50 protein-coding genes and 3 tRNA genes (2 of these 53 only partly in view) are annotated in these 57,671 nt (G+C 61.8%); 29 read left to right on the forward strand and 24 right to left on the reverse strand.

The window, feature by feature from the left end:
• The 7 genes from rpsF to NCT04_RS07630 form a co-directional block, all read left to right on the forward strand.
• Positions 1-50: the 3' end of a 30S ribosomal protein S6 gene (rpsF, locus tag NCT04_RS07600; RefSeq protein ID WP_061117413.1), read on the forward strand. It extends 322 nt beyond the left edge of the window; the window shows 50 of its 372 coding nt (coding positions 323-372); the start codon falls outside the window, past its left edge; it ends in the stop codon at positions 48-50.
• 32 nt (positions 51-82) lie between these two features.
• Positions 83-382 carry a primosomal replication protein N gene (priB, locus tag NCT04_RS07605; RefSeq protein WP_244825224.1) on the forward strand — a complete coding sequence of 100 codons (300 nt, stop codon included), beginning with the start codon at positions 83-85 and terminating at the stop codon, positions 380-382.
• Between the two features lie 2 nt (positions 383-384).
• Positions 385-660 carry a 30S ribosomal protein S18 gene (gene rpsR, locus NCT04_RS07610; RefSeq protein ID WP_060857153.1) on the forward strand — a complete coding sequence of 92 codons (276 nt, stop codon included), beginning with the start codon at positions 385-387 and terminating at the stop codon, positions 658-660.
• Between the two features lie 28 nt (positions 661-688).
• Entirely contained in the window at positions 689-1,144 is a 456-nt protein-coding gene (rplI, locus tag NCT04_RS07615) for a 50S ribosomal protein L9 (RefSeq protein ID WP_244825222.1), read from the forward strand.
• 132 nt (positions 1,145-1,276) lie between these two features.
• Positions 1,277-2,662, forward strand: a complete 1,386-nt coding sequence (locus NCT04_RS07620; RefSeq protein WP_244825221.1) for a replicative DNA helicase — start codon at positions 1,277-1,279, stop codon at positions 2,660-2,662.
• A 153-nt stretch (positions 2,663-2,815) separates the two neighbouring features.
• Entirely contained in the window at positions 2,816-3,442 is a 627-nt protein-coding gene (locus tag NCT04_RS07625) for a DUF47 domain-containing protein (protein ID WP_244825219.1), read from the forward strand.
• Between the two features lie 101 nt (positions 3,443-3,543).
• The gene (locus tag NCT04_RS07630) at positions 3,544-4,554 is read left to right on the forward strand and encodes an inorganic phosphate transporter (protein WP_244825217.1); all 1,011 of its coding nucleotides are present in this window, start codon (positions 3,544-3,546) and stop codon (positions 4,552-4,554) included.
• A gap of 82 nt (positions 4,555-4,636) precedes the next feature.
• Here NCT04_RS07630 and NCT04_RS07635 read toward each other — a convergent pair whose 3' ends face one another.
• The 12 genes from NCT04_RS07635 to NCT04_RS07690 all read right to left on the reverse strand — a co-directional run bounded on the left by NCT04_RS07635 (position 4,637) and on the right by NCT04_RS07690 (position 18,285).
• Positions 4,637-5,443, reverse strand: coding sequence for an SDR family oxidoreductase (locus NCT04_RS07635; protein ID WP_250464778.1), 807 nt, complete (start codon positions 5,441-5,443; stop codon positions 4,637-4,639).
• Between the two features lie 306 nt (positions 5,444-5,749).
• Positions 5,750-7,114, reverse strand: a complete 1,365-nt coding sequence (locus tag NCT04_RS07640) for an NlpC/P60 family protein (protein WP_250464781.1) — start codon at positions 7,112-7,114, stop codon at positions 5,750-5,752.
• A gap of 193 nt (positions 7,115-7,307) precedes the next feature.
• Positions 7,308-9,191, reverse strand: a complete 1,884-nt coding sequence (locus NCT04_RS07645) for a PhoH family protein (protein WP_244825213.1) — start codon at positions 9,189-9,191, stop codon at positions 7,308-7,310.
• 413 nt (positions 9,192-9,604) lie between these two features.
• Positions 9,605-10,066, reverse strand: a complete 462-nt coding sequence (locus NCT04_RS07650) for a peroxiredoxin (protein ID WP_244825211.1) — start codon at positions 10,064-10,066, stop codon at positions 9,605-9,607.
• Positions 10,067-10,161: 95 nt separating this feature from the next.
• Positions 10,162-11,058: a polysaccharide deacetylase family protein gene (locus tag NCT04_RS07655; RefSeq protein ID WP_250464783.1), complete on the reverse strand. Its 897-nt coding sequence runs from the start codon at positions 11,056-11,058 to the stop codon at positions 10,162-10,164.
• Between the two features lie 10 nt (positions 11,059-11,068).
• Positions 11,069-12,115, reverse strand: coding sequence for a bifunctional UDP-4-keto-pentose/UDP-xylose synthase (locus tag NCT04_RS07660; protein ID WP_244825208.1), 1,047 nt, complete (start codon positions 12,113-12,115; stop codon positions 11,069-11,071).
• A complete protein-coding gene (locus tag NCT04_RS07665) occupies positions 12,112-13,098 on the reverse strand; it encodes a formyltransferase (protein WP_250464784.1) in 987 nt (328 codons plus the stop codon). The genes NCT04_RS07660 and NCT04_RS07665 overlap by 4 nt, the downstream gene beginning before the upstream one ends.
• Positions 13,095-14,129: a glycosyltransferase gene (locus NCT04_RS07670; protein WP_244825206.1), complete on the reverse strand. Its 1,035-nt coding sequence runs from the start codon at positions 14,127-14,129 to the stop codon at positions 13,095-13,097. Before NCT04_RS07670 ends, NCT04_RS07665 begins: the two co-directional genes overlap by 4 nt.
• A gap of 19 nt (positions 14,130-14,148) precedes the next feature.
• The gene (locus tag NCT04_RS07675; RefSeq protein WP_250464785.1) at positions 14,149-15,309 is read right to left on the reverse strand and encodes a DegT/DnrJ/EryC1/StrS family aminotransferase; all 1,161 of its coding nucleotides are present in this window, start codon (positions 15,307-15,309) and stop codon (positions 14,149-14,151) included.
• 75 nt (positions 15,310-15,384) lie between these two features.
• Positions 15,385-15,756 carry an SMR family transporter gene (locus NCT04_RS07680; RefSeq protein ID WP_244825204.1) on the reverse strand — a complete coding sequence of 124 codons (372 nt, stop codon included), beginning with the start codon at positions 15,754-15,756 and terminating at the stop codon, positions 15,385-15,387.
• A gap of 178 nt (positions 15,757-15,934) precedes the next feature.
• A complete protein-coding gene (locus NCT04_RS07685) occupies positions 15,935-17,608 on the reverse strand; it encodes a glycosyltransferase family 39 protein (protein ID WP_250464788.1) in 1,674 nt (557 codons plus the stop codon).
• 302 nt (positions 17,609-17,910) lie between these two features.
• Positions 17,911-18,285 (reverse strand): Mth938-like domain-containing protein, encoded by a 375-nt coding sequence (locus NCT04_RS07690; protein ID WP_250464791.1) that lies wholly within the window; start codon positions 18,283-18,285, stop codon positions 17,911-17,913.
• Positions 18,286-18,804: 519 nt separating this feature from the next.
• On the opposite strand from NCT04_RS07690, the gene NCT04_RS07695 reads away from it, so the two are divergent.
• From NCT04_RS07695 to NCT04_RS07710, 4 genes are all read left to right on the forward strand, one after another.
• Positions 18,805-20,043, forward strand: a complete 1,239-nt coding sequence (locus NCT04_RS07695; RefSeq protein WP_244825201.1) for a pyridoxal phosphate-dependent aminotransferase — start codon at positions 18,805-18,807, stop codon at positions 20,041-20,043.
• A gap of 24 nt (positions 20,044-20,067) precedes the next feature.
• The gene (locus NCT04_RS07700) at positions 20,068-21,384 is read left to right on the forward strand and encodes a homoserine dehydrogenase (RefSeq protein ID WP_250464792.1); all 1,317 of its coding nucleotides are present in this window, start codon (positions 20,068-20,070) and stop codon (positions 21,382-21,384) included.
• Positions 21,385-21,399: 15 nt separating this feature from the next.
• Positions 21,400-22,845 (forward strand): threonine synthase, encoded by a 1,446-nt coding sequence (gene thrC, locus NCT04_RS07705; protein WP_250464795.1) that lies wholly within the window; start codon positions 21,400-21,402, stop codon positions 22,843-22,845.
• 190 nt (positions 22,846-23,035) lie between these two features.
• Entirely contained in the window at positions 23,036-24,628 is a 1,593-nt protein-coding gene (locus NCT04_RS07710; protein ID WP_250464797.1) for an ABC-F family ATPase, read from the forward strand.
• A gap of 190 nt (positions 24,629-24,818) precedes the next feature.
• Here NCT04_RS07710 and NCT04_RS07715 read toward each other — a convergent pair whose 3' ends face one another.
• The 3 genes from NCT04_RS07715 to NCT04_RS07725 all read right to left on the reverse strand — a co-directional run bounded on the left by NCT04_RS07715 (position 24,819) and on the right by NCT04_RS07725 (position 27,873).
• Complete coding sequence (locus tag NCT04_RS07715; RefSeq protein WP_250464799.1) at positions 24,819-25,019, reverse strand: DUF1289 domain-containing protein; 201 nt, start codon at positions 25,017-25,019, stop codon at positions 24,819-24,821.
• A gap of 57 nt (positions 25,020-25,076) precedes the next feature.
• On the reverse strand, positions 25,077-26,375 hold the full coding sequence (locus NCT04_RS07720) for a phospholipase A (RefSeq protein ID WP_250464801.1): 1,299 nt from the start codon (positions 26,373-26,375) through the stop codon (positions 25,077-25,079).
• 166 nt (positions 26,376-26,541) lie between these two features.
• Complete coding sequence (locus NCT04_RS07725) at positions 26,542-27,873, reverse strand: Nramp family divalent metal transporter (protein WP_250464803.1); 1,332 nt, start codon at positions 27,871-27,873, stop codon at positions 26,542-26,544.
• Positions 27,874-28,436: 563 nt separating this feature from the next.
• On the opposite strand from NCT04_RS07725, the gene NCT04_RS07730 reads away from it, so the two are divergent.
• The 4 genes from NCT04_RS07730 to NCT04_RS07745 all read left to right on the forward strand — a co-directional run bounded on the left by NCT04_RS07730 (position 28,437) and on the right by NCT04_RS07745 (position 32,600).
• Positions 28,437-29,570, forward strand: coding sequence for a polyamine ABC transporter substrate-binding protein (locus NCT04_RS07730; RefSeq protein ID WP_250464805.1), 1,134 nt, complete (start codon positions 28,437-28,439; stop codon positions 29,568-29,570).
• Between the two features lie 131 nt (positions 29,571-29,701).
• Complete coding sequence (locus tag NCT04_RS07735; protein ID WP_250464807.1) at positions 29,702-30,877, forward strand: ABC transporter ATP-binding protein; 1,176 nt, start codon at positions 29,702-29,704, stop codon at positions 30,875-30,877.
• Entirely contained in the window at positions 30,874-31,782 is a 909-nt protein-coding gene (locus tag NCT04_RS07740) for an ABC transporter permease subunit (protein ID WP_250464810.1), read from the forward strand. The genes NCT04_RS07735 and NCT04_RS07740 overlap by 4 nt, the downstream gene beginning before the upstream one ends.
• A complete protein-coding gene (locus NCT04_RS07745; protein WP_244828036.1) occupies positions 31,782-32,600 on the forward strand; it encodes an ABC transporter permease subunit in 819 nt (272 codons plus the stop codon). The genes NCT04_RS07740 and NCT04_RS07745 overlap by 1 nt, the downstream gene beginning before the upstream one ends.
• Before the next feature lie 182 nt (positions 32,601-32,782).
• Here the strand turns inward: NCT04_RS07745 and NCT04_RS07750 are convergent, their stop codons facing one another.
• The 3 genes from NCT04_RS07750 to mfd form a co-directional block, all read right to left on the reverse strand.
• Positions 32,783-33,784 carry a threonine/serine dehydratase family protein gene (locus tag NCT04_RS07750; RefSeq protein ID WP_244827939.1) on the reverse strand — a complete coding sequence of 334 codons (1,002 nt, stop codon included), beginning with the start codon at positions 33,782-33,784 and terminating at the stop codon, positions 32,783-32,785.
• Positions 33,785-33,813: 29 nt separating this feature from the next.
• Positions 33,814-35,034, reverse strand: coding sequence for an acetylornithine deacetylase (gene argE, locus NCT04_RS07755; protein ID WP_250464812.1), 1,221 nt, complete (start codon positions 35,032-35,034; stop codon positions 33,814-33,816).
• A gap of 201 nt (positions 35,035-35,235) precedes the next feature.
• Positions 35,236-38,712, reverse strand: coding sequence for a transcription-repair coupling factor (gene mfd / locus NCT04_RS07760; protein WP_244827937.1), 3,477 nt, complete (start codon positions 38,710-38,712; stop codon positions 35,236-35,238).
• Positions 38,713-38,950: 238 nt separating this feature from the next.
• Between mfd and ispD the strand changes: the two genes are divergently transcribed.
• Positions 38,951-39,610: a 2-C-methyl-D-erythritol 4-phosphate cytidylyltransferase gene (gene ispD / locus NCT04_RS07765; RefSeq protein WP_250464814.1), complete on the forward strand. Its 660-nt coding sequence runs from the start codon at positions 38,951-38,953 to the stop codon at positions 39,608-39,610.
• Positions 39,611-39,648: 38 nt separating this feature from the next.
• Positions 39,649-40,140 (forward strand): 2-C-methyl-D-erythritol 2,4-cyclodiphosphate synthase, encoded by a 492-nt coding sequence (gene ispF / locus NCT04_RS07770; protein WP_244827936.1) that lies wholly within the window; start codon positions 39,649-39,651, stop codon positions 40,138-40,140.
• A 33-nt stretch (positions 40,141-40,173) separates the two neighbouring features.
• Here ispF and NCT04_RS07775 read toward each other — a convergent pair whose 3' ends face one another.
• From NCT04_RS07775 to ompR, 4 genes are all read right to left on the reverse strand, one after another.
• Complete coding sequence (locus NCT04_RS07775) at positions 40,174-40,698, reverse strand: carboxymuconolactone decarboxylase family protein (RefSeq protein WP_244827935.1); 525 nt, start codon at positions 40,696-40,698, stop codon at positions 40,174-40,176.
• A 107-nt stretch (positions 40,699-40,805) separates the two neighbouring features.
• Complete coding sequence (locus NCT04_RS07780) at positions 40,806-41,354, reverse strand: peroxiredoxin (protein ID WP_244827934.1); 549 nt, start codon at positions 41,352-41,354, stop codon at positions 40,806-40,808.
• A 194-nt stretch (positions 41,355-41,548) separates the two neighbouring features.
• Entirely contained in the window at positions 41,549-42,913 is a 1,365-nt protein-coding gene (locus NCT04_RS07785; RefSeq protein WP_244827933.1) for an ATP-binding protein, read from the reverse strand.
• A 66-nt stretch (positions 42,914-42,979) separates the two neighbouring features.
• A complete protein-coding gene (gene ompR / locus NCT04_RS07790; RefSeq protein WP_008349770.1) occupies positions 42,980-43,705 on the reverse strand; it encodes an osmolarity response regulator transcription factor OmpR in 726 nt (241 codons plus the stop codon).
• 243 nt (positions 43,706-43,948) lie between these two features.
• Between ompR and NCT04_RS07795 the strand changes: the two genes are divergently transcribed.
• Together NCT04_RS07795 and NCT04_RS07800 are read left to right on the forward strand one after the other, a co-directional pair.
• Positions 43,949-44,335 (forward strand): hypothetical protein, encoded by a 387-nt coding sequence (locus NCT04_RS07795; RefSeq protein ID WP_244827932.1) that lies wholly within the window; start codon positions 43,949-43,951, stop codon positions 44,333-44,335.
• A 12-nt stretch (positions 44,336-44,347) separates the two neighbouring features.
• Positions 44,348-45,337: a DUF1501 domain-containing protein gene (locus NCT04_RS07800; RefSeq protein ID WP_250464816.1), complete on the forward strand. Its 990-nt coding sequence runs from the start codon at positions 44,348-44,350 to the stop codon at positions 45,335-45,337.
• Positions 45,338-45,606: 269 nt separating this feature from the next.
• Here NCT04_RS07800 and NCT04_RS07805 read toward each other — a convergent pair whose 3' ends face one another.
• On the reverse strand, positions 45,607-46,437 hold the full coding sequence (locus tag NCT04_RS07805) for a squalene/phytoene synthase family protein (protein ID WP_250464818.1): 831 nt from the start codon (positions 46,435-46,437) through the stop codon (positions 45,607-45,609).
• Between the two features lie 238 nt (positions 46,438-46,675).
• Between NCT04_RS07805 and NCT04_RS07810 the strand changes: the two genes are divergently transcribed.
• Entirely contained in the window at positions 46,676-47,062 is a 387-nt protein-coding gene (locus NCT04_RS07810) for a hypothetical protein (RefSeq protein WP_250464820.1), read from the forward strand.
• Positions 47,063-47,441: 379 nt separating this feature from the next.
• Positions 47,442-47,528: transfer RNA gene (locus NCT04_RS07815), tRNA-Leu, on the forward strand.
• A 66-nt stretch (positions 47,529-47,594) separates the two neighbouring features.
• On the opposite strand, the gene NCT04_RS07820 is transcribed toward NCT04_RS07815, so the two are convergent.
• Positions 47,595-48,749, reverse strand: coding sequence for a glycerate kinase (locus tag NCT04_RS07820; protein WP_250464822.1), 1,155 nt, complete (start codon positions 48,747-48,749; stop codon positions 47,595-47,597).
• Positions 48,750-49,306: 557 nt separating this feature from the next.
• Here NCT04_RS07820 and tig point away from each other — a divergent pair.
• From tig to NCT04_RS07860, 8 genes are all read left to right on the forward strand, one after another.
• Positions 49,307-50,653 carry a trigger factor gene (gene tig / locus NCT04_RS07825; RefSeq protein WP_244827927.1) on the forward strand — a complete coding sequence of 449 codons (1,347 nt, stop codon included), beginning with the start codon at positions 49,307-49,309 and terminating at the stop codon, positions 50,651-50,653.
• A 139-nt stretch (positions 50,654-50,792) separates the two neighbouring features.
• Complete coding sequence (clpP, locus tag NCT04_RS07830) at positions 50,793-51,446, forward strand: ATP-dependent Clp endopeptidase proteolytic subunit ClpP (RefSeq protein WP_244827926.1); 654 nt, start codon at positions 50,793-50,795, stop codon at positions 51,444-51,446.
• A gap of 180 nt (positions 51,447-51,626) precedes the next feature.
• Complete coding sequence (gene clpX / locus NCT04_RS07835) at positions 51,627-52,898, forward strand: ATP-dependent Clp protease ATP-binding subunit ClpX (protein ID WP_244827925.1); 1,272 nt, start codon at positions 51,627-51,629, stop codon at positions 52,896-52,898.
• A gap of 186 nt (positions 52,899-53,084) precedes the next feature.
• On the forward strand, positions 53,085-55,505 hold the full coding sequence (lon, locus tag NCT04_RS07840; protein WP_244827924.1) for an endopeptidase La: 2,421 nt from the start codon (positions 53,085-53,087) through the stop codon (positions 55,503-55,505).
• 260 nt (positions 55,506-55,765) lie between these two features.
• A complete protein-coding gene (locus NCT04_RS07845) occupies positions 55,766-56,038 on the forward strand; it encodes an HU family DNA-binding protein (RefSeq protein WP_250464824.1) in 273 nt (90 codons plus the stop codon).
• An 84-nt stretch (positions 56,039-56,122) separates the two neighbouring features.
• A tRNA-Val gene (locus NCT04_RS07850) sits at positions 56,123-56,198 on the forward strand.
• Between the two features lie 39 nt (positions 56,199-56,237).
• Positions 56,238-56,314 (forward strand) — tRNA-Asp (locus NCT04_RS07855).
• A 314-nt stretch (positions 56,315-56,628) separates the two neighbouring features.
• Positions 56,629-57,671, forward strand: the 5' portion of a protein-coding gene (locus NCT04_RS07860; RefSeq protein WP_250464826.1) for a SurA N-terminal domain-containing protein. Its footprint extends 883 nt past the window's final position; only the first 1,043 of its 1,926 coding nucleotides appear in the window; the start codon lies at positions 56,629-56,631; the stop codon falls past the right edge of the window.

Here is a 57,671-nt window from a genome sequence, read left to right on the forward strand (position 1 = left end):
GCGAAGAAGCCAAGAAGGCGGCCTCGCAGCCGTCCGAAGCGCAGGCTTAAGGCGAAGATTTTCGTCAGCCACCAGGAATTAAGTGAACAGGCTGCAACTGACAGCAAGCGTCGTGGAACGCGAACCGGTGCGATACACGCCCGCCGGCGTACCAATCGCAAGCTGCACGTTGCATCACCGAACGGAAGTCGTCGAAGCGGGCATTGCCCGTCAAGTCGAACTGACAATGCCGGCCGTAGCCGCCGGCGAGGTGAGCGGCAGACTGGAAAGCTGTCAGATGGGCGTGGAAACACGCTTCACCGGCTTTCTGGCTAAAAAAAGCCGCAACGCACGAACCCTGGTGTTTCACATCACAGAATTGCAGGACATTGGAAAGGACTGAACATGCCCCGCCCGACTGGTAAGAAATTCGACAAGCGTCGTCAGCAACAAAACCCGCTCTTCAAGCGCAAGAAGTTCTGCCGTTTCACGGCAGCCGGTGTCGAGTACATCGACTACAAGGACACGGAAACGCTGAAGGACTTCGTCGGCGAAAACGGCAAGATCACGCCGGCTCGTCTGACGGGCACGAAGGCGCACTATCAGCGCCAGCTCGACACGGCAATCAAGCGCGCGCGTTTCCTCGCGCTCCTGCCGTACACCGACCTGCACAAGGCCTAATCAGACGACGCATAAGGAACAAGCCAAAATGCAAATCATTCTTTTGGAAAAAGTCGTCAACCTGGGCAACCTGGGCGACATCGTCAAGGTCAAGGACGGCTACGCACGTAACTTCCTGATCCCCGGCAAGAAGGCTCGCCGCGCAACGAAAGACGCAATCGCCGAATTCGAAGTGCGCCGCGCTGATCTCGAAAAGGTTGCTGCTGAAAAGCTGGCTTCCGCGCAAAAGCAAGGCGAAAAGCTGAACGGCTTCACGGTTCAGATCTCGCAGAAGGCAGGTGTGGACGGCCGTCTGTTCGGCTCGGTCACGAACGCCGACATCGCCGAAGCGCTCAAGGCTCAAGGCTTCGCAGAAGTGGAAAAGGCGCAAGTGCGTCTGCCGCAAGGCCCGCTGAAGCTGGTGGGCGACCACGCTGTTCAAGTGGCGCTGCATACGGACGTGCTGGTCGACGTCACGGTGTCGGTGCTGGGCGAGCACGCCTAAGGTCGCTGCGGACCGCTGGTAAGGCTTCACGCCCAGCCAGCCGAGTCCGGCAGAAAAGAAGGGCAGGAACCGTTTCAGGTTCCTGCCTTTTTTATTGTCCGCTTGCGTCTATTTCATCGATAATTCCACCCCATGAACGCTCCGTCCAAAGACCCGCAACTCGACGCGCTGAAGGTTCCGCCGCACTCGATCGAAGCCGAGCAATCGGTGATCGGCGGTTTGCTGCTGGACAACGCGGCGTGGGACCGAATCGCCGACGTGATGTCGCAAGGCGATTTTTATCGCTATGACCATCGGATCATCTACGAGCACATTGGCAAGCTGATCTCGACCACGCGGCCCGCCGACGTCATTACCGTCTACGAAGCGCTCAACATGGCCGGCAAGGCCGAGGAAGTGGGCGGGCTCGCGTATCTGAATGCGCTTGCCCAGAACACGCCGAGCGCGGCGAACATTCGCCGTTACGCGGAAATCGTGCGCGATCGCGCGGTGCTGCGCCGCCTGGTCTCCGTCGCCGATGAAATTTCCGCCGATGCCTTTAATCCGCAAGGCAAGGAAGTGCGCCAGATTCTGGACGAGGCGGAATCGCGTGTGTTTTCCATCGCCGAGGACGGGGCGCGCGGCACGCAGGGCTTTCTGGAAATCGGACCGCTGCTTACGCAAGTTGTCGAGCGTATCGACACGCTTTACCACACGGCCAATCCGAGCGATGTCACGGGCACGCCAACCGGTTTCGTCGACCTCGACCGCATGACGTCGGGCATGCACGGCGGCGAATTGATCATCGTGGCCGGACGTCCGTCGATGGGTAAGACGGCGTTCTCGATGAACATCGGCGAATACGTGGCGGTGGAGTATGGTCTGCCCGTCGCCGTTTTCTCGATGGAAATGCCTGGCACGCAACTGACCATGCGTATGCTCGGCTCGGTCGGCCGGCTGGATCAACACAGAATGCGTACCGGCCGCCTCACCGACGAAGACTGGCCGAAGCTCACGCACGCGGTCCAAAAAATGAGCGAGGCGCAGCTTTTCATCGATGAAACGGGCGGCCTGAACCCCATGGAACTGCGCTCGCGCGCGCGGCGTTTGTCGCGGCAGTGCGGCAAGCTCGGGCTCATCATCGTCGATTATTTGCAGCTGATGTCCGGCTCCGGCGGCGGCGAAAACCGCGCGACCGAAATCTCGGAAATCTCGCGCTCGCTCAAGGGGCTCGCGAAAGAACTCGACGTGCCGGTGATCGCGCTTTCGCAGTTAAATCGCGGTCTGGAACAGCGCCCCAACAAGCGTCCGATCATGTCGGATTTGCGGGAATCCGGCGCTATCGAGCAGGACGCGGACGTGATTCTCTTCATCTACCGCGACGAAGTTTATAACCCCGACAGCCCGGACAAGGGCACGGCGGAAATTATCATCGGCAAGCAGCGTAATGGTCCGATCGGGCCCGTGCGGCTGACTTTTCACGGCCAATACACGAAGTTCGACAATTTCGCCGGCGCGCAGAGTTTTTACGGCGAATAACGCCCGAAGCCGCGCGCATCCCTTCTGCTCGATGTCAAGACTTCGTGTCGACACGCGCCGCGCGGCGCTTCGCGCGCGGTGCGTGGGCTGCCGGGCAAAGGTACAATATGTCGGTTTGATGTCTGTCTCATTGACCCATTTTTCGGGATTTTCATGTTCGGTCGTTTCATGCCCACCGAGGGCAAATTCTTCGAGATTTTCAACGCGCACGCGAAATGCATCATCGATGCAAGCCGCGAGCTCGAATTGCTGATCGATAACCTCGACGAAGCCGAGGTCCACAAGCAGAACGTCCAGACGGCCGAAAAGCGTGCCGACAAGCTCACGCACGAAACCATCGATCTGCTGCACAAGACTTTCATCACGCCGCTCGATCGCGACGAAATCCACAAGCTCATCACGACGATGGACGACATCCTCGACTTGATGGAGGACGTCGCCACGGCCATTTCGCTCTACGACGTACGCGCGGTGACTTCCGAGGCGAGCCAGCTCGCGCACATCTGCACGGCGACATGCCTGCGTGTGCAGAAGGCTGTGGAATTGCTCGCGGACATGAAGCGCGCGAGCGAAATCCTGAAGATCTGCGAAGAAATCGACCGCCTGGAATCCGACGCCGACCGCGTCTTGCGCTCCGCCATGTCGAAACTTTTCCGCGAGGAAGACGACGTCAAGACGCTGATCAAGCTGAAGGCCATCTACGAGTTGCTTGAGACGATCACCGACAAGTGCGAAGACGTCGCGAACATCATCGAAGGCATCGTTCTGGAAAACGCCTGACCACGCCGGCCATGCCCGCCAGCGCGTGATCAAAGCTCTGTGCGGCGGGTCAAGAGGACAAAACCGGCGCTTTTCACAGCTGGTCAAAACAAAAGCAACCGATGCATTCGATTCAACTCGCCATCTGGGCAGTCGCCTTGCTCGTCATAGTCGCGCTCGCGTTCGACTTCATGAACGGCTTTCACGACGCGGCCAACTCCATCGCCACGGTGGTCTCCACCGGCGTGCTCAAGCCGCAACAAGCGGTCGCTTTCGCGGCGGCGTTCAACGTCATCGCGTATTTCATCTTCCACCTGAAGGTCGCGGCGACCGTCGGCAAGGGAACGATCGATCCCGATATCGTCGATCACTACGTGATCTTCGGCGCGCTCGTCGGCGCGATCGGCTGGAATATCGTCACATGGCACTACGGCATTCCGTCTAGCTCGTCGCACGCGCTGATCGGCGGACTCGTCGGTGCCGCGCTCGCCAAGTCGGGCTGGGGATCGCTCAACATGGACGGTCTTCTGAAGACTGTCGCGTTCATTTTCATTTCGCCGCTGCTCGGCTTCGTGCTCGGCTCGTTTTTCATGCTGCTAGTGTCGTGGCTGTATTTCCGCACGCCGCCATCGAAGGTAGATAGGCGCTTCCGGCGCTTGCAGCTCATTTCCGCCGGGCTTTACTCGCTCGGCCACGGTGGGAATGACGCGCAGAAGACCATCGGCATCATCTGGATGCTGCTGATCGCGACTGGCTACGCTTCTTCCGCGGCAGATGCGCCGCCTATCTGGGTTATCGGTTTGTGTTACCTGTCGATGGGTCTTGGAACCTTGTTCGGCGGCTGGCGCATCGTGCGTACCATGGGTCAGAAGATTACCAAGCTCAAGCCCGTCGGTGGTTTTTGCGCGGAAACGGGCGGGGCGATCACGCTCTTCGTCGCATCGTTCCTCGGCATTCCAGTGTCCACCACGCATACGATCACGGGCGCCATCGTCGGTGTGGGCGCGACGCAGAAATTCAGCGCGGTGCGCTGGGGCGTCGCGGGAAATATTGTGTGGGCGTGGATCTTGACTATTCCGGCATCCGCGGTGCTCGCGGCGGTCGGTTGGTGGATCGGCCACCGTATCTTGTAGTCGGTTTCTTCAGCGGCCCCGTTCACGACGGGGCCGTTTTGCATCTGTTGCAAATCGATTGCCGCGCTCGGCGGCGTCGCTCTCAGATGATCGGCGACGACACTCCGTCCATCGGAATGATTGCGCCCGATACATAACTCGCGCGACGGCTCGCCAGGAACAGCGCGACGTCGGCGATTTCCTCGGGTTTCGCGTAGCGGCCTAGCGGCACCTTCGACTGGCTCTCGGCGAGCACGGCGTCGCGTGTCGTGCCTTGCCGTTCGGCTTCGAGCGCAAGGGCTTCCTCGACGCGTTCGGTGAGCGTCGATCCCGGATTGATCGCGTTGATGCGAATGCCGAGCTTGGCATAGTGATGCGCAAGGCCGACGGTATTGAGCATGAGCGCCGCATTGGCCGCGCCGCCCGCAATATGAATGTCCGACGCGATTTTGCCGCCCATGCCGACGATATTCACGATCGCGCCCGGCTCGATGTTCGGATCGCCGCGCAAGCGTTCGGCCATGCGCTTTAGCACCACTTGCTGCGGATAGACGTAGGAGAAGTATTTCGCGTCCATCGCGGCTTTATACGCGGCAGCGTCGAGCGTGTCGGGATCGTACCGGCGCGCGGCGCCGGCGCTGTTGATCAGGATGTCGATGGGGCCGAGCGCGGCGCTCGCTTCCTCGACGACATCTTCGGCGCTGTGCGCTTCGTGCAGATCGGCGCGGGCGAGATGCACGTGATGACCTTCTGTCGCGAGTTGTTCGCGGGCGCGCGCGAGGTTGGCGGCATCGCGCGAGACGATCGCGACTTTTGCGCCTTCGCTTGCAAAGGCTTTTGCGCATGCGAAACCGATTCCCTTGCTGCCGCCCGTGATCAGGACGACTTTCCCGGCAAGACCCAAGTCCATGGTGATTGGCTCCTTCTGATTGCGCCGCCTGTCGCGGCGGGATCTAGTCACGATAGCAGAGAGGGGCGACGACTGTGGATGGCGATGGAGTTGCGTTTCGCTCGGTTCGATATGTATCGGAAGCGCTTGAGCCGCGCGCGGCGTTGCCGTAACCGAAGCGCTATTTCTATCCATAAAGCCTAAATCCGGCGATATAGGGCAACGCGGACAGAACAAAACGGCAGACGCGAACAGCGCGACGAAGAGATTCCGGCCTCAAAGTCGGTGTTCGGGACGCGGCCGCGCGCCTTGAATCTCGTGTAAGTCTCAGTTGCTGCCGGTGGCGAAGCGCGCGATGGGATCGTCAGCTTGGTTCGGACGCGGCGCGGTAAGCGAGCCGGTCGATGCGCGGATGACGTGCGCGGGCGGATCGGCGGGATCGCTCGTTGCCTGCGCCGCGCGCGCTTGCTTGCGTGCGGCGTTCGATGTCGGCGGCGGCGGTTCGAAGGCGTCAGCGGCGGCTTGGATGGGATCGGGGGAAGCGTTTGCCGAGCCTGCCACCGCGGATGGCGCGATTGCACCGGCAAGGCGGGCTTGGCGTTGTGCGGCGCTCAAGGCGGGCGGCGGAGGTTCGAAGGCGTCGGCGCTGGATCGTGCGGTATCGGTGGTTGCACCTGCCGCAACCGCTTGACGCTGCGCCGCGCTCAAAGTAGGTGGCGGCGGCTCGAAGGCATCGGTACTGGATTGTGCAGTACGGGTAGCCGCGAGTGCCTGCCGCTGCGCTGCGGTCAAGGTCGATGGGAGCGGCTCGAAATCATCGGCATTCGATCGCGCGGAACTGGCCGTCGCGCCGGCCGCAAGCGCCTGCCGCTGCGCCGCACTCAAACTGGATGGCGGCGGCTCGAACGCATCGGCGTTGGATCGTGCGGCATTGGTCACCGTGCTTCGCCGTTCCCCCGCATTTAATGCCGATACAGGCGGTTGATATGCCTCGTTACTCGTCCCCGCCGCGCTTTCCCGAGCATATGAATCGGTAGGCGTCGAAGATAACCGTCCATTAGCCGAAGCCTGAGCGCTCGCACCCGCCGCCGTCGGCACGTCAGATCCAGCAGGCGACGCCAAGTACGTCGGCGCATCGAAAGGCGCGGGCCCGCTCTTCGGCGGCGCAACGCGCCGGATTCCGTCGAAACGCTTTGCCCAATAAGGATTGGTCAAATAATCGAGCCGGACCGTCCCGCCCGTCGACGGCGCATTCACGAACCGCAACTTGCCGACATAAATCCCGACATGCGAATGCGCCCGCCCCGTCGTGTTGAAGAAAATCAGATCGCCGGGCGCAACGCCGTCCGGCTCGATCGATTCCCCGCGCCCGCTCATCTCGGCGGTCGTTCGCGGCAGATTCACCGACGCCGCGCGATCCACCACGTAGTGTACGAGTCCGCTGCAATCGAAGCCCGCTTCCGGCGTATTTCCACCCCATCGATACGGCACACCAACGAGCGCCATCGCCTGAATCGAAATTTCCTCGCGCCCGACGCTATGGTCGACGAAAGTCGGGAAATCAGGAGGCGGCTTGTACGTGCGATTCGCGGCTGTCGACGATGCCGCCGGCTTGCGCGCGCTCTCCTGCGGCACGCTTCCACACGCGGCGAGCAGAACGGAGACAAGAAACGGCAGCCAGATTCGACGCATTGCAGACGGCGAACAGCATCTCGCCAAAAGAGGGCAGTCTGTCGATACTAGACCGCCGAACGGACGTGCGGCAAGTTTTCCTGAGGCATCACATGAAGTTTGCGTCGTAAGTGTTGCAGTGGCGAAACGATCGGACGAATAGAAACGGCCCGGCGAATCGCTTCACCGGGCCGTTTCGTCAAGTCAAAAGCGCTTACAAAATATCCGACGCGTAATCCGCCAGACGCGAGCGCTCGCCGCGCGCAAGCGTCACATGGCCGCTATGCGTCCATCCCTTGAAGCGATCCACAACGTACGTCAGGCCGGAACTGCCTTCAGTCAGATAAGGCGTGTCGATCTGCGCGATATTGCCTAGGCAAATGATCTTCGTGCCCGGACCCGCGCGCGTGACGAGCGTCTTCATCTGCTTGGGCGTGAGATTCTGCGCCTCGTCGATGATCACGTACTTATCCACGAACGTCCGGCCGCGCATGAAGTTCATGCTCTTCACCTTGAGACGCGAGCGAATCAGTTCTTGCGTCGCCGCGCGGCCCCATTCGCCGGCGGCATCGTCGGTTTTCTGCAGGACTTCGAGGTTGTCGTCGAATGCGCCCATCCACGGCTGCATCTTCTCTTCCTCGGTGCCCGGCAAAAAGCCGATGTCCTCGCCCACCGGCACGGTCGCGCGCGTCACGATGATCTCGTTGTAGCGCTTGTCGTCGAGCACTTGCGCCAAGCCGGCGGCAAGCGCCATGAGCGTCTTGCCGGTGCCGGCCTGACCGAGCAGGGTGACGAAATCGACCTCCGGGTTCATCAGCAAGTTGAGCGCGAAGTTCTGCTCGCGATTGCGCGCCGTGATGCCCCACACGTTGTTCTTGTGATGGCCGTAGTCACGCAGCGTCTGCAAGAGCGCCGTCTTGCCGTTCAACTCGCGCACCACCGCATGGAACGACGGCTCGCCGTTCTGCGGCTCCAGATAGACGAACTCGTTGACGAGCATCGACGAACACAGCGGACCGGTCACGCGGTAATACGTGGTGCCGGTTTTCGTGTCCTGCCAGCTCTCCATGCCCTTGGCGTGCTTGGTCCAGAAGTCCTGCGGCAGCGCGCGTACGCCCGAATAGAGCAGGTCCTTGTCTTCGAGAACCTGATCGTTGAAGTAGTCTTCGGCGGGCAGGCCGAGCGCATGCGCCTTGATACGCATGTTGATGTCTTTCGACACCAGCACGACCTGCCGGTCCGGGCGCTCTTTCTGCAACGCGCGCACGACGCCGAGAATCTGGTTGTCCGCCTTGCCGACAGGCAAGCCTTCGACCGGTTCGATATCGGTAAGCGTCGTCTGGAAGTAGAGCCGTCCGAGCGCGTCGCGATTACCCTGCGCGGCGAGCGGCAGCCCCGCCGACATCTCGCCCGCGTGCGCGACGAGCGCGTCGAGCGTGCGACTCACCTGACGCGCATTGCGCGCGACTTCCGACATGCCCTTCTTGTGATTGTCGAGTTCTTCGAGCGTCATCATCGGCAGATAGACGTCGTGCTCCTCGAAGCGGAAGAGCGAGCTCGGATCGTGCATCAGCACGTTAGTATCGAGCACGAAAAGCTTGTGCAATTCGGCTTCCTGCACGCCGCGCTGACGGCGTTTGTTCTGCGCGGCCGGCTCTTTCGCGGCGCGCGCGGCGGTCGTGGCCGCGGGCGCGACGGGTGCATCCGCGCGGCCGGTACGGGCTTCGCGCGCGGCGGGTTCGGCAGGCGTTGCGGGCGCGGCTTCATCGGCTGCCTGACGCGCGTTCGGCGCCGGCTGCAGGAGCGCGGCGGTCTGTTTGGTGCGGCGTGCGCGCGTGGCGGGTGCGGGCGCGGCGGGCATGACGGCTTCGCTCGGCGCTTCGAGCGGAATCTGGGTCAGCACCTCGCTCGCGATGGAACGCAGCGTATGCGCGGCATTCGCCGCGGGACGCTCGGCGGCGACGGTCTGGACCGCGCCGTTTTCTTCGTCGCCGGATGACGACGTCTGTTTCTTCTGCTTCGACGGCCGGGCTTTGGCTTTGTATTCCTCAGCCGGGAGAAGATGGCCGAGCTTGGCCGGGGCGGTAGGCAAAGGCATGGTGTTCCCTCGAAAGGAATCGGGTCGTATATTGCGCGCCGCCTGTCGCATTCTGCTCGTTCGCCCTCGCAGCGAATCGTGGTTCGCAGTCTGCGTCCGGCGGCGCGCTTCGTTTGTCGAAAACGCCGGTTCGCCTAAGTTTCGATCTGCTCCTTGAGTGTGCGTCCACTGGTGTCGTGCGAAGGTCTGGAAAACCTCGTGGCCGACTGTGGCATTCGCGCGACGCCAATAAAAAAGCCGCCGTCCCGACTACCGGAACCAGCGGCTGACTTCGAGTCTGGTGCGCTGTACCGCCGTAGATGCCTCGCATAGCCCGGGCTCCTGCCGATTGCGCCTAAAGGCGTACGGCAGCTTTCGCTCGGTAGAAGGTCATGGGTTGGACAGGCGCTCATTGCGGACCAATATAGCGCGCCTCAAATTGCTTGTACAGCCTCGACGATGGCCTCGACGTGCCCCGGCACCTTGATGCCTCGAAACTCGCGGCGCAGCACGCCTTTTGCATCCAGCAGAAACGTGGAACGCTCGACGCCGCGCACTTCCTTGCCATACATCTTCTTCATTTTGATGACATCGAAAAGCGAGCAGATGGCTTCGTCGGCGTCCGATACCAGCGTGTACGGCAGCTCCAGTTTGGCCTTGAAGTTGTCGTGCGATCTCACGCTGTCGCGCGAGATGCCAACCACTTCCGCGCCAGCGGCCTGGAATTGATCGTAGTGGTCGCGAAATTGCAGGCTTTCCGTCGTGCAGCCGGGCGTGTTGTCCTTGGGATAAAAGAACAGCACGACTTTCTTGCCGCGCAGGTTCGAGAGCGTGAACTCGCCGCCGGTGGCGGGTGCGGTGAAGTCGGGAACGGGCTGATCGACTGCGACTGACACGAAGTTTCTCCTTTGTCGGCCAGGGTCGGGCGCGTAGCCCAACCTTGGTCAGATGTTGTTTATTTGAAGCAGCGGGACTAGCAAGCAGAAGCGGATCAGCCCGGCTGAACGATCAATTCGCCGGCGCGGCCAGGGATCTCGCCCCACGTGACAGGGTACGTGGGCAGGGAAGCGCGGTCCAGCGTCGCATGATAGTCGCCCATCGTGGCGAACCTGTGTCCCTGCGCGCGCCAGCCCGCCAGCAGTTGCTCGAACACCGGCGCGAGCTTCTGGCCTTCGAGTTCGGCGTGCAGCGTGAAAACCTGGTCGCGCGGATTGTTCTGCGTGTGACGCAAGAGATGCGCGGCGACGTTGGTCGTGTCGACACCATCGACGCCGAGGATTTCGTCGAGCGTCGGCAGGGTGGTCGGCATCTGAATGTGATCGAGCGTGCGGCCATTGAGCACTGGAATATACGGCGTATGGCCGCGCCCGTCGGATGCGTAGCGCATACCCCAGGCGTCGATCTGTTCGAACGCGTAGCCGTTCATCTGCCAGCCCGCCGCGCCATGCGTGACGGGCGGCGCGCCGAAAATCTCGATGAAGCGCGCATGGCTTTGCTGCATCTGCGACACGGTCCACGCCTGATCGCGCGCGCGCACGTTGTCCTGCCAGTAGACGTGATCCCACGTATGGATGCCGCATTCGAACCCGGCTTCGTGGATGGCGCGCATTTCGGCCTTCGCCTCGCGGCCGATATCCGGCCCTGGCAGCAGTACGCCGTACATCAGCGTCTTCACACCGTAATGCTCGACGACAGACGTGCGCGACACCTTCTTGAGAAAGCCCGGCCGGAATACGCGGCGCAGCGCCCAGCCGGTGTGATCCGGCCCGAGGCTGAACAGAAACGTCGCGCGGGCGCTGTATTTGTCGAGCAATCTGCCGAGATTGGGCACGCCTTCGCGCGTGCCGCGCAGGGTGTCGACGTCGATCTTGAGAACGATACGGGCCACGCGCCGTTCCTTAAGACTGCTCGACGAGCGCGCGAGCTTCGCCGACGAGCGTGCGATACGCTTCGAAAATCTTGCGCAGCGCGTCGTCCATGCTCGCTTCCGGCTTCCAGTCCAGTTCCTGCATGGTGTTGTCGATCTTCGGCACGCGGTTCTGCACGTCCTGATAGCCCGCGCCGTAGTACGCGCCCGACGAAGTCTCGACGAGCTGCACCTTCTTCGCGGTCTCCGCGTACTCGGGATACTCGGCGGCGAGCGCGAGCATCTTGTGCGCGAGTTCGCGCACCGAGAAGTTGTTGACCGGATTGCCGATGTTGTAGATCTTGCCCGACGCCATGCCGTCCTTGTTCTCGATGATCTTCATCAGCGCGCCGATGCCGTCGTCGATATCCGTGAACGCACGCTTTTGCGCGCCGCCATCGACGAGGCTGATGTTCTCGCCGCGCACGATGTGTCCCAGGAACTGCGTGACCACGCGCGACGAACCTTCCTTCGCGGTGTAGATGGAGTCGAGGCCCGGGCCGATCCAGTTGAACGGGCGGAACAGCGTGAAGTTGAGGCCTTCCATGCCGTAACCCCAGATCACGCGGTCCATCAACTGCTTCGAGCAGGCGTAGATCCAGCGCGGCTTGTTGATGGGGCCGTAGGAGAGCGTGGAGTTCTCCGGATCGAACTGCTCGTCGGCGCACATGCCGTACACCTCGGAGGTCGACGGAAACACGAGGTGCTTGCCGTACTTGACCGCCGACCGCACGATTGGCAGGTTGGCCTCGAAGTCCAGTTCGAACACGCGCAGCGGCTGCTTCACGTAGGTCGCGGGCGTGGCAATCGCGACGAGCGGCAGAATCACGTCGCACTTCTTGACGTGATACTCGACCCACTCCTTGTTGATGGTGATGTCGCCTTCGAAGAAATGCATCCGCTCGTGATTCGCGAGGTCGCCCAGGCGATCGGTTTGCATGTCCATCCCGAAGACTTCCCAGTCGGTCGTTTCGAGGATGCGCTTGGAAAGGTGATGGCCGATGAAGCCATTGACACCCAGGATGAGAACTTTTTTCATGAATGACGAGAGGATTGAATGATTCGGCCGAATTCGGCGGGTTCGACGGTGCGCTCCTCGCCCACGGGCTGCGCTTCGGCATTCAATGGCCGATGACGCAACTCGTGCAAGGCGACGACGCGGCCATCGCCGCAGACGCCAAACAGCGCATTATCCGCCAGCGTCAGGCCGCAGGGCAAATCCCTGAGCGCGGCGAGCCGCTCGCGCGTAACGCCGGGCGCACCGGTTTCAGGAACGAGCCGCGCCCGCGCGACGATGAAGCGCTCGCCGCCCATGTCCGTGAACGCGCCGGGATAGGGCGGCGCCACCGCGCGAATCAGGTTGTAGACGCGTTGTGCGTTCGCCGTCCAGTCGATGCGGCCATCTTCCGGTTTGCGCCCGCCGTAGTAGCTGCCGGCGGCGAGATCGTTCGGCAGACGCGGCGCTTCGCCGGCAAGCAGGGCGGGCAGTACGCGCCAGAGCGTTTGCTCGGCGGCGACCACGGTTTTGTCGAAGACCTGAGCGGCGGTGTCATCCGGCAGGATAGGCACGGACGTCTGCGAGAGGATCGCGCCGGCGTCGGGCTTTTCGGCCATTTCGTGCAGCGTCGCGCCACTTTCGGTTTCGCCGTTGAGCACCGCCCAGTTGGTCGGCACGCGGCCGCGATATTTCGGCAACAGCGAGCCATGCATGTTGTACGCGCCGCGCCTGGCCAACGCGAGCAGCGTCACGGGCAGCATGTGCCGGTAGTAGAACGAGAAGATGAATTCCGGCGCGGCGCGGGCGACTGCGTCGTGCACGTCGGGCGCTTTGGGATCGGCGGGCGTGATCACGTCGATGCCATGTTCCGCCGCGACCTGCGCCACGCTGCCGAACCAGATGTTCTCGTTTGCGCTGTCCTCGTGCGTCACGACGAGCCGCACGTCGACGCCGCGCGCGAGCAGCACCTGCAGGCAGCGCACGCCGACGTTGTGATAGGCGAATACGACGGCGCGCGGCTTCATCGGCCTTCGTCCTCGCGATCGGCGACCGCCAGATGGATCACTTGCTGGCGCGGCTGGCTGGCCGTGGGCAGGCCGTCGCGCTGCTCGAGGATGGTCTGCACGAGATAGCGCGGACGCGCGCGCACTTGCTGATAAATCCGGCCGATATATTCGCCAAGCAGGCCGAGCGCGAAGATGATCACGCCGAGCATGAAGAACGTGATGGCGAAGAGCGTGAACACGCCCTGAACTTCCGCGCCGAACATAAAGCGGCGTATCAACAGCAGCAGGAACAGGCCCGCCGATCCGACCGAAAGAATCACGCCGATGAACGACAGCCATTGCAACGGCACGACTGAAAAGCCCGTCACGAGGTCGAAGTTCAGCCGGATGAGGCTATAAAGCGAGTACTTGGATTCGCCCGCGAAGCGCTCTTCGTGCGCCACGCCCACTTCGATCGGGTTCTGCGCGAAGGTGTAGGCAAGCGCCGGAATGAACGTGTTGATTTCGCCGCAGCGGTTGATCGTGTCGATGATATGCCGGCTGTACGCGCGCAACATGCAGCCCTGATCCGTCATGCGAATCTTGGTGATGCGCTCGCGCAGACGGTTCATGGCAAGCGATGCCTTCTTGCGCCATAGGCTGTCCTGCCGTTGTTCGCGAATGGTGCCGACGTAATCGTAGCCTTCACGCATCTTTTCGACGAGCTTGGCGATTTCCTCGGGCGGATTCTGCAAGTCGGCGTCGAGCGTGACGACGATCTCGCCGCGCGATTGCTCGAAGCCCGCGAGAATCGCCATGTGCTGACCATAGTTGCCGTTGAGCAGGATCACGCGCGTGGTGTCCGGACGCACGTGGAACTGCTGCGCGAGCAGCGCGGCCGACTTGTCGCGGCTGCCGTCGTTGATGAAGATCACCTCGTACGATGCGTCGAGCGCATCGAGCGCCGGATAAAGGCGCTCAAAGAGGGCGGCGAGGCCGGCTTCCTCGTTGTAGACCGGAATGACGACCGTTACCTCGGGTGCCGTCGCCGCGAAATCCGTATGACTCATGTTGCGCTGGGTGTCCTTGTTAGGCATGCAGTCTGGCGTGCTGCGCACAGATCTCGTCGATGGAAGTGACCACGTGCGCGATGTCCTCCGCGCTCATTTGCGGGAAAAGCGGCAACGTCACGTTGGATGCGCCGAAGTGCTCCGCGTGCGGGAACATGCCTTCCTTGAAGCCGCGCTCGCGATACAGCGTGAACAAATGCAGGGCCGGATAGTGCACGCCGGTGCCGATGCCGCGCTCCTTCAGCTCGCCCATGAACTGCGCGCGCGTGAGATTCAGTTGATCGAGCGGCAGCGTGACCTGAAACATGTGCCAGTTACTGTCCTTAAAGTTGCGCGGCGGCAAGCCTAGACCGAGTTTCACGGCCGCGCCGCCGTCGAACGCATCGAAGTAAAGCTGCGCCAGTTCGCGCCGCCGTTGCGTGATGCTTTCCACCTTGCGCAGCGACCCGAGACCCACGCGCGCCGCCACATCCGTCAGGTTGTACTTGCCGCCGAGCACGTCGCAGTCCATGCCGTCGAAACCCGTGCGCGTGATGCCCTGCAGGCGATACTTCCGCGCGAGTTCGGCTTCGTCCTCGTCGTTCAAGACGAGCGCGCCGCCTTCGATCGACGTCACGTTCTTGTTCGCGTGAAAGCTGAACGAAACGAGATCGCCGAACGCGCCGATGCGCTTGCCGTTCCAGCTCGAACCGAACGCCTGCGCCGCGTCTTCGATCACGCGCAGCTTGTGGGCGCGCGCGATGGCGTAAAGCCGGTCCATATCCACCGGCAGGCCGCCCAGAAACACCGGCATGATCGCTTTCGTGCGCGGCGTGATGGCGCGTTCCAGCAAGTTCAGGTCCATGTTGCGCGTGGCCGAGTCGATATCGACCAGAACCGGCGTCGCGCCGACTTCGATGATGACGTTCGCCGTCGATACCCAAGTCATCGCCGTCGTGATGACTTCGTCGCCCGCGCCGACGCCTGCAATTCGCAGGCCGATTTCCATCGTGCAGGTGCCCGAGTTGAACGCGCGCACCGGCCTGCCGCCGACGAACGCCGACAATTCCGCCTCGAACTGCTGGTTCTGCGGGCCCGTCGTGATCCAGCCGGAACGCAGCACGTCGGCGACGCCCTGAATGGTTTCTTCATCGATGTCGGGCTTGACGAAGGGCAGGAACGGCCGCGATGTCTGAGTCATGGACTATTTGCTTAAGAAAATGGAGTTGATCTGATGTATTGGCGGCACGAGTGAATTCAACGCCGGTCGCGGCGCCTAACCGCGCGCCAGCACGACCACGCCGAGCAGAATGATGCCGATGCCGATCAGCCGCTGCAGCGACAGCACCTCGCCGAACAAATACCACGCCGCGAAGGCGTTGACGACATAGCCGAGCGAGAGCATCGGATAGGCGATCGACACATCCACGCGCGACAGGCCGACGATCCACACGCCCACGCTCAGCACATAGCAGGCAAGGCCGCCGATGATCGGCCATTGCGTCGCGATCCTGAAACCGACCGGCAGAATGTTGCTCGCCGTGAGTTCGAAGTGCCCGACGGCGTTGACGCCCGCCTTCAGCAGCAACTGCGCGCACGCGTTCAACAATACGCCGATGAGGATACAAGCGAAGGAAATCGGATTCATTGCGGATTAGTCGCGGGTTGGCGCCTGGTTGATCGTGCCGACGGTCTTGCTGGTCTCACACGATAAGGAAAAAGCCGGGCCGCCACAACGGGGTTGGCCGAACGGTCGTGCAATCCGCTTGCGCGCGTGGCACGCACTGTGTCAGACGTGATGCCGCGCGAGGTGGCAGAGTGCGCCATCACGGTTGCGGTTTCTCGACGATCACACGGCGCGCGTCGCGGGCGATGACCTGCATCGGCACATGGCGGGCGGCGAGGTCGTCGTAGCGGCCAGGCGGCATCAGCGCGAGCGCATACGGTTGCGAGTCCCAAAGCTTGACCCATTGGTCGATGCTCGGCACCCACTTCCGCGGCTCCGTCTGCACGCCGAAGGTGAGTTCGTCGGCTTCCTGCACCATGATCATCGGCTGATCGAGATAGAACGGCATGGTGTGATCGAGCTTGGCGATCGAGTAGAAGGGCGTGCCGGGCGGGAGTTTCGCCATCGCGGCTTTCACGGCCGGCACGAGCTTGACGCCCGAGCTGTCGGTGCCGAAAACGTCGTGACCCGTTCCCGCGATGGTACCGAGCAGCAGCCACGCCGCGCCCAGCCCTGCCGCGCCCGCAAGCACGTTCCGGCGATTGAGCCAGAGCGCCGCGAGCGTCACGACGAACGCCACCGCCAGTCCCGCATAAACCCATATCTGGAACGCGCGATACAGCGCATTGGGCGTATTCGCGCTGCCCGCCCGGCCGATGAAGATCGCGCCGAACGCCGCGGCGATCAGGAACACCGCATAGCCGATCAGATGCATGCGATAACGCGGCTTCGTCAGCGACGGCAGATAAAGCCCGAAGACGAGCGCGAGCGCCGGTGCAATCGGCAAGACATAGGACAGCAGCTTCGAATGCGAAGCGCTGAAGAACAGAAAAATGAACGCGGACCAGACGAGCAGCATGGTCACGGGCGCGAAGCCGTTGGGCTGGCGCGGCGTCTTGAGACCGTGGCGCACGCTCTGGAACGCGATCGACAGCCACGGCAGAAAGCCGACGATGAGCACCGGCACGAAGTAATAGAACGGTCCGGGACGGTTCTGCTCGGGCGTCAGATAGCGCTTGAACTGCTGCACGATGAAGAAGAAATTGAAGAACTCGGGGTTCTTCATCTGCACGAGCACGAACCACGGCGCGACGACGATCAGGAACACGATCAGCCCGCTGCCGATATAAAGCCGCTTCCAGAGCGCCCAGTCGCGCGCCACGAGCGAGTAGATGATCAGCACCGCGCCCGGCAGGATCACGCCGACGAGCCCCTTGGAGAGCATGGCCGCGCCCATCGCCGCCCAGCAAAGCCACATCCAGAGCCGCACCTCGCGCACGGCCAGCCCTGGGCGTTGCGCGAGCAAAAGCGCGCAGAGCGTGAGCCCCATCCAGAACGACAGGCCCATGTCGAGCGTGTTGAAGTGGCCCATCAGGTTCCAGTACGGGCAGGTCGCGAGAATCACGGCGGCCGCGAAGCCCGTCATCGCGTTGAAGACCCGCGCGCCCGTGTAGCCGACCATCAGCACGCCCGCGAAGCCGCAAAGCGCCGTATAGAACCGCGCCTGCCATTCGCCGACGCCGAACCACGCAAAGGTCAGCGCGTTCGCCCAGGTCTGCAGCGGCGGTTTCTCGAAGTATTTGTAGCCGTTGTAGCGCGGGGTGATCCAGTCGCCGGTGACGAACATTTCGCGCGCCATTTCGGCGTAGCGGCCCTCGTCGCTCGGCACGAGATGCCTGAGCCCAAGCGGCCCGAACCAGATGACGGCCAGCGCGACGACGAGAAGAATGAGTGAGAGACGCGTGAGCGGTAGCCGCGAAGGCGTATCGTTCATGAAGTCGACCTGTTCGATGCCGCCATGCGCGGCGCTTGTGAATGAGTGGCGCAACCGGCCGCGCGGGGCGCGAAGCCGTCGCTTGCGTGCAGGCTCGCATGAGCGCCGGACTGGCCGTGGCGCACGCTGTGTTACCGCCTTTCAGGTTCGGCGCAACGTTCGCCGGGCGGGAGTGTATCGCACTGCCAGGCCGGATTCGTCAAATTGGCGCACGCCGGGCGCCGAGAAGCCAGCGCGTGCGCCAAAGAGGCGCCTGTCGCCGAAGTATTGCGGCGCATCCTTAGCCGAGCCTTAGTTTCCGCTCATTCCTCGATCAGCAGTGCGGCGGCCACGCGCCGGCCTTCGGACATCAATATGTTGTAGGTGCGGCAGGCAGCGCCGATATCCATCGTTTCCACGCCAATACGATGCTTGGTCAACGCCGCCGTAAGTCGCGGATGCGGAAAGCGCAATCTGGAACCGCTGCCGAAGATGACCACTTCGGGCGCGGCTTTCACGAGTTCCTCGAAATGCTCGGGCGCGAGCGCGTCGAACGATGCCACCAGCCATTTGACGACGGGCACCTCGGGCATGACGATCACGCTGCCCTCATGGCGTTCGAGATTGATCGCGACGAAGTCGTCTCCGTAGCTCGTGATGGTGTTGAGCGCGCCGCTGGAGTCTTGATGAAGTTTCAAAACGATGGTCCGGCAAGGAAAGGAGTAAAACCCGGCATCCGCCGTACGCGGCTGAAAAAAGCGCGAGAAGGCGGCGGAAAACGCACCAAAAGGCGCTTCGCGCCAGTGTTTGGTGCATTGCGGAACCGGGCCATAATCAGTAAATTATAACTTTCCAGCCGCGCGGACCGCTCGCGCGGCCCCCGTTGCGCTCGCGTGCCGCCACAAGCCGCCTTCGACACGCAATCCGTACCGTTACGCCTGCGCCCCTATCCGGCGCGGTGTTCCTCGCCCAGGGTTCAAAATCCCGAGAAGCGGCGGCAGTCCAGTAACATGCCGTAGTCTGCCGCAGCTCGTCGCCATCCCGCGTCACTTCGTGTCATCTCGCTTCGCGTGCGCGTTCCAGAAGCGGACACGAACCGCCGGAGCATCGACCGAAGCACCTGCTGCATCGAAACGCCGAAACGACAGAACGCCAGAACGCCAGAACGAATCCTTAAAACGAATCCACCAGACAGCCCAAACACAAGAGCCGCGCCCGTGAAACCGATTCTCAAATCCAACAAGCTGCAAAACGTCTGCTACGACATTCGCGGGCCCGTGCTCGAACACGCGAAGCGTCTCGAAGAAGAAGGGCATCGCATCATCAAGCTCAATATCGGCAATCTGGCGCCGTTCGGTTTCGAAGCGCCGGACGAGATCATTCAGGACATGATCCGCAATTTGCCGGGTTCGTCGGGCTATTCGGATTCGAAGGGCGTATTCGCCGCGCGCAAGGCGATCATGCATTACACGCAGCAAAAGGGCGTGACGGGCGTGACGCTCGACGACATTTTCATCGGCAACGGCGCGTCGGAACTTATCGTCATGGCCATGCAGGCGCTTCTGAACGATGGCGACGAGGTGTTGCTGCCCGCGCCCGACTATCCGCTCTGGACGGCCGCGGTAAGTCTTTCCGCCGGCACGCCGCGTCACTACATGTGCGACGAAGGCAATGGCTGGATGCCCGATCTCGACGACATCCGCTCGAAGATCACCGCCAACACCAAGGCGCTCGTCGTCATCAACCCAAACAATCCGACGGGCGCGCTGTATTCGGACGAACTGCTGCTCGAACTGATCGACATTGCGCGCGAACACGGCCTGATCATTTTCGCGGACGAGGTCTACGACAAGATCGTCTACGACGGCATGACGCACACGTCCATGGCCGCGCTTTCCGAGGACGTGCTAACCGTCACGTTCAACAGTCTCTCGAAGAGTTACCGTTCGTGCGGTTATCGCGCGGGCTGGATGGCCGTGTCGGGCCTCATCGAGGAAAATCGCCGTCGCGCGAAAGACTATCTCGAAGGTCTGGGCATTCTCGCGTCCATGCGCTTGTGCCCGAACGTGCCCGGCCAATACGCCATCCAGACGGCGCTCGGCGGTTATCAGAGCATCAACGACCTGATCGTGCCGGGCGGGCGGCTGTTCAAACAGCGCGAGCTCGCCTATGACATGCTCACGGCCATTCCGGGCGTCACGTGCGTGAAACCGCAGGCCGCGCTGTATATGTTCCCGAAGCTCGATCCCAAGATGTACCCGATCGAAAACGATCAGCAATTCATCACCGACCTGCTGCTCGAAGAACGCGTGCTGCTCGTGCAAGGCACGGGCTTCAACTGGCCGACGCCGGATCACTTCCGCGTGGTCTTCCTGCCGAACCTCGACGATCTGGCCGACTCGATCAACCGCATCGCGCGCTTTCTCGACGGCTATCGCAAACGTCACTCCGCTTAACTTTTCTTAGAAGACTCACGCTGTATGGAACCGATCAAAGTAGGACTGTTGGGCTTCGGCACGGTTGGCAGCGGCACCTTCACGGTGCTGCGCCGCAATCAGGAAGAAATCAGGCGCCGCGCGGGACGGGGTATCGAGATCACGCGCATTGCCGTGCGTACACCGTCGAAGGTGCAAGCGGCAGCGAACGTGGCGGTCACCGACGACTTCCTCGCCGTCGTCGACGACCCGGCGATATCCATCGTTTGCGAAATGATCGGCGGCACGGGATTCGCGCGCGAATTGGTGCTGCGCGCCATCGCCAACGGCAAGCACGTGATCACGGCGAACAAGGCACTGCTCGCGGTGCACGGCACGGAGATTTTCGAAGCCGCGCACGCGAAGGGCGTGATGGTTGCGTTCGAAGCAGCGGTGGCGGGCGGCATTCCAATCATCAAGGCGCTTCGCGAGGGCCTGAGCGCGAACCGTATCGAATACATCGCGGGCATCATCAACGGCACGACGAACTACATTCTTTCGGAGATGCGTGACCGCGGGCTGGACTTCGCGACCGCGTTGAAGGGCGCGCAGGATCTGGGTTACGCGGAGGCCGATCCCACTTTCGACATCGAAGGCGTCGACGCCGCGCACAAGGTCACGATCATGAGCGCGATCGCGTTCGGCGTGCCGGTGCAGTTCGACCGCGCGTACGTGGAAGGCATCAGCAAGCTCGCGGCCATCGACATTCGTTACGCGGAGGATCTCGGCTATCGCATCAAGCTGCTCGGCATCGCGCGGCGCACGGAGAAGGGCATCGAGTTGCGCACGCACCCCACGCTGGTGCCGGCCAAGCGTCTGCTCGCCAACGTCGAAGGCGCGATGAACGCGGTCGTCGTGCATGGCGATGCGGTCGGCACGACGCTCTACTACGGCAAGGGCGCGGGCGCGGAGCCGACGGCGTCGGCCGTGGTCGCCGATCTCGTGGATGTCACGCGTCTGCATACGGCCGACCCGGAGCATCGCGTGCCGCATCTGGCCTTCCAGCCGGGCAGTCTGGCGAACACGCCCATCCTGCCAATCGACGAAGTGACGAGCGGCTATTACTTGCGTTTGCGTGTCGCCGACGTGACGGGCGTCCTTGCCAACATCACGCGCATTCTCGCGGACAAGGGCATCTCCATCGACGCGTTGCTGCAGAAGGAATCGGAAGACGTCGGCGGCGAGCACAAGGGCGAGACGGACATCATCCTCATCACGCACGAGACGGTGGAAAAGAACGCGAACGCGGCGATCGCCCAGATCGAAGCGCTCTCCACGGTCGTCTCCAAGGTGACGAAACTGCGCATGGCAACGCTGAATTAAGCACAGGAACGCGACATGAACTACATCTCGACGCGCGGCGCCGGCTCGAACGAGCGCCACACGTTCTCGGACATCTTGCTCGGCGGTCTCGCAAAGGACGGCGGTCTGTATTTGCCGGCGGAATATCCGCGCGTATCGGCCGATGAGCTCGCGCGCTGGCGCACGCTGTCGTATGCGGATCTCGCCTTCGAAGTGCTGTCGAAATTCAGCGATGACATTCCCGCCGACGACCTGCGTTCGCTTACGCGCAAGACTTACGTCGCGCAGGTCTACAACAACGTGCGCCACGAAGAAAGCGCCGCGCAGATCACGCCGCTGAAGACGCTCGGCGTGGAGGACGGCACGCCGCTGTCGTTGCTCGAACTGTCGAACGGTCCGACGCTCGCCTTCAAAGACATGGCAATGCAACTACTCGGCAATCTCTTCGAGTACGCATTGGAAAAGCACGGCGAAACGCTCAACATTCTCGGTGCAACGTCGGGCGATACCGGCAGCGCCGCCGAATATGCCATGCGCGGCAAGACCGGCGTGCGTGTGTTCATGCTCTCGCCGCATAAAAAGATGAGTGCGTTTCAGACGGCGCAGATGTTCTCGCTGCAAGACCCGAACATCTTCAACCTCGCGGTCGAAGGCAATTTCGACCATTGCCAGGACATCGTGAAGGCCGTATCGAACGATCACGCCTACAAGGCGAAGCACAAGATCGGCACGGTCAATTCGATCAACTGGGCGCGCGTGGTCGCGCAAGTCGTGTACTACTTCAAGGGTTATTTTGCCGCGACGAAGAGCAACGACGAGCGCGTGTCGTTCACGGTGCCGTCGGGCAACTTCGGCAACGTCTGCGCGGGGCATATCGCGCGCATGATGGGTCTGCCGATCGATCAGCTCGTGGTCGCCACCAACGAAAACGACGTGCTCGACGAATTCTTCCGCACGGGCATCTATCGCGTGCGCGGCGCGGACGAGACGTATCACACGACCAGCCCGAGCATGGATATTTCGAAGGCGTCGAACTTCGAGCGTTTTGTGTACGACCTGCTCGGCCGCGACCCGGCGCGCGTGCTGCAACTGTTCCGCGACGTCGACGAGAAGGGCGGCTTCGATCTCGCGGCGAGCGGCGACTTTGCGCGGGTGAAGCAATTCGGCTTCGTGTCGGGCAAGAGCGATCACGACGACCGCGTGAAAACCATTCGCGATGTGTTCGAGCGTTACGGCACGATGATCGACACGCACACCGCCGACGGCGTGAAGGTTGCGCGCGAGAACCTCAAACCCGGCGTGCCGATGATCGTGCTCGAGACCGCGCAGCCGATCAAATTCGGCGAGACCATCCGCGAGGCGTTGAACCGCGAGCCGGAGCGTCCCGTCGCGTTCGTGGGACTTGAAAAACTGCCACAAAGGTTCGATATCGTTCCTGCGGATGCAGCCGTGGTGAAGGCGTTTATCGCTGAACGGACTTGAAGCGCATCCGCCGCGCGCGGATCGAGAGCGGTTGAGCGCGGGGCGCGGCCGGTTCGGCCGGCGCCCCGATGTTTTTTGATCCGCGTAATCTGCCGGAATGCCAAGGCTCATGCCGCTCCCGGCCAGAATCGCCACCAAAATCTGCTAAAATCATAGGTTTTTTTGCCGTACATCACTCAAAGGACGCGCCGTGCTGTCTACCGCCAATATCACCATGCAATTCGGGCCCAAGCCCCTCTTCGAGAACATCTCGGTCAAGTTCGGCGAGGGAAACCGCTATGGCTTGATCGGCGCGAACGGCTGCGGCAAGTCGACCTTCATGAAGATCCTGGGCGGCGATCTGGAGCCGAGTTCGGGCAATGTCATGCTCGAGCCGAACGTGCGTCTGGGCAAGCTGCGTCAGGATCAGTTCGCGTATGAAGACATGCGCGTGCTCGATGTGGTCATGATGGGTCACACCGAAATGTGGGCCGCGATGACCGAGCGCGACGCGATCTACGCGAACCCCGACGCCACCGACGACGACTACATGCGCGCCGCCGACCTCGAAGCGAAGTTCGCCGAATACGACGGCTATACGGCCGAAGCGCGCGCGGGCGAATTGTTGCTTGGCATCGGCATCGATATCGCCGATCACAATGGCCCGATGAGCAACGTTGCGCCAGGCTGGAAACTGCGCGTGCTGCTGGCGCAGGCGCTGTTCTCGAAACCGGACGTGCTGTTGCTGGACGAGCCGACCAACAACCTGGACATCAACTCGATCCGTTGGCTGGAAGACGTGCTCAACCAGTACAACTCGACGATGATCATCATCTCGCACGATCGACACTTCCTGAACCAGGTCTGCACGCACATGGCGGACATGGATTACGGCACGCTCAAGCTCTGGCCGGGCAACTACGACGACTACATGCTGGCGAGCACGCAGGCGCGCGAGCGTCAGCAGAACGCGAACGCGAAGGCGAAGGAACGCGTGGCCGACCTGCAGGACTTCGTGCGCCGCTTCTCGGCGAACAAGTCGAAGGCGCGTCAGGCGACCAGCCGTCTCAAGATGATCGACAAGATCAAGATCGAGGAATTCAAGCCGTCGTCGCGGCAGAATCCGTTTATCCGCTTCGAGTTCGAGAAGAAGCTGCACAACATCGCGGTGGTGGCCGAGGGCATCACGAAGAAGTACGACCGCCCGATCTTTCAGAACTTCAGCCTGAGCGTGCAGCCGGGCGAGCGGATCGCCATCATCGGCGAAAACGGCGCGGGCAAGACCACGCTTCTGAAGTCGCTCAGGGGCGCGCTCGACCTGGACGGCGGCCGCGTGAAGTGGGCGGAGAACGCGAACGTCGGCTACATGCCGCAGGACACTTACGAAGAGTTTCCGAAGGACGAGACGCTGACCGACTGGGTCGACCAGTATCGTCAGGAAGGCGATGACGACCAGATGGTGCGCGGCACGCTCGGGCGCCTGCTCTTCAACGCGGACGACATCAAGAAGAACGTCAAGGTGCTGTCGGGCGGCGAGAAGGGCCGCATGATCTGGGGCAAGCTCATGCTCGGCCGCCATAACGTGCTGCTGATGGACGAGCCGACCAACCACATGGACATGGAGTCCATCGAGTCGCTGCAGATTGCACTCGACAAGTTCGAAGGCACGCTGATCTTCGTGTCGCATGACCGCGAGTTCGTGAGCGGGCTGGCGAACCGGATCATCGAAGTGAAGACGGATGGCACATTGCGCGACTTCGGTGGGAATTACGAGGACTTCTTGTCGAGTCAGGGCATTCAGTAAAGCCGCAGTCGGCATTGCAAACAAAAGCCGCGTATACAGACGTATGCGCGGCTTTTTCATTGGTTACGGCGCTGGTTTTGTTGTGTCGGGAAACCAGCAACCCCGCATCGGCAGCCCATCCCGGGTTTCGCCATGACTGAGGCGGATGCTGTTCGTCCGGGTCCGCCAAAACCATTTTAGCCGAGCCGGTTCACGTTGGCTTCCTGAACCGCATCGCCGTCCCTTCACGCCTGATCCGCTCCCACACGGCCTGCTTCTCGGCATCGGAAAGAAACACCCAATTCGACACTTCACCCGCTGTGCGGCCGCAGCCTTTGCAGACGTCGTCGAAAAGCGTGGAGCACACGCCGATGCAGGGACTATCAGGAAGATCGTGGAGATTCGAAGACATGGATTCGTTGATTGCCGCGCGCCACGACCAAAGCCATGACGCGCGCATTGAAAGACATTAGCGGGCAATACTGTAGCCTATTCGCGCGATCCAGTGACGACGCTGGTTGTAATCGAGGATATCTTCGCCGTAACCGTTGAAGTAGCTCGCAAACACATAACCGCCCCATGCGCTGCCGATCAGCTTAGCCAGCGGGTAGGTGAGCTGCGAATCCACGCTGCCATACCAGTGCTTCGTGCCCTTGCGCAAGGTCGTCGCGAGCTGCCAGCCATCCGGGCTGCCGTATTTGACCAGGAAGTCGGTGTAGCCGCGATAATCCGCGATGTCGTGATTCCCGCTTCTCGACAAGTAGTAATAGATCTTTGGCGAGATGGTCAGATGCTCGCCGTTCAGGTCGCCAAAATCCCACGTCGGCCGCACGAACATGATGTTGATTGCGCGCGATTCATCGCCGCTCTTGCCGTTCGATTCATGCCCGATACCCGCCGCCACGCCCATGCGCGTGAACAACGGACTCTTCACGCCCGTGTCTTCCACGTAGTAGAAAAGCTGCGGCTGATAGCTCGTATCGCGAAACGGGACGGACGGCGCGGAGAGGTTCCAGATGGTCGTCTGGGTGTACGCAAAGTAGAGATTGTCGAGGAAGCCGCGCGAGCGCGGGTCGTCCGGCAGATGCAGCCGGTATTTGAAGCTGAACTGGAACTTGGCGAGATTGTCGCCGTTTTCGCCATCGGCGAAGTACATCGGCTCGAAGGTCGAAAGGCGGCCGGACAGCATGGTGTCGATGGTCGTCGTCGGCACGGCCGTCGTGTTCGCGGCGGCGGTGGCGGTGGCCATTTGCGCGGGCGTCGTCGCCTGCGCTTCGCGTTTCTCGGCGGCGACCACCTGCGTCTGCGTATTGCCGCGGTTGAGCGTGACGAGCATGGGTGAAGCATCGAAGCCGACCGGATCGATCTTCATCGTGCCGCGCGCGCTTTCGGGCCACGCAGCCGTAAAGCGCACCCGGCGATACTGCCCAGGCGCGAGGCGCATATGGTCCGGCACCTTCGGATCGCGGGCGAGCGTGAGCGGCGCAGGCGGCAGATCGCCATTGGTGAGATTCACCGTCAGTTGCTTCGGCACATCGATGGAAAGCGGTTTGCTACCGTCATCGGTATAAAGCAGCGTGATTTCGAGCGGCTGCGACGCCGCCGCTTCGCGTGCCGGTTGCAGCACGGAGACAGTGGCATGCGCCGTGCTCGCTGCACTCAGCGTGGCAAGTGCGAACGTCGCGGCGCGCAGACGGCGCCGAGCGCCGGTTTGGGCATGAGCCGCACGAAGGAGTGTCGGCAAAACAAACGAATTTGGACGATGCATCGGGTAGTTTGGCGTTTTGTTGTCGGAGTGTGCGGCAGGGCTGCTGACGCGGCGCGCTGTGCCGAGTCATTGGTTGGGCACTCGCACTATCGCGCTTGCAGGCATTTCTTGCTCGAGCCCGCGGGAGGATTGCCCAGGCGCCGACGCCGATACCAACGCCTTTCGCTCAGACCGAACCCACCGTCTGCCACAACAGCGCGCCATTGAGTGCAAGAATCAGTCCTGCACAAGCCCAGGCAAGTGCAAGCGGCACGCGGGCGACGCGCCAGCGTCCCATGAGACCGGCATCGGAAGCGAAGCGCACGAGCGGGATCACTGCCAGCGGTAATTGCAGACTCAGCACGACCTGAGTCGCGACGAGCAGTGTATTCGAACCGTGCTGCCCGAAGCTCGCGACGGCGAAAAGCGCTGGGCCGATGGCAAGCGAGCGCGTCAAAAGCGCCCGCGCCCAGCGCGCCATCTTCAGCTGCAGGAAGCCCTCCATCACTGCCTGACCGGCGAGCGTGCCCGTGACCGTCGCGTTCAAGCCGCACGCGAGCAGGGCGGCGGCGAATGCAATGCCGGCCCAGTGACTTCCCACGAGCGGTGCGATGAGCCGATGCGCGTCCGCGAGATCATCGACATCGAAGTGGCCGCTTGCATGAAACACCGACGCGGCCACCACCAGTAACGACGCATTGACGATAAACGCCAGCCCGAGCGATGCGAACGTATCGATATTCACGCCCTTGAGCGCGCGGCCGATGGTTGCGTCGTCGTGATGAGGGGCGTGTTCCTTCACCAGCGCCGAGTGCAGATAAAGGTTGTGCGGCATGACGGTCGCGCCCAACACGCCGGCGGCGAGCCAGAGCATGCCGGCATCGCGCAGAAGCTCGCGCGGGGGCGCGAAGCCACGCAAGGCATCGCTCCAGACGGGATGCGCCAGCGCCAGTTCGACGACGAAACAGAAGCCGACGAAAAGGATCATCGCCGTGATGGCACGCTGGAGCGGCCGCTGTCCACGGCTTTGCAACGCGAGCATGATGAAAGTGCCGACCGCCGAGAACAACACGCCTGCGGTCAGCGAGACGCCGAAGAGCATCTGCAAGGCGACCGCGCTGCCGACGACTTCGGCCACGTCGCACGCGATGATGGCGATTTCGCATGCGAGCCACAGCACGAGCGTCGTGCGGCGGCTATAGCGCTCGCGGCACAACTGCGCGAGATCGCGGCCGGTGACGACGCCCACGCGCGACGCCACCCATTGCAGCAGCATGCCCATGAGACTCGCGAGCAGCACGACGAAGAGCAACTGATAGCCGTAACGCGCGCCACCCGCCAGCGCCGTCGCCCAGTTGCCCGGGTCCATGTAGCCGACCGCGACGAGCGAACCCGCGCCGACGAACGTGTACCAGCGGCCGCGCGGCGCGCGGGGCCGGTCTTGACGATTGCCGGATTGAGGCGGTACGTCGGGCTCGGTAGCCGAAAGCTGCGCAAGCGCGGACGGATTGGTGTTCATGCGGTCGGTTGCCTTGAATAGCGTTGCAACAGCGCTGTCGTGTCACGGCTTCTGAAGCCGCGGCACGAGCGCACGCGTTGCCGGTTGAGAATGCGTGGGAAAAATCAACGCACATCCGAATTGGCTAGCAACGAGTGTTCCGCTGGCTATTCGTCAGGCAAGGAATTGGGCTCAAACCGTGCCGTCGCGCCGCTCTTCTGTCTTTACGAGCGACGGTCGCACGTGGATGCCTCAAGTCCCTTCCATCGATAATGACATTTCGCGATGCTTTCGCGGCGTGGTTCCCTTTGACGAGTGTGGTTTTATCAGGTGTCGCACGGCGTCATTAAACGCTAAAATGCGCGCACTTTCCGTACAGCAGATCAATGAACCGTGGCACGGGCAGGCCTTATGACTAGGCGGCTGCCCTCGACGCACGTGAGATTCGCGCGACAAGCCGGACATTATTTTTGTCGTGCTTCGGTTTAATGGTAGTTTTCGGGTTTTTATGGGGTTCGCGGGCCGTTCCTTGAGAGCCGGGCCCGACACGACGCCGTCGACAGTCGGAACAAGGGAGAAACGAGATGAACGAGAAACTGGCGGCCCCCGTGGCCAAGCTGGCCAAATTCGCGGGCGCGCTGGCGTGCGCGGCGACGCTGTTGCCGCTGATGTCCCTCACGGCATCGGCGAAAGACACGCAGCTCAACGTGTACAACTGGTCGGATTACATCGCCAAGGACACGATCCCCAACTTCACCAAGCAAACCGGCGTCAAGGTGAAGTACGACAACTACGACAGCGACGACACGTTGCAGGCCAAACTGCTGACGGGCAATTCGGGCTATGACATCGTCGTGCCGACGAGCAACTACGCGGGCAAGCAGATCGCGGCAAACATCTTCGCGCCGCTCGACAAGTCCAAGCTGCCGAACCTCAAGTATCTCGATCCCGAACTGATGAAGCTCGTGGAAGGCGCGGACCCCGGCAACAAGTACACGGTGCCCTGGGCGTACGGCACGACCGGCCTCGGCTATAACGTCGACAAGGTAAAGAAGATACTCGGCGCGAACGTCGAACTCAATAACTGGGACATTCTCTTCAAGCCCGAGAACATTTCGAAGCTGAAGGCGTGCGGCGTGTCCGTGCTGGATGCGCCCGACCAGATGTTCGCCGCCGCGCTGCATTACATCGGAAAGGACCCGATGAGCACGAATCCCGCCGATTATCGCGAGGCGCTCGCGATGCTAAAGAAGATTCGCCCGTACATCACGCAATTCAACTCGTCGGGCTATATCAACGACCTGGTGGGCGGCGACGTGTGCTTCACCTACGGCTGGTCGGGCGATGTCGTCATTGCCAAGCATCGCGCCGTGGACGCGAAGAAGGCTTACAAGATCGAGTACTACATTCCGAAGGGCGGCGCGCCGGTGTGGTTCGACGTGATGGCCATTCCGAAGGACGCGAAGAACAAGGACGCCGCGCACGAGTGGATCAACTACATCGAGACGCCGCAGGTGCATGCCGCGATCACGAATGCGGTGTATTACCCGAGCGCGAACCTCGAAGCGCGCAAGTACGTCGACAAGGACGTGGCGAACGATCCGGCTGTCTATCCGCCGCAGGATGTCATCAAGACGCTGTTCCTGCTCAAGCCGTTGCCGCCCGAAATCCAGCGTCTGCAGACGCGCTTGTGGACCGAACTCAAATCCGGCCGCTAGTCAGCAAAAGCGGGTTATGCTTTGAACCGACGAAGCCCCTGGACCTCCGGGGGCTTTGTTCGTGATCGTCGCGTAGCCGGGCAGACGAAGTCATCGATGAAGGACAAGTTGCAGGAGTCGAACAGGCAATCATGAGTGAGCAGTCGAGCGCGTTGAAGGCAGCGCCTAATTCCGGCAGACAAGCGCCGGACAATTTTCCGTCCACCGGACTCGTGTCGGACGACAACTTCGTGCAGGTCGTCGGCGTCGTGAAGAAGTTCGGCGAGACGGTGGCCGTGAGGGGCGTCGACCTGTCGGTTGCGAAGGGCGAACTGTTTGCGCTGCTCGGCAGTTCCGGCTGCGGCAAGTCCACGCTGTTGCGCATGCTCGCCGGGCTCGAAACCGTCACCGAAGGGCAGATTCTGATCGAAGGCGAAGACCTCGCGCAGATGCCGCCGTATCGCCGGCCGGTGAACATGATGTTTCAGTCCTACGCGCTCTTTCCGCACATGAGCGTGGAATCGAACGTCGCATTCGGCTTGAAGCAGGAAGGCGTGCGCGGTGGCGAACTCAAGGAGCGCGTGCAAGCCGCGCTCGAACTCGTGCAGATGGGCCAGTATGCGAAGCGCAAGCCGCATCAGTTGTCGGGCGGCCAGCAGCAGCGCGTGGCGCTCGCGCGCAGCCTCGTCAAGCGTCCCAAGCTGCTCTTGCTCGACGAACCCATGTCCGCGCTCGACAAGCAGATTCGCCAGCGCACGCAGATGGAACTCGTCAACATCCTCGATCAGGTGGGCGTCACCTGCATCATGGTCACGCACGATCAGGAAGAGGCGATGACCATGGCCGGGCGCCTCGCCGTGATGAGCGAAGGGCGTATCGTGCAGATCGGCACGCCGCACGAGGTCTACGAGTATCCGAACAGCCGCTTCTCGGCGCAGTTCATCGGTTCGACCAATCTCTTCGACGGCAACGTGGTCGAGGACGAGCCAGACCATATCTTCGTGGAGTCGCCGGAACTGCCGGTCAGGCTCTATGTGAACCACGGCATTACCGGGCCGCTCGGCATGCCGGTGACCATCTCGGTGCGCCCGGAACGTATCGCGCTCATGAGAAAGCCGCCCGAGGGCGCGTTCAACTGGGGCCGCGGACGTGTGACGAATATCGCTTACATGGGCGGCTACACGCTCTATCACGTGACGCTCGAAAGCGGCAAGACGGTGGTCGCGAACGTATCGAGCCTCGCGCTCGGCGAAATCGATTCCCCCACTTTCGACGATGAAGTCTACGTGCGCTGGAGCGCGTCGGCGGGCGTGGTGCTGACGGCATGATGATGAAACTGCTCGACCGGATGGGCGTGAGCGGCCGCACCGCGGTCATCGCCGGGCCGTTCCTGTGGCTGTTGCTGCTATTTTTCGTGCCGTTCCTGCTCGTCGTGAAGATCAGCTTCGCGGACAGCCAGCTCGGCATTCCCCCGTACACGGATATCGTGGCGTTGAAAGAGGGTGTGCTGAATATCGCGCTCGATTTCTCGCACTACGCGTTTCTCGTCACCGACAGCCTGTACTTCGCGACCTACATGAATTCGCTGCTGGTCGCGGCGGTTTCGACCTTGCTGTGCCTCGTGATCGGCTATCCGATGGCGTATTACATCGCGCGGGCGAATCCGGCCTCGCGCAATCTGCTGATGATGGCCGTCATGCTGCCGTTCTGGACGTCGTTCCTGATACGCGTCTACGCGTGGATCGGCATTCTCAAGAACAACGGCTTGCTCAACAACTTCCTGATGTCGATCGGCCTCATCCATTCGCCAATCGAGCTTTATCACACGAATGTCGCGGTTTATATCGGCATGGTGTATTCGTACTTGCCGTTTCTCGTCATGCCGCTTTACGCGCATCTCGTGAAGATGGATCTCACCTTGCTCGAAGCCGCTTACGATCTCGGCGCCAAGCCCTGGAAGGCGTTCCTGCAGATTACCTTGCCGTTGTCGAAGAACGGGATTATTGCCGGATGTCTGCTCGTGTTCATTCCGGCGGTGGGCGAATACGTCATTCCCGAGTTGCTCGGCGGCGCGGATACCTTGATGATCGGCCGCGTCATGTGGAACGAGTTCTTCGATAACGCCGACTGGCCGATGGCATCCTCCGTCACCTGCGCGATGGTGCTCCTCCTGCTCGTGCCGATGGCGCTTTTCCAGCACTTCCAGGCGAAGCAACTGGAGGAGAAACGATGATCAAGCCGAGCCGTCCGCTGCAGATCACCGCGCTCGGAATCGGGTTCGCGTTCCTGTATATCCCCATCCTCAGCCTGATCGTCTATTCGTTCAACGAGTCGCAGCTGGTCACCGTGTGGACGGAGTTTTCGCTGCGCTGGTACAAGGCGCTCTGGTACGACGACGAGCTTATCGCGGCGGCATGGCTGTCGTTGCGCATCGCGTTTCTGACGGCGTGCGCGTCGGTCGTGATCGGCACGTGGGCGGGGTTCGTGCTCGCGCGCATGGGACGCTTTCGCGGCTTCACGCTCTACACGGGCATGATCAACGCGCCGCTCGTGATTCCCGAGGTCATTCAGGGCATCTCGTTGCTGCTGCTTTTCGTGGAGATGGCCAAGCTGATCGGCTGGCCGGCGGGGCGCGGGCTCTTCACCATCTGGATCGGCCACGTGATGCTGTGCATCTCGTATGTGGCGATCATCGTGGAGTCACGCGTGCGGGAGCTGAATCCGTCGCTGGAAGAGGCGGCGCTCGATCTCGGCGCGACACCGCTGCGCGTGTTCTTCGCGATCACGCTGCCGCTGATATCGCAGGCGCTCGTGGCGGGTTGGCTGCTGTCGTTCACCTTGTCGATTGACGATCTCGTGCTTTCCGCGTTTCTGTCGGGACCGGGATCGACCACGCTGCCACTCGTCGTGTTTTCGCGCGTGCGGCTTGGGCTGAATCCGGAGATGAATGCGCTCGCGACGTTGTTCATCGCGCTGGTGACGGTCGGGGTGATCGCCGCGAATTACTTCATGCAGCGCAATGAGCGCAGAAGGCTGGCCGAGGTGCTGTGAACGCAGGCGCGTTAGTTTGCGCTCGTTGACGAGGAACCGCGAGAGCCGCGCTTTTCCGCGTGTTCGCCTGAACACCGCAAGCGCCGCTTCAAGCCGCTTTTACCTACGATGTCACTGTGAGCATCTGGCAATTGCCAGCAATTGCCAGATGCTTCGGTTCCACGCAGCGCCTGCAATGGCACTCACGTACTCGCCAAATGCGTCGCGAACGTCGCCGGGTCCGTGTTGGTTCCGCACAGCAACACGCCCACGCGCTTGCCTTGCAGACGCTCGCGCAACGGTCCGAGCAGCGCGGCGGTCGCCGCCGCGCACGCCGGTTCCACAGCCAGCTTCAGTTCGTTGAACAACTGCCGCATGCCGTGCCGCAACGCGTCGTCCGATACGGTGACGATCTCGTCGATATGTCGCCTGCACAGTTCATAGCTGTATTGCTCGGTATGCGGCGCCATCAATGAATCGGCGATGCTGTGCAGGGAACTCAGCTTGATCGTGTGATTGGCGGCGAAGCTGCGGCTCATCGCATCCGCGCCTTCCGGTTCCACGCCATAGACATGCAGCGAAGGGTTGGCGAGACGCATGGCGGTCGAAACGCCGGCGGACAGCCCGCCACCGCCGATTGGCAGGATGACCGCATCGAGATCCGGCGCCTGCGACGTCCACTCGTAACCGAGCGTCGCCGTGCCCAGCACCGTTCGATAACCATTGAACGGATGCACGAAGAAGCGTCCTTCCTCGGCCTCGATGCGCCGCACGATCTCGAAGGCCTCGATCACATTTTCCGCCAGCACGACTTCCGCGCCGAAGCGCCGGCAAAGCGCGATGCGCGTCGGACTGGCGTTCTTCGTGATGACCACCTTCGCGCCCACTTCCATGCGCTGCGCCGCGTAAGCCACCGCGACCGCATGATTGCCCGCCGACACGCACGTCACGCCTGCCGCGCGTTCGCTGTCGGTGAGCGCGAGGATGTTCGAGAACGCGCCACGCGCCTTAAACGTGCCGCTTGCCTGCAGCAGCTCGAACTTGAACGTGACGGGCGTGCCTTCGAGCGTCGGAAAATCGTGCCGCTCGAAGATCGGCGTGCGCGCTACCCAGGGCGTGAGCGCCATATGCTGCTCGGCAATCTCGTCGAGGGTTGGAATGGGCGTGCCGTCGATCGTATGGTCGGAATGCGTTGCTGTGGACATGGCTCGATGGATCGTACGACGGTCGATGATTAGCGCGCCTGGGCTTCGACCGACATGCTATGGATGAACTTGCCGAGAAACGCTTCGCAAGCGACGAGTTGGTCGAGCGACACGTATTCGTTCGCCTTGTGCGCCTGTTCGATGTTGCCCGGTCCGCACACGATGCTCGGCACGCCCGCAATCGCGAAAAGTCCCGCTTCGGTGCCGTAAGCGACCTTGCGCTTCTCCTGATTCTCGGTGAGCGCGCGCACGAGTTGCGTGATGGCGGCCTGCTCGGTGGCGTCGAGTCCGGGCGCGGCGGCGATCTTCGAAAATTCGATGGCCGCGTTCTCGTGCTCCTTCTGCATTTTCGGCAAGAGCGTGTCGCGCGCGAACGCTTCGATGCGCCTGAAGATAGGGTCCGGGTCGATGGTCGGCAAGTTGCGGAATTCGAAGTCGAAAGTGCATTCCGCGGGCACGGTGTTGAGCGCGTTGCCGCCCTTGATCGTGCTCGTCTGCGCGGTGGTGAAGGGTACGTCGTAGAACTCGTCGAACGGGCCCTTGGCGCGGAATTCATCGGCGACGTCGCGAATGAAGCAGATGAGGCGCGCGGCGTACTCGATCGAATTCAGCCCCTTCGGCGTAAGCGACGAATGCGCCGCAAAGCCACGCACGCAGCAGCGGAACGCGTTGATGCCCTTGTGCGCGATGACCGGGCGCATGGAAGTCGGTTCGCCGACGATACAGCCATCCGGATTGACGCCGCGCTTTTGCAAGTCGGCGATCATGAGCGGCGCGCCCGCGCAGCCTACTTCTTCATCGAACGAAAGCGCGAAGTGGATCGGCTTGGCGAGCTTTGTCGCCTGCATCTTCGGCAGCATTGTGAGCGCCGCGCCGATGAACCCCTTCATGTCGCAGGTGCCGCGACCGTAGAGCAGACCATCGCGGATTTCGGGCTTGAAAGGATCGCTTTTCCAATTTTGACCGTCGACCGGCACCACGTCGGTGTGTCCCGACAGCACGATGCCGCCGTTTGTCTGACCGTCGTGCGCGGGCACCGTGGCGAAGAGATTGGCCCACTGGCCGCGTGAATCGGTCGTGATGCTGGCTTCGACACCCGCCTTGCGCAGTTCGTCGCGCACGGTTTCGATGAGGCCGAGGTTGGGATTGCGGCTGACTGTATCGAAGGAAACGAGACGTTCGATCCAAGGCAAGGATTGAGGCGTGGCGGAGGTCGTGGCTTGTTGCGCCTCAGCGGCGATTTGGGACATTTTTCGCTCCTGCGGGGTAGAAGCCGATCATAGCCGAAACCACGCTTGCTGACCTTCCGGTCAATATATGCGCTGCGGCATGGCTCCCGCCACTGCCTTTCAAAGAGCGGCATGACGGGGTGCGTCGGGCGCGGCGCTTGATCCTTCTTCCGGTCGATGCGCGCGCCGTGCCTCCCGTCGATACCAACGCGCCGGATGAACCTAACGCGCCACGGCCGCCGACTGCCGCACCGGCGCGCCGAGCGCGCGCAACGTTTCCTTCACCGTGGCAATGCGCACCGCGAGATCGGGGCTGCGCGTTTCGATGCGCAACTTGTCCTGTCCCGCGAGCTTGATGTGCTTGTTCTTCTGCACCATCTCGATGATCTTCATGGCATCGACAGGCGGATTCGGCACGAACTGCAAGCCGATGGAACTCTCGTTGGCGTCGATCTTCGAGATACCGAGCGGCTTCGCGGCAAGCCGCAACCGATGCGTCTCCACGAGCGCATGCGCTTGCGGCGGCAACTTGCCGAAGCGGTCGACGAGCTCTTCGAGAATGCCGTCGATGGCATCGCTCGATTCGCAGTTCGCAAGCCGCTTGTAGAGCGAAAGACGCTCTTGTACGTCCGCGCAATAATCGGCGGGCAAGATGGCCGGTGCGTGCAGATTGATCTCGGTCGTGGCGGCGAGCGGCGCGTTGAGATCCGGCTCGCGGCCTTCCTTCAGTGCGCGCACGGCGTCGTTGAGCATATCGGTGTAAAGCTGAAAACCGATCTCGTGAATCTCGCCCGATTGCTTGTCGCCGAGCACTTCGCCCGTGCCGCGAATCTCGAGGTCGTGCATGGCCAGATAGAAGCCCGAGCCGAGTTCCTCCATCTGCTGAATGGCTTCGAGCCGGCGCTGCGCCTGCTTGGTCAGCGACTGCGGGTCGTGCACGAGCAGATACGCATAAGCCTGATGGTGCGAACGCCCGACACGCCCGCGCAATTGGTGCAGTTGCGCGAGTCCAAACTTGTCCGAGCGATGCATGATGATGGTGTTCGCGCTCGGCACGTCGATACCCGTTTCGATGATGGTCGTGCACAGCAGCACGTTCGCGCGCTGGCCGACGAAATCGCGCATCACGCGTTCGAGTTCGCGCTCGTGCATCTGGCCGTGCGCCACGGCAATGCGCGCTTCGGGCACGAGTGCTTCGAGCATGGAACGGCGATTCTCGATGGTTTCCACTTCGTTATGCAGGAAGTAGACTTGCCCGCCGCGTTTCAGCTCGCGCAGCATGGCTTCGCGAATGACGCCGTCTTCCTCGCGCCGCACGAAGGTCTTGATGGCAAGGCGCTTCTGCGGCGCGGTCGCGATCACGGAGAAGTCGCGCAGGCCTTCGAGCGCCATGCCGAGCGTGCGTGGAATGGGCGTCGCGGTGAGCGTGAGTACATCCACTTCCGCACGCAACGCCTTGAGCGCTTCCTTCTGCCGCACGCCGAAGCGATGTTCCTCGTCGATGATGACGAGCCCAAGCCGCTTGAACTTCACATCCGACGACAACAGCTTGTGTGTGCCGATGACGATGTCCACACTGCCTTCGTTGATCTGCGCGATCGACTGCGTGACTTCCTTCGAACTCTTGAAGCGCGACAGTTCGGCAATCCGCACGGGCCAGTCGGAAAAGCGGTCGGTGAAGGTCTGCGTATGCTGTTCGGCGAGCAGCGTGGTGGGGGAAAGTATCGCCACTTGCTTGCCCGCCATCACCGCGATGAACGCCGCGCGCAATGCCACTTCCGTCTTGCCGAAGCCGACATCGCCGCACACGAGCCGATCCATCGGCTTGCCGCTCGTCATGTCGCCGATGACCGCGGCAATCGCGGCGCCCTGGTCGGGCGTTTCCTCGAAGCCGAAGCTCTCGGCGAACTTCACGTAGTCGCGTGGATCGAGCTTGAACGCGTAGCCTTCGCGCGCGGCGCGGCGGGCGTAGAGGTTGAGCAGTTCGGCTGCGGTATCGCGAATCTGCTGCGCGGCCTTGCGTTTGGCTTTTTCCCATTGGCCCGAACCGAGCGTGTGGAGCGGGGCGCTTTCGGGATCGGCGCCGCTATAGCGCGAGATCACATGCAACAGCGCGACGGGCACGTAGAGCTTGGCGTCGTTCTGGTATTCGAGGTGCAGAAACTCGGTTTCGCCTTCGCCGAGGTCCATGGACACGAGACCCATGTATCGGCCGATGCCATGCTGCGCGTGCACCACCGGATCGCCGATTTTCAGTTCGGCGAGATCGCGCACCATCGAATCGACATTGCTCGCCTGTTCCTGGCGGCGGCGTCCGGCGCGGCGCGCGAGCGGCCCGTAGAGCTCGGTCTCGGTGACGATAGACAGCTTCGCTTCCGGCAACGAAAAACCGTTCGCGAGCGGCGCTATGCCGAGCGTGAATTTGGCATCCGCGCCGAGCCATTCCTGGAACGTGTCGCGCAGTTCGCCGCGCAAGCCGTTATCGACGAGCAATTGCTGGATGGCTTCGCGTCGTCCCGCCGATTCCGCGACCAGCATCACGCGGTTTTCGGTCTGCTCCAGATAATGGCGCAGCGCGAGCAACGGTTCGTCCGCGTGGCGGTCGATAGCAAGCCCTGGCAGCGGCACGGCCCAGCCGCCTTCGGGCGACGCCGGGAACTTCAGTTGCGCGAATGGCTTGGCGAACGTGAAAAAGTCGTCGTCGCTGAGAAAGAGGCGGCGCGGTTCGAGCAAAGGCCGCTCGCGATCATGCGAAAGAAAGTTGTAGCGCTGCTTCGTGTCGGCCGTGAAGCGTTTGATCGCGGCGTCCATGTCGCCGACGAACGCGAGTTGCGAGTTCTCCGGCAGATAGTGAAAGAGGGTTGCGGTGTCGTCGAAGAAGAGCGGCAAGTAATATTCGATGCCCGCCGACGGCACGCCGCTGCCGATGTCCTTGTAAATCTGCGAGCGGCTCGGATCGCCCTCGAACACTTCGCGCCAGCGGCTGCGAAACGCGGTGCGCGCGGCTTCGTCGAACGGAAATTCGCGGCCCGGCAAGAGGCGCACGTCGCGCACGGGATACAGGCTGCGTTGCGTGTCGGGATCGAAGGCGCGGATGGAATCGACCTGATCGTCGAACAAGTCGAGGCGATACGGCAGCGGCGAGCCCATTGGATAAAGGTCGATCAGCGAGCCGCGCACGCAATATTCGCCGGGACGCACGACCTGACTCACGTGCTCGTAACCCGCGAGCGTCAACTGCGCCTTGAGCTTGCTTTCGTCGAGGCGCTCGCCCTGCGTAAATGAAAACGTGTAAGCCGCGAGAAACGACGCGGGCGGCATGCGATAAAGCGCCGTGGTCGCCGGCACGAGCAGGATGTCGCAACGTCCTTCGCCGAGATCGTGCAGCGTCGCGAGACGCTCGGACACGAGGTCTTGATGCGGCGAGAACGTGTCGTACGGCAGCGTTTCCCAGTCCGGCAAGAGACGCACGCGGGCATCCGGCGCGAAGTAGGGGATTTCGGTTGCAAGGCGTTGCGCATCGACCGCGCTTGCGCAGAGCACCGTCAAGAGCCGCACGGACTCGCGATTAGCCGTGTAATAACGCGCGATGGCGAGGGCATCGGATGAACCGGGCGCGCCGTCGAAGACAAAGCGCTGACCCGCTTTCACGAGCGGGATGGGAGAACTGGACTGCGCGTTGACGGCTTTCGAGGACATATATATGCAATTAACCGTCGGCTCTTTCGCCCTCTTCGAGGACGCGCCGGACGTGGTCGCTAAAGACCTATTATAAAATCCGGGCTCCACTTTGACCTGGCTCAGTGATCTGCCCGTGACTACGACTGCAAATTCGTCAAATGCGCCGTCTACTGCGCCATCGATTTCACCCGCCACTACCACGCGCCTGTTCGCGCTGATTCCGTGCGCCGGCAACGGCAGCCGCTCCGGCGCACCCATGCCGAAGCAATATCAGACCGTCGCGGGCCGCCCGATGCTTGGTTACACGTTATCCGCCTTCGACGCGTGTTCCGAATTCTCGCAGACCCTCGTCGTACTTGCTCCCGACGATCATCATTTCGATGCGCGCCGCTTTGCCGGCCTGCGCTTCGCGGTGCAGCGCTGCGGCGGGGCTTCACGACAGGCATCGGTGTATAACGGTCTCGTCGCGCTGGCCGATTTCGGCGCACGCGACGACGACTGGGTGCTCGTCCACGACGCCGCGCGTCCCGGCATCACGCCGGAACTGATTCGCAAGCTCGTCGGCGCCCTGCGTCACGACGCCGTGGGCGGCATTCTCGCATTGCCGGTCGCGGATACGCTGAAACGGGTCGCACCGAGCATGCCCGATGCGGCGGATGACCACCCGCGTGTCGCCCGCACGGAATCGCGCGACGGGCTCTGGCAGGCGCAAACGCCGCAGATGTTCCGCCTCGGCATGTTGCGCGAAGCGATCGAACGTGCGCGTCACGACGGTCACGATCTCACGGACGAAGCGAGCGCAATCGAATGGCTCGGCCACTCGCCGCAATTAGTTCAGGGCAGCCTGCGCAACTTCAAGGTGACCTATCCGGAAGACTTCGCGCTCGCGGGCGCAATGCTCGCCACGAAGGCCTGACGGCTCCGACACACACTTTCTACAGCAAGGTTGCATCGATGGATTTCAGAATCGGACAGGGATACGACGTACATCAGCTCGTCGAGGGCCGCCCGCTCATCATCGGCGGCGTGACGATTCCCTACGAACGCGGCCTGCTCGGCCATTCGGACGCGGACGTGCTGCTGCACGCCATCACCGACGCGCTCTTCGGCGCGGCATCGCTCGGCGATATCGGCCGGCACTTTCCGGATACCGCGACGGAATTCGCCGGCGCCGACAGCCGCGTGCTGCTGCGCGAAGCGTTCAAGCGCGTGTCGGAAGCGGGTTTCGCCATCGCCAATATCGACAGCACGATCATCGCGCAGGCGCCGAAGCTCGCGCCGCACATCGAGGCGATGCGCGCGAATATCGCGGAAGACCTGGACTTGGCCGTCGATCGCGTCAACGTGAAAGCGAAGACCAACGAAAAGCTCGGCTATCTCGGCCGCAAGGAAGGTATCGAGGCGCAGGCCGCGGTGCTGTTGCGGCGCACGTCGATCGATAGTTGAAGTCGAACGCCACGCGCGCGTGGCGTCAAGGGCTTACTTCGCCTCGGCCTCGATGGCGAGCGCCACCGCGTTGATCACGGCCGCGATGCGCCCGACATCGCGCAACTGGGTCGTCGACATGCCTTCGGTGACGAGATTCTGGTAGTGCGACTTCACGCAGAAGTGACACTTGCCGATGATCGACGCCGCGAGCGCGTACATCTCGAAGCGCCGCTTGTCGACGCCGCCGTGCGATGCATACGCGTTCATGCGCAGTCCAGCCGGCTGCGTCTTGAGATCGGCGTTGTCGGCCATCTCCAGGTATGGATACCAGACGTTGTTCATGCCCATCAGCGCGGACGCCGTGAGCGCGGCATTGACTTCTTCCGGCGCCATGACACCCGACTCGCGGATGATATTCACGATCTTCGTCGCCTTCGCGGCATACGCGGCGGCGAGCGCGACACCGACTGCGTCGTTGCCTTCCAGCGACGAACGGGCGATCGTCCCGTCGACATTCAGGCGAATGTCTTTCGCGTAGTCCGGCACCAGCTCCTTGATCGATGACAGGAATTCCATGCGTTCTCCTTATTCGATGGCGTCAATAAAGCCCGCCGGCTTCCAAGCGGGCGCTCGAAAGAGGGCGGGCTACGGGCGTTGCCTCAGGCGCTCAAAGGCTCGTGCGATTAAAGCGTCGAGCCGCCGACCGCGCGATTGCACGGGCAGAGTTCGTCCGTTTGCAGGCCGTCGAGAATACGCAGCACTTCTTCCGGATTGCGGCCGACGTTCAGGTTATTGACCGAGACGTGCTGAATGACGTTGTCGGGATCGACGATGAATGTCGCGCGCAGCGCCACGCCGGCTTCCTTGTCGCGCACGCCGAGCTGGTCGATGAGTTCGCCCTTCACGTCGCCGAACGAGTAGTGGTTCAGCTTGTTCAGGTCCTTGTGCTCCCGACGCCATGCGAGTTTGACGAACTCGTTGTCGACGCTGCCGCCGAGCAAAATGGCGTCGCGGTCTTCGAAGTCCTTTGCCAGCTTGCCGAACTCGACGATTTCAGTCGGGCAGACGAACGTGAAGTCCTTCGGGTAGAAGTAGATGATTTTCCACTTGCCCGGAAACGACTGCTCGGTGATTTCTTCGAATGCCGACTGGCCGTTTTCTTCGTGGTGATTGAAACCCGGCTTGGCAGCGGTGACGGTGAATGCTTCGACTTTATCGCCAACGGTCTTCATGCAGTGACTCCTGTGTTCGTTGAAAGGACAAACGCAAAATGAGGCTACTGAATCTTCGTAACGCGGACATGAAAACAATCGTCATGCCATCGCGCTGCACAAATCCATATTAAGCGTATCACTAAATCGAAGCAATAGTATTTGACTATAACTTCAAATAGTTTTTGACGAATTTCCAGGAAACGCGGGAGGTGTCAGACGCCGTCGAAACGTGCGCCTTTCATCACCGGGAAATCGATGGTGACTTCGAAGCCCGCAAGCGGCGTGCGATTGCGCAGGCGCAACGTGCCGCGCTGACGCGAGACGAGCCGCTGCACGATCGCCATGCCGAGACCCGTGCCGTTCGCCTGCGTGCGCGCGGCGTCGACACGATAGAAGGGCCGTGTGATGAGCGCGACCTGATCGTCGGGGATGCCGCGGCCTTCGTCCATCACCGAGAGTTCGACCTTGCCATGTGTGACGCGCGTAAGCACGGTGATCCGCGCGATGTCGTCCTGCTCGCTGCGCCCGTACTTGCGCGCGTTTTCGAGCAGATTGCCGACCACGCGGCGCGCATCCGTCGGGTCGCCTTCGATCACCGCGCCGGGCGCGAGGTCGGTGCGCATCACGACGCCTTCGTCGGCCTGGAAGCGCGCGACGAGTTCGCTCGCGATCATCGAGAGATCGACGGCCTCGGGCATGCGCTGCATCGGCCGCGCGTAGTCGAGGAAGCGCCCGATGATCATGTCCATCTGTTCGATGTCGTCGATCATCGCTAGCTTGGTGGCTTCGTCCGAAGGGCTCATTTCGGTTTCGAGCCGCAAACGCGCGAGCGGCGTGCGCAGATCGTGCGAAATGCCCGCGAGCATCAACGCGCGGTCCGCTTCGAGCTGTTCGAGGTCTTGCACCATCTGGTTGAAGCTTCGATTGGTTTCCGCGGCGACGCCCATGCCGCGCTCCGGCAAGGGCTCGGGCGATTGTCCCGAACCGACCTTGCGCGCGGCGAGCGCCAGTCGCGCGAACGGCCGGTTCACGAGACTCGTGATAAACGCCGCGCCGAAGAGCGACAGCGCGAGCGCGAAGACGCCCCAGCCGGCCCATTGCAGACCGGTGACGGTATCCAGTTGATCGCGGTCGAGCGCAACCCAATAGTCGTCGTCGTCGATCTTGAAGCTGATCCACACGCCGGGAATCTCGTTCACGGATTGCGCGATGATCGTGTCGTTGCCAAGGCGTCCGCGCACGTCGCGCTCGATCAGACGGTTGAGCGATTCATCCGGCTGCAGGCGGTATTTGTCGGTGGTCTCACGCGGATACACGCGCACGCCTTCGTTGCTCTCCAGATCCTGCAGGAGCGCGCGACGAAGATCGGGATCGGAATAGAGCAGGGCCGTGCGCGTGAGCTTGACCACGGCGACGAGCTGAAGCGCCACGCGCTGCGCGCGCGGCTCCCGCTCGATTACTCGAAAGCTCTGGAACCATGCCGTGAGACTGACCGCGATGAGCAGCGCGATCAGCGCGAAGGTTCGCCAGAACAGGCCGCCGAACGCAAGCGCCAGTAGCCGCCTGTCGATGCGCATGGGTCTATCGGGTTCGGCTCGATGGAGGAAAAAAAGCGTGGCGGACTCGCGTCAAAGCATGAGGCATCAGGCCGCGCCGTCGGGAATGAACACGTAGCCCAGGCCCCACACCGTTTGGATGAAACGCGGGCTGCTCGGGTCCGGCTCGATCAGCTTGCGCAGGCGGGAAATCTGTACGTCGAGACTGCGGTCGAACACTTCGTATTCACGGCCGCGCGCGAGTTCCATCAGCTTTTCGCGCGAGAGCGGCTGACGCGGATGCCGTGCAAACACCTTCAGCACCGAGAATTCGCCCGTGGTCAGCGGAATTTCCTGGCCGTTCTTGGTAAGCGTGCGCGTGGCGAGATTCAGCGCGAATTCACCGAACTCGAATACCTCGGTGGTTTCGGACGGCGCGCCCGGCAACTCCGACGGCGTCTGGCGGCGCAGCACCGCGTGAATGCGCGCGACGAGCTCGCGCGGATTGAACGGCTTCGGCAAGTAGTCGTCCGCGCCCATTTCCAGACCGACGATGCGGTCCACGTCCTCGCCCTTGGCCGTCAACATGATGATCGGCGTGCGGTCGTTGCTGCCGCGCAGCCGGCGGCAGATGGAAAGACCGTCTTCGCCGGGCAGCATGAGGTCGAGCACGAGCAGATCGAAGCGCTCGCGCACCCAGAGTTTGTTCATCGACGGCGCGTTTTCCGCGACATACACGTTGAAGCCTTGCTCGCCCAGATAACGGCGCAGCAAATCGCGCAGGCGCGGGTCGTCGTCGACGACGAGAATTTTGGATGGGTTCTTGGTTTCCATGGCGGCATCTTAGCGCGTTTGTTCAATCGTCGAGTTTGTAACAAAAGCGAGTGTAACAGTCCGTTACAAAATTTACGGCGACTGTGGCACGCCCAAAAGGTTCTATGCGTACACTCCCTTACCTAAGCCCGCCATTCGGTAGATACTCCATTAGACCAGCGCGTCATTTGGCCGGACCAAGCCTTTTGAGACGTGCGCTAAAAGAATGAGGCTGTCCGGTTGTCGAGCAACGAAGGGAAAAACATGTTGGGAGCGCGGCAACGCGGACCCGTGCGCGTCGAGCGCATCTTCAAGCTAACGCTTCTCGCCAGCGCGCTCTGCGCCATCCTGAGCACGCACCATGTTTTCGCCCAGACGCCGGGCTTCGCGCGTCCCTCAACCGCTTTCGACACCACGTCCGACACCCGGCCGAATCGCTTCGACGGCCGTATGATTCGCGCGCAGCAGCGCTCGTCCAAGAACGGCAATCTTCCCGACCGCGACACCAAAGCCGCCACGATGCAGCCTGTTCAGCAAGTCGATCAGGCACCGCCCGCGCGTCCTCCGCGCCATACCGTCATGACCGCCGATGAGCGGCGCCTCTTGCGTCAACATATCGAAGAGGCCGTGCGCGATCTCTACAAGCGTTGAGCGCGAGCCGCGATGAACCGACGCCGCTTCATGCAGATCGCCGGCGCGCTTGCAGGTGGCGCGAGCGCGGACGGATTCGCCACGGCGCGTGCGCGACGTTCGATCAAGACGTTGGTGCTCGTCGAACTCAGCGGCGGCAATGACGGCCTCAACACGGTCATCCCGCTCAACGATGATCGCTATCGCGCGCTCAGGCCGACGCTTGCGATCCCGCGCGAGCATGTCTTGCATCTTGATGAGCAAACCGGGCTGCATCCTTCCTTGCTCGCGTTGATGCCGGCTTGGGAAGCGCGCGAATTGGCCATCGTCCAGGGCGTGGGGTATGCGAGCTCCAGCCGCTCGCATTTTCGCTCCCGCGAAATCTGGGATACGGCTTCGAGCGCCGCCGAATATCGCCGTGATGGCTGGCTTGCGCGTTCGGACGCAACGCGTGCGAGCGTCGTTGGCACGGCGGAGGCGGGGCCTTTCGCAAATGCCGGCCGCGCGGTCGAATGGATCGGGCAGGCACGCGCTTCGTTTGCCGCTTCATGCGATGCGGCGTCGGGTTTCATCGTCGGGCGCGCTGAACGTGACAAGGTCGCGCTCGTGCGTCTTACGCTGCCGGGGTTCGATACGCATGAGCATCAGGCGGCCAAGCACGCGCGTGTGCTGGCGCAGCTTGCGGACGGGCTCGCTTCGTTGCGACGCGCGTTGATCGCGTCGGGCGACTGGCGCAGCACGCTCGTGATGAGTCATTCGGAGTTCGGGCGCTCCGCTCGTGAAAACGATGCGCGAGGCACCGATCACGGCGCGGCCGCACCGCAGTTTGTGTTGGGTGGAAGCGTGAGCGGCGGGCTGTATGGGGCAGCGCCACGTTTGGATGACTTGGACGTCGATGGCGGCGTGAGCGTCGGCATCGACTTCAGGCGGGTTTATGCGACGGTTCTGAGCGCGTGCGCGGAGCTCGAATCGGTGGCGAGCCTGGGGCCGTCTTTAGACGCGCTGCCATTGATTCGTGCGTAGACGTTATTGCTACGGTCAAGTTGTCTTCCGTTTCCGGCTCGCGCCATTGAAGAGCCGCCGCTCACGCGTTCGACCCGATCGCTAGCCGCATTGGGCCTGCTGCGCAAGCGCTGCGGTTTATTCGCGTGCATTGGCCGTTTGCAGACACGAATGGCGGAGGCGGTATTCACGAGCGCCTTCGAATCGCGGTGACGACGTCAGCCTGTTGCGACCCGCGTCCAATCGACGCGCCGAAGAATCAACAGCAATGAAAAGCGCTGTCCACGCACCTATCGCGTCCGCCAGGTGATCCAGAGCTTCCGAATTGGCGTTAGCGCTATCCGCTGGTGCAGCACCTGAAAACCCTCGCGCTCGATCTCGTCGAGCAGCGCAAGCGACAGCGCCGCCTGCGAGCGCAAAACACGTTGCGATGAACGCTCGGCCGGCGGTATTGCGGCAAGCGCATCTTCGAGCGCACGTCGGGCGCGTTCGGTCTGGAAGCGCATCAGTTCCGTGAAGCTATCGCTGTATTTGCGATTGATGATGTCCGCCGCCGTCACGCCGAAGCGCTGCAGTTCGTCGATAGGGACGTAGATGCGTCCATGTCGCGCGTCGTCGCCGATCTCCTGCACGCGCTCGGCCAGCAAGAGCGCCGAACCGAGCGGCGCCGCCCACGACGCGGCCTGCGCCGGATCGCGCGCGGTCGCACGCGCGACCGCCGTTCCGAACGCGCCGCCAGTCTGCTCCAGATAGCGACGCAGTCCTGGCCAGTCCAGATAGCGCGCCTGATCGAGATCCATGCCGAAGCCATCGATCAGCGCGCGGCCGGCATCTTCGAGCACGGGTTGCGCCGCGGACGGCGCGTGCGCCAGCAAGGCTTTCGTCACGGGATGCGTGGGTGCACCGGCATCGAGCTTGCCTAGTTCGTTTTGCCACCACGCGTGCTTGGTCCGCCCGATGGTCGGGTCGCTCGTTTCCTTCACGGTCTCTTCGAGTTCGCGCCGCAACGCATAGAGCGCGCTCAAAAGCGGCTGACGCGCCGTGGGCGCGCGACGGAGCGCGTAGTAAGTGCCCGAGCCTTCGGGCGCGGCTTTTTGCTGGCAATAATCGTCGAAATTCACGAACTGAGCTTGTGGGGTAGGCCAAGTGGGGCGGGGCGTCCGGCTTTGATTGTTCTGACGCATGAACGTGACGCGATGTCTATTTTATCCGCCCGCGAAAGGCTCCGCTGCCAGGCGCGGCGAACGTCTTCCCGATGCACGGTGATCGACGCGGATGTGCGCCGACCCACCGACGCCGTTTTCGCGCCGCGCAACACTGGGCGCTCGTGAACGAACCGTGCGCGCACCGGAGGCTGCCATGGCCCTCAGCAAGACCGAGAACAAGCAGTTTGGAGACAGATGCCTGCCGTTTCTCCTGAGAAGCGTGGCAAGCGATTTCGGCTTCGATTTTCGAGTGTGTCCGCGTCAGATGCACGTCTCGCCGACCATGGGACTGCACATCACGGCCAACCGCGCCAGCGATGCAAAGCTGTCTTATCCGCTGAACGTTTTCGTGTTCCTGCCGCCATCTAGCGTGCGGCAGTTTCTGTCGCATATCGACAGGCCGATTGCGGCAGCGCAAGCAAGCGAAAGGATGCCTGACGAGATCAGGAAGCTGATGGGGCAATCGGGTATCGATTTCGCCGGACGCTCGCAGGCCAAAGGCGAAGTGGTCATGGTGGAGTTGGGCGGCGTGTCCGTCTGACGATGCACGCTGCGGCTTCTCGCACTCGATCGCGCGTCGCAATTTGACGAGCCGCGCCGGAGGAGACGCTTTGAACCGTGAACGGATGCGTGAGCCCTGAATCGTTCGCTGTCGGGTGGCTCACAACAGACGCGACTATCCTCGAACCTGGCAACAATCGACGTCGAGGATTCCTGAAGATTCAATGCCTTCCCTGAGCCTAAATTACGCCCCTAGAAAGCTGTCACGGATTTTCCCAGACATCACCAGACGAATGCGTTAGAATCTCGGGCTCGACACACTGGACCGGTGTCGAACACGGCGAAACAGCGCCGGGCGCTTTGCGGCGCCACGCAACCAAGGTTGCGCGGCAAAACGAAACCCCGCTCGAAGTCGTGCTGCGAGGATGGCGAAATTGGTAGACGCACCAGGTTTAGGTCCTGACGCCAGCAATGGTGTGCGGGTTCGAGTCCCGCTCCTCGCACCAAACAAACCCCTTTGTTTCTGAAAGGGGTTTTTTGTTGGCGCTTGCCATTTCGCAAGCACCGACCCTTCACTTCGCTCCAAACCTCAACCGCGTCAACTGCTCCGCTTCGTTCGCCAGCAAGCGCGCGGCATCACGAATTGCGACATCGAGCGTGATCGGGCCGGGCGCGGGCGAAAAGCATCCGCTGAAAAACTCCGACAGACGCGGCAGCGCCGCCGAATCCACCGCGCCTGACAAAAGCGTCGCCGGCACGTCTGCGTCCCGCGCGTGTTTGCAGGCGATGAACGGCGCCTTGCCGTGCAGCGTCTGCACGTCCGACCGGCCTTCGCCGGTGATGAGCCAGTCAGCGCCCTCGAGTGCCGCATCCAGTCCGATCTCTCGCGCAACCACTTCGGCGCCGGTTTCGAAGCGCGCGCCCAGCATATGCAGCGCGAAACCCAGGCCACCCGCCGCGCCCGCGCCCGGCTCGTCGCGCTTGACGATTCCCATCGCCGGTTCGAGTTGATCCGCGAAATGCGCGAGGGCGGCATCGATGGTCGCCACTTGCTCCGGCGTCACCCCCTTCTGCGGACCGAAGATCGCGGTCGCGCCGTGCTCGCCGGTGAGCGGATTATCGACGTCCGACATGCCGATGAACTCCGCTTCCTTCACGCGCGGATCGAGCCCCGACGCATCGATACGCGCGATCTTCGCCAACGCCGACGGCACCGGCTCGAGTTCGCGCCCGTTCGCATCGAAAAGCTTCAAGCCGAGCCCGACGAGCAGACCCGCGCCGCCGTCGTTCGTGCTGCTGCCGCCCAGCGCAACGTAGAACGTGCGCGCGCCCGAATCGAGCAGGGCGCGAATCGCCTCGCCCATGCCGAGCGTGCTGCGCTCCGTGACGGGCGTCGCCATGCCGTCCGGGTCCGTGATGCCGACTACTTCGGCCGTCTCGATGATCGCGCCGCCATCCGCCAGCAATCCGGTCGCCGCGTCGCGCCGGGCCGAAGCCGCGCCGCGCACGTTGAGCAGACGTCGTTCGCCGCCTGCGGAGAGCATGGCGTCGAGCGTGCCTTCGCCGCCATCGGCCATTGGATGAATGCGTATTTCGGCATCCGGACGCGCGCGCAAAATGCCCTCTGCAATGGCGTTGGCAACGCCCTCGGCGGAAAGCGCACCCTTGAACGAATCGGGCGCGATGACGACGACAGGGGCAGACGTGGCAGACGTGACGTTAGGCATGGTGTCTCGAATATTTTCTGTGTGAGTGGACGTTGAAAAGCCGAAGCGAAGCCCGATGTAAGCGCATTGCATCGCGCGTCGCCATGCGTATGGCGCATGCGCTTCATGCGTTGAGGTAATCGAGCGCGCAACGCAATGCGCGCTCCTTTCGCTTCTCGTGAATCACGCGCCGGCAAGCTTATCAGCGCTCCGCCCGCAGCAAAATAGCGAAGGTGCGATAACCGCCATCGCAGTGTCGCGCCGATGGACTCAAAATGTGTATTTCGAGTGGAATTGCGCTGAAAAACCGTGCAAATCGCTCGAAACGGGCCAAGCGGGTTTCGTGGTCAGAGGCCGTGCGATTTGTTTGCTAGAATACTTGGCTCTGCCGGCTGACTCGGCGTTGGCGAACATCTGGCGGTCGCGAGATGCGCTCCCTTGTCTCGACATGGCGGCGCGTTTTCGAAGCCCGACATCGCACCCGGCGCGGCTCATGCAGAACTCATCCGGACCCGCGCAACCAGAACCGCGGAAGAACCGAACACCGAACACCCGAATACTCTAGGACGATTGAAGCCATGGCTAACGTAGTTGAAAACCTCGGCAAGCTCGAACGCCGCGTCACCATCTCGCTGCCGAAAGACACCGTGCAGAAGGAAGTGGACTCGCGCATCCGCCAGTTGGCCAAGACCGTGCGCATGCCGGGCTTCCGCCCGGGCAAGGTGCCGCTCAAGATGGTCACGCAGCAATACGGCGGTCAGGTCGAAGCCGAAGTGCTGAGCGACAAGGTCGGCAAGGAATTCTTCGACGTCACGCGCACCGAAAACCTGCGCGTCGCGGGCCAGCCGAGCTTTGCGCCGAAGGTCGAAGCCGCTGCGGAAGACTACGCATTCGACGCGACCTTCGAGGTCTATCCCGAAGTGAAGCTCGGCGACGTCGCCACCGCTGAAATCGAACGCACCGTCACGACCATTTCCGAAGCCGAAGTCGACCGTACGCTCGACATCCTTCGCAAGCAGCGCGTGCACTTCCACGCGCGCGGCGAAGGCGGCGAGCATGGCGACGGCGGCGCTGACACGGCGGCCAAGGAAGGCGACCGCGTCACGCTGGACTTCGTCGGCAAGCTCGACGGCGTGCCGTTCGAAGGCGGCAGTGCGGAAGACTTCGCGTTCGTCTTGGGCGAAGGCCGCATGTTGCCGGAATTCGAACAAGCAGCGACCGGCCTGAAGGTCGGCGAAACGCGCGAGTTCGACCTTACGTTCCCCGAGGACTATCACGGCAAGGACGTCGCCGGCAAGACCGCGCAGTTCGCCGTCACCGTGAAAAAGATCGAGTGGCCGCATCTGCCGGAAATCGACGCGGAATTCGCGAAGTCGCTCGGTATCGAAGACGGCGATCTCACGAAAATGCGCGGCGAGATCAAGGACAACCTTGAGCGCGAAGCAAAGCGCCGCACGCAGCAGATCGTGAAGAATCAGGTCATGGACGCGTTGCTCAAGATTTCCGAACTCGACGTGCCGAAGGCGCTGATCGAACAGGACCAGGAACGTCTCGTCGAAATGGCGCGCCAGGATCTGCAACAACGTGGCGTGCCGAACGCTGCCGACGCACCGATCCCCGCCGAAATGTTCGCTGAACAAGCCGAGCGTCGCGTGAAGCTGGGCCTCGTGCTGGCAGAACTGGTGAAGGCCAACGAACTGCAGGCCAAGCCCGAGCAGATCCGCGCGGAAGTGGACGAATTCGCCAAGAGCTACGAAGACCCGAAGGAAGTCGTCCGCTGGTATTATTCGAATCAGCAGCGCCTCTCCGAAATGGAAGCGTACGTCGTTGAAAGCAACGTCGTCGATTTCGTTCTCGGCAAGGCCAAGGTGACCGACAAGGAAGTCAGCTTCGAGGAACTGGCCAGCGCAACGGCGCAAGCCTGACGCGTAGAGCCCGGGGGCGTGCGGGTCGTCGGACTGACGGCCCTCACGCCTTTTTTGCATTAAAGTTTGTGCGTACGCATGCCGTTCTACCGGATGCTCCTTCGTCGATCAGTATCCCTATTCCGAACAAGGAAATTGCATGACCTTTCGCGCTGAATTGCTCGACACACTGGCGTCCCACGCATCGCGGGACTTCGAAGCCCAGGCGCTCGGCCTCGTTCCGATGGTCGTGGAAACCAGCGGCCGCGGCGAGCGTGCCTATGACATCTATTCGCGCCTCCTGAAAGAGCGCGTGGTGTTTCTCGTGGGCGAAGTCAATGATCAGTCGGCGAATCTTGTCGTCGCGCAGTTGCTGTTTCTCGAGAGCGAAAATCCGGACAAGGACATCAGCCTCTACATCAATAGCCCGGGCGGTTCGGTTTCAGCCGGCATGGCAATCTACGATACGATGCAATTCGTCAAACCCGACGTCACCACGCTTTGCATGGGGCTCGCCGCAAGCATGGGCGCGTTCCTGCTGGCGTCGGGCGCAAAGGGCAAGCGCGTCGCGTTGCCGAATGCGCGCGTGATGATTCACCAGCCGCTAGGTGGCGCGCGTGGTCAGGCGTCGGACATCGAAATTCAAGCGCGGGAAATCCTGTACTTGAAGGAGCGTCTGAACCAATTGCTGTCGCATCACACGGGCCAGCCGGTCGAGCGCATTGCACGCGACACCGACCGCGACAACTTCATGTCGGGCGATGACGCGCAAGCGTACGGCATCGTTGACCAGGTTTTGCACAAGCGTCCTTAAGGCGTCCGGAACGACGCCGCGCCGGCTTCCACGAAACACGAAGCCGGCTGTTGCGAGTGGCGCATGCGGCGTCACGCGAACCGCGCCAAAACGCGCTTCGGACGGGCCACACAGGCGAAACTGCGTGGCCGGATCGAAGGGCGTATCATGTAACAAGAGTGTCCGGAGGCTCACACATTTATGGCGGACAAAAAAGGTTCCAGCAGCGAAAAGCTGCTGTATTGCTCGTTTTGCGGCAAGAGCCAGCATGAGGTGAAGAAGCTCATCGCTGGGCCGTCCGTGTTCATCTGCGATGAATGCATCGACTTGTGCAACGAGATCATTCGCGACGAAGCGGCCGGCGCGGCAGAAGAGGCCGGGCTGACCAAGTCCGACCTGCCGAGCCCGCAGGAAATCAGCGACATCCTCAACCAGTACGTCATCGGCCAGGAACGCGCGAAGAAAATTCTCGCCGTGGCCGTGTACAACCACTACAAGCGTCTCAAGCACCTCGACAAGAAAGACGAGATCGAGCTGTCGAAGAGCAACATCTTGCTGATCGGGCCGACCGGCTCCGGCAAGACGCTGCTCGCGCAGACGCTTGCACGCATGCTGAACGTGCCGTTCGTCATTGCCGACGCCACCACGCTGACCGAAGCCGGTTATGTCGGTGAAGACGTCGAAAACATCATCCAGAAGCTGCTGCAGAACTGCAACTACGAAGTCGACAAGGCGCAGCGCGGAATTGTTTATATCGACGAAATCGACAAGATCAGCCGCAAGTCGGATAACCCGTCCATCACGCGCGACGTGTCGGGCGAGGGCGTCCAGCAGGCGCTGCTGAAACTTGTCGAAGGCACGATGGCTTCGGTGCCGCCGCAAGGCGGGCGCAAGCATCCGAACCAGGACTTCATTCAGGTCGACACGACCAACATCCTGTTCGTTTGCGGCGGCGCGTTCGACGGGCTCGAGAAAGTCATTACCGATCGTACGGAAAAAACTGGCATTGGTTTTGGCGCGAGCGTGAAGAGCAAGCAGGATCGCGATGCCGGCGAAGTACTGCGGGATGTGGAACCGGAAGATCTGATCAAGTTCGGTCTTATTCCCGAACTGATCGGCCGTCTGCCGGTTGTGGCCACGCTCGGCAAGCTTGACGAAGCCGCGCTCGTGAAGATTCTGATCGAGCCGAAAAATGCGCTGGTGAAGCAATATCACAAGCTCTTTGCCATGGAACGCGTGGAACTGGAGATTCGTCCGGCGGCACTGCAGGCCATCGCGCAAAAAGCCATTCGTCGCAAGACGGGTGCGCGCGGGTTGCGTTCGATCTTGGAACAAGCGTTGCTCGATGTCATGTACGAGCTGCCGACCATGAAGGGCGTTTCGAAGGTGATCGTCGACGACAACACGATCGACGGCGACGGCAAGCCGTTGCTCATCTACGAAGACGCACCGAAAGTAGCAGGGTCGAACTGAAGCAGGCTGTGTCCCGGCGAAAGGCCGTTCATGGCAACGTGAACGGCCTTTGTTTATTTTTTCGGTTTATTGTGGACGTTACTGACCAGGTCGTCGACTAACGACTTTTCCCTTCCGATAAAGGCTTGCAATAGCTCTTAACGGCCTTACTTACGAACGAACCGATTCCATTAATGGGGAAATGAAATGTCAGGAACCCAACTCCTCCCGCAGGAACGCATCACGTTGCCGCTGCTCCCGCTGCGCGACGTAGTCGTTTTCCCGCATATGGTGATTCCGCTCTTCGTCGGGCGGCCCAAGTCGATCAAGGCGCTCGAAGCCGCGATGGAAGGTGGCAAGCACATCATGCTCGTCGCCCAGAAAACGGCGGCGAAGGACGAGCCGACCGAAAAGGACATGTACGAAGTAGGGTGTGTCGCCAACATCCTGCAAATGCTCAAGCTGCCGGACGGTACCGTGAAGGTGCTCGTCGAAGGCTTGCAGCGCGCAAAGACGCTGTCCATCGAAGAACAGGAAACGCAATTTTCCTGCGATGTGATGCCGCTCGAACCCGACCACGCCGACAGCGCCGAGACTGAAGCGCTGCGTCGCGCGATCGTGTCGCAGTTCGATCAGTACGTGAAGCTCAACAAGAAGATTCCGCCCGAGATCCTGACGTCGCTGTCGGGCATCGACGAAGCGGGTCGTCTCGCGGACACCATCGCCGCGCATTTGCCGCTCAAGCTCGATCAAAAGCAGCACATCCTCGAGATGTTCCCTGTGATCGAACGCCTCGAGCATTTGCTCGCGCAACTCGAAGCTGAAATCGACATCCTCCAGGTCGAGAAGCGTATCCGTGGCCGCGTGAAGCGCCAGATGGAGAAGAGCCAGCGCGAGTATTACCTGAACGAACAGGTCAAGGCTATCCAGAAGGAATTGGGCGAAGGCGAAGAGGGTGCGGATCTCGAAGAACTCGAGAAGCGCATCACGGCCGCGCGCATGCCGAAGGAAGCCAAGAAGAAGGCGGACGCCGAGCTCAAGAAGCTCAAGCTCATGTCGCCGATGTCGGCGGAAGCCACTGTCGTGCGCAATTACATCGACACGCTTATTGGTTTGCCGTGGCGCAAGAAGAGCAAGGTCAACAACGACCTGACCAATGCCGAGCGCGTGCTCGACGAAGACCACTTCGGTCTGGAAAAGGTCAAGGAACGCATTCTCGAATATCTCGCGGTTCAACAGCGCGTGGAGAAAGTGAAGGCGCCGATTCTGTGCCTCGTCGGGCCTCCGGGCGTCGGCAAGACGTCGCTTGGGCAGTCCATCGCTCGCGCGACCAATCGCAAATTCGTGCGCATGGCGCTTGGCGGCGTGCATGACGAGTCCGAGATTCGCGGGCACCGTCGCACGTATATCGGTTCCATGCCCGGCAAGATTCTGCAAAGCCTGACCAAGGTCGGCGTGCGCAATCCGCTCTTCTTGCTCGACGAAGTCGACAAGATGGGGATGGATTTCCGCGGCGATCCTGCATCGGCGTTGCTCGAAGTGCTGGACCCGGAACAGAACCATACGTTCGCGGACCATTACATCGAAGTGGACTTCGACCTGTCGGACGTGATGTTCGTCGCGACGTCGAACTCGCTCAATATCCCGCCGCCGCTGCTCGACCGGATGGAAGTCATCCGCCTTTCGGGTTACACGGAAGACGAGAAGGTCAGCATTGCGCAGCGTTATCTGTTGCCGAAGCAAAAGCGCAACAACGGTCTGAAGGACGGCGAGATCGAAGTGGCGGAACAAGCCATCCGCGACATCATTCGCTACTACACGCGTGAAGCGGGCGTGCGTTCGCTCGAACGTGAAGTGTCGAAGATCTGCCGCAAGGTCGTGAAGATGCTGTTGCTGAAGAAGGCCGAAGGCGCGGTGAAGGTCGATGGCACGAACATCGACACCTTCCTCGGCGTGCGCAAGTACGACTTCGGTCTGGCCGCGAAGGAAAACCAGATCGGTCAGGTGACGGGTCTTGCGTGGACGGAAGTCGGCGGCGATTTGCTGACGATCGAAGCGGCGGTCATGCCCGGCAAGGGTGGCGTGATCCGCACGGGTTCGCTCGGCGACGTGATGAAGGAATCCGTCGAAGCGGCGCGCTCGGTGGTGCGTTCGCGTTCGCGTCGTCTCGGTGTGTCGGACGAGGCCTTCGAGAAGAAGGACATCCACATTCACGTGCCCGAAGGTGCGACGCCGAAGGACGGTCCGTCCGCCGGTATCGCCATGACGACGGCGCTGGTTTCTGTGCTGACCGGTATTCCGGTTCGCGCGGATGTCGCGATGACGGGCGAAATCACGCTGCGCGGCGAAGTGCTGCCTATCGGCGGGTTGAAGGAGAAGCTGCTGGCGGCGCATCGCGGCGGCATCAAGCTCGTGCTGATCCCTGAAGAAAACACCAAGGATCTGGCCGACATTCCGGACAACGTGAAGAACGCCATCGAGATCATTCCGGTTCGCTGGATCGATCGCGTATTGGAACTGGCGCTCGAACGCGCGCCGGCACCGTTGCCGGAAGAAGAAGCCAAGCCGCCAGTGGCCGCTGAAGCGAAGAAAGATGGTCCGGCTGTCGGCGAGTTCGTGAAGCACTGAAGCACGCTTCATTGACGCTGCCGCACTTACGGCCCAAGTCGTAAAAAAGACCCCGCAGGTTCACGCTTGCGGGGTCTTTTTGTTTGCGTCGACGAATTCGAGCAGTGCTTCCAAAGCAGATGAAATCAGGCGCAACCCTCGTTGACACTCCCGTTTCGGCTGCGTTTAATGGCCGCGCATCGAATCGAAAAATCGATGCTGCTCGTTTCGATGCGAAACGACATCGACCACATCGTGCCATTACAGATTCGGGGATCGCAATGAACAAGAATGACCTGATCGACCATATCGCGGAGCAAGCCGATCTTTCCAAGGCGGCAGCGGGGCGTGCACTCGAAGCCGTGATCGGCGGCGTGAGCGCGACCTTGAAGAAGGGCGGAACGGTAACGCTCGTGGGGTTCGGAACCTTTGCCGTGGGCAAGCGCGTGGCGCGTACGGGACGCAATCCGCGCACGGGCGCGGCCATCAAGATCAAGGCGGCCAAGGTGCCGAAATTTCGGCCTGGCAAAGCGCTGAAGGATGCGCTAAACTAGCGGACTCGCTGGATACGGCAACTCTTACATGAGCTGCTGGTTAGCGCGGAGTAGCAAAAAGCAGCAACGCTTGAATCGCGGAACGGGTGCTTAGCTCAGTTGGTAGAGCGGCGCCCTTACAAGGCGTAGGTCGGGAGTTCGAGCCTCTCAGCACCCACCAGTTTCCGGTTCACAGCAGTTTGGGTTGAGCATCAACCAAGGAGCGGTAGTTCAGTTGGTTAGAATACCGGCCTGTCACGCCGGGGGTCGCGGGTTCGAGTCCCGTCCGCTCCGCCAGGATCGACTGAAAGAGTCCCGCAAGTCACAAGCTTGCGGGACTTTCTCTTTTCCGCTTCTTGATTAAGATTCCGAAGCAATTCCCAGCGTCCACGCGTCTCGTATATCGCCAAATTTGCAGGCATTGCGATAATGCCGCCGAATCTTCCGCATGAACGGTTAAGCCTTTGAGTACGAAGGATTTTCCGCTTCCTGGAGCATAGACGGACCATCAAACTCGGCGCCCACCGGAAGCCTTACACCCCGACTTGTCGCCTTTTCCCCTCGCGCTGTTGTAATATCGAGCGTTTTGTTCTAACCACGCAGCGCTACGCATGCTCGACTTCTTCCGTAATCACCAGCGCCTGATGATGGCCCTGCTGATCCTGATCATCGTGCCGGGTCTCGGCATTGTCGGGATTCAGGGCTTCAGCAACTTTTTCGACGAAAGCGCTTACGTCGCCAGCGTGAACGGTCACAAGATCACGCGCCCCGAATTCGATAACGCCTTCCGCCAGCAGGTGGATCGCGCGCGCTCCATGCTGGGCGCTCAGTTCGACGCCCGCATGTTCGACACGCCCGAAGCGCGCGCCGCCATGGTCGACAGTCTCGTGCAACAGCGCGCGCTGTCGGACGAGACGCAACGCCTGCATCTGACCGCATCCGACGACGCCGTGCGTCGCGCGCTGCTGTCCGATCCGATCGTCGCGTCGCTGCGCAAGCCCGATGGCTCCGTCGACATCGAGCGTTACAAGGAAATGCTCGCCATGCAGGGCATGACGCCCGCGCAGTACGACGAGCGCATGCGCTACACAATCGCAAATCAGCAGATCCCGGCAAGCATTCAGGAGTCTTCGTTCACCTCGAAGTCGCTCGCGCAGAGCCTGACCGAATTGTCCGAGCAGCGTCGCGCGGTGCAGGGCATGTCGCTGCGCGCGGCGGATTACGCCGCGAAGGTTCAACCCACCGACGCGCAACTGCATTCGTACTACGACGCGCATCGCAATGACTTTGCCACGCCCGAGACCGCGACCATTCAGTACCTCGTGCTGTCGCCGTCCACGCTCGCGGCGGCATCGAAGCCGAGCGACGCCGATCTCAAGAAGTTCTACGACGACAACATCCAGCGCTACCGCACGGAAGGTCAGGTGCGCGCGAGTCACATCCTCGTGAACGCGCCGAAAGACGCCAGCGCGGCCGACAAGGCGAAGGCGAAGCAGAAGGCCGAACAACTGCTCGCGCAAGTAAAGGCGCATCCCGATCAGTTCGCGCAAGTAGCGGAGAAGAATTCGGAAGATCCGGGCTCGGCGGCGAAGGGCGGTGACCTCGGTTACTTCGCGCGCGGTCAGATCGCGGGCGGCAAGGCTTTCGACGACGC

Source organism: Caballeronia sp. GAFFF2 (assembly GCF_023631485.1).
Taxonomy (GTDB): Bacteria; Pseudomonadota; Gammaproteobacteria; order Burkholderiales; family Burkholderiaceae; genus Caballeronia.

Bases quoted from the DNA above. Each gene is read 5' to 3' on its own strand.
- NCT04_RS07795 (WP_244827932.1), top strand. From the start codon at position 43,949: ATGTTGGGAGCGCGGCAACGCGGACCCGTGCGCGTCGAGCGCATCTTC.
- mfd (WP_244827937.1), bottom strand. From the start codon at position 38,712: ATGTCCTCGAAAGCCGTCAACGCGCAGTCCAGTTCTCCCATCCCGCTC.
- rpsR (WP_060857153.1), top strand. From the start codon at position 385: ATGCCCCGCCCGACTGGTAAGAAATTCGACAAGCGTCGTCAGCAACAA.
- NCT04_RS07720 (WP_250464801.1), bottom strand. From the start codon at position 26,375: ATGCATCGTCCAAATTCGTTTGTTTTGCCGACACTCCTTCGTGCGGCT.
- NCT04_RS07740 (WP_250464810.1), top strand. From the start codon at position 30,874: ATGATGATGAAACTGCTCGACCGGATGGGCGTGAGCGGCCGCACCGCG.
- clpX (WP_244827925.1), top strand. From the start codon at position 51,627: ATGGCGGACAAAAAAGGTTCCAGCAGCGAAAAGCTGCTGTATTGCTCG.
- NCT04_RS07635 (WP_250464778.1), bottom strand. From the start codon at position 5,443: ATGGACTTGGGTCTTGCCGGGAAAGTCGTCCTGATCACGGGCGGCAGC.
- ompR (WP_008349770.1), bottom strand. From the start codon at position 43,705: ATGGAAACCAAGAACCCATCCAAAATTCTCGTCGTCGACGACGACCCG.
- rplI (WP_244825222.1), top strand. From the start codon at position 689: ATGCAAATCATTCTTTTGGAAAAAGTCGTCAACCTGGGCAACCTGGGC.
- NCT04_RS07735 (WP_250464807.1), top strand. From the start codon at position 29,702: ATGAGTGAGCAGTCGAGCGCGTTGAAGGCAGCGCCTAATTCCGGCAGA.
- NCT04_RS07730 (WP_250464805.1), top strand. From the start codon at position 28,437: ATGAACGAGAAACTGGCGGCCCCCGTGGCCAAGCTGGCCAAATTCGCG.
- NCT04_RS07725 (WP_250464803.1), bottom strand. From the start codon at position 27,873: ATGAACACCAATCCGTCCGCGCTTGCGCAGCTTTCGGCTACCGAGCCC.
- NCT04_RS07780 (WP_244827934.1), bottom strand. From the start codon at position 41,354: ATGAAGACCGTTGGCGATAAAGTCGAAGCATTCACCGTCACCGCTGCC.
- thrC (WP_250464795.1), top strand. From the start codon at position 21,400: ATGAACTACATCTCGACGCGCGGCGCCGGCTCGAACGAGCGCCACACG.
- ispD (WP_250464814.1), top strand. From the start codon at position 38,951: ATGCCGAAGCAATATCAGACCGTCGCGGGCCGCCCGATGCTTGGTTAC.
- NCT04_RS07845 (WP_250464824.1), top strand. From the start codon at position 55,766: ATGAACAAGAATGACCTGATCGACCATATCGCGGAGCAAGCCGATCTT.
- NCT04_RS07675 (WP_250464785.1), bottom strand. From the start codon at position 15,309: ATGACTCAGACATCGCGGCCGTTCCTGCCCTTCGTCAAGCCCGACATC.
- NCT04_RS07645 (WP_244825213.1), bottom strand. From the start codon at position 9,191: ATGCCTTTGCCTACCGCCCCGGCCAAGCTCGGCCATCTTCTCCCGGCT.
- NCT04_RS07685 (WP_250464788.1), bottom strand. From the start codon at position 17,608: ATGAACGATACGCCTTCGCGGCTACCGCTCACGCGTCTCTCACTCATT.
- NCT04_RS07810 (WP_250464820.1), top strand. From the start codon at position 46,676: ATGGCCCTCAGCAAGACCGAGAACAAGCAGTTTGGAGACAGATGCCTG.
- NCT04_RS07775 (WP_244827935.1), bottom strand. From the start codon at position 40,698: ATGGAATTCCTGTCATCGATCAAGGAGCTGGTGCCGGACTACGCGAAA.
- NCT04_RS07640 (WP_250464781.1), bottom strand. From the start codon at position 7,114: ATGCGTCGAATCTGGCTGCCGTTTCTTGTCTCCGTTCTGCTCGCCGCG.
- NCT04_RS07680 (WP_244825204.1), bottom strand. From the start codon at position 15,756: ATGAATCCGATTTCCTTCGCTTGTATCCTCATCGGCGTATTGTTGAAC.
- NCT04_RS07625 (WP_244825219.1), top strand. From the start codon at position 2,816: ATGTTCGGTCGTTTCATGCCCACCGAGGGCAAATTCTTCGAGATTTTC.
- lon (WP_244827924.1), top strand. From the start codon at position 53,085: ATGTCAGGAACCCAACTCCTCCCGCAGGAACGCATCACGTTGCCGCTG.
- NCT04_RS07715 (WP_250464799.1), bottom strand. From the start codon at position 25,019: ATGTCTTCGAATCTCCACGATCTTCCTGATAGTCCCTGCATCGGCGTG.
- NCT04_RS07620 (WP_244825221.1), top strand. From the start codon at position 1,277: ATGAACGCTCCGTCCAAAGACCCGCAACTCGACGCGCTGAAGGTTCCG.
- NCT04_RS07785 (WP_244827933.1), bottom strand. From the start codon at position 42,913: ATGCGCATCGACAGGCGGCTACTGGCGCTTGCGTTCGGCGGCCTGTTC.
- tig (WP_244827927.1), top strand. From the start codon at position 49,307: ATGGCTAACGTAGTTGAAAACCTCGGCAAGCTCGAACGCCGCGTCACC.
- ispF (WP_244827936.1), top strand. From the start codon at position 39,649: ATGGATTTCAGAATCGGACAGGGATACGACGTACATCAGCTCGTCGAG.
- NCT04_RS07670 (WP_244825206.1), bottom strand. From the start codon at position 14,129: ATGAGTCATACGGATTTCGCGGCGACGGCACCCGAGGTAACGGTCGTC.
- clpP (WP_244827926.1), top strand. From the start codon at position 50,793: ATGACCTTTCGCGCTGAATTGCTCGACACACTGGCGTCCCACGCATCG.
- NCT04_RS07820 (WP_250464822.1), bottom strand. From the start codon at position 48,749: ATGCCTAACGTCACGTCTGCCACGTCTGCCCCTGTCGTCGTCATCGCG.
- NCT04_RS07800 (WP_250464816.1), top strand. From the start codon at position 44,348: ATGAACCGACGCCGCTTCATGCAGATCGCCGGCGCGCTTGCAGGTGGC.
- NCT04_RS07700 (WP_250464792.1), top strand. From the start codon at position 20,068: ATGGAACCGATCAAAGTAGGACTGTTGGGCTTCGGCACGGTTGGCAGC.
- NCT04_RS07660 (WP_244825208.1), bottom strand. From the start codon at position 12,115: ATGAAAAAAGTTCTCATCCTGGGTGTCAATGGCTTCATCGGCCATCAC.
- NCT04_RS07630 (WP_244825217.1), top strand. From the start codon at position 3,544: ATGCATTCGATTCAACTCGCCATCTGGGCAGTCGCCTTGCTCGTCATA.
- argE (WP_250464812.1), bottom strand. From the start codon at position 35,034: ATGTCCCAAATCGCCGCTGAGGCGCAACAAGCCACGACCTCCGCCACG.
- NCT04_RS07750 (WP_244827939.1), bottom strand. From the start codon at position 33,784: ATGTCCACAGCAACGCATTCCGACCATACGATCGACGGCACGCCCATT.
- NCT04_RS07665 (WP_250464784.1), bottom strand. From the start codon at position 13,098: ATGAAGCCGCGCGCCGTCGTATTCGCCTATCACAACGTCGGCGTGCGC.